Below are 57,671 nucleotides of genomic sequence, written 5' to 3' on the forward strand. Positions count from 1 at the left end.
TGGCTGAGGTGGCAGGACTCGAACCTGCGCATGACGGGATCAAAACCCGTTGCCTTACCACTTGGCGACACCCCAGCAAAATACTGAACGTTTCAAATTATCCTAAAGAAGGAAGATGGTAGCAACGACTAGATTCGAACTAGTGACCCCAGCATTATGAGTGCTGTGCTCTAACCAACTGAGCTACGTTGCCGCCGAAACGCAGGGCGCATTTTCATGATTTGAGGGGGGGCTGTCAACCTTGAAGCGGCATTTTTTGGCCGGAATGTGGGGGTTACTTATGCAAAGGGTGGTTCTGTCGCGGATTCACACGACAATGTGTAACGACAGGGCATCGTTAGAAATAGCAGTGACTGCATACAAAAAAGGCGCCAGCTACTGCTGGCGCCTTTATAAGAGGAGCGTCGCTGTCAGCAATTAAGCTGGAGCGGTCTCCTTGGAAGCTTTGGCAGGCTTCTTCGGTGCAGTGGTTGCAGCCGCTTTAGCATTACCTTCAGCCTGAGCTACTTCACCTTCGATAAATGCCTTGCCATAGAAGCTGGCAGTCAGCACTTCTTTCAGCTCGCTGATCAGCGGGTAGCGCGGGTTGGTACCGGTGCACTGGTCATCGAAAGCTTCCACGGCCAGATTATCAACCTTGGTCAGGAAGTCAGCTTCCTGAACGCCGGCAGCCTGCATGGAGGTCGGGATTTCCAGCTCGACCTTCAGCTCTTCCAGCCATGTCAGCAGACGCTCGATCTTCTGGGCAGTACGGTCACCCGGCTGAGACAGGTTCAGGTGATCGGCAATCTCGGCATAACGGGCACGGGCTTGTGGACGGTCATACTGTGAGAACGCAGTCTGCTTGGTTGGGGTGTTAGTCGCGTTGTAGCGGATCACGTTGGAGATCAGTAGTGCGTTGGCCAGGCCGTGCGGCAGATGGAACTCGGCACCGATTTTGTGTGCCATGGAGTGACATACACCCAGGAAAGCGTTGGCAAAGGCGATACCGGCGATGGTAGCGGCATTATGTACCTTCTCGCGGGCAATCGGATCGTTGGCACCATTCTTGTAGCTGGAAGGCAGGTATTCCTTCAACAGTTTCAGGGCCATCAGCGCCTGACCGTCGGAGTATTCGTTAGCCAGTACAGAAACGTAAGCTTCCAGTGCGTGAGTCACGGCATCGTAACCACCAAACGCAGTCAGGGACTTGGGCATGTCCATAACCAGATTGGCATCGACAATGGCCATCTGCGGAGTCAGCTCATAGTCTGCCAGCGGATACTTGGTACCGGTCTTTTCATCGGTTACCACGGCAAACGGAGTGACTTCAGAGCCGGTGCCGGAGGTGGTAGTGATGCAGACCATCTCTGCCTTCTTGCCCATTTTCGGGAACTTGTAGATACGCTTGCGGATATCCATAAAGCGCATGGACAGTTCTTCAAAGCGGGTTTCCGGATGTTCGTACAGCACCCACATGATCTTGGCTGCGTCCATCGGAGAGCCACCGCCCAGAGCGATAATCACGTCAGGCTGGAATTTCTCCATGGCTGCTGCGCCCTTCTGGACGACAGACAACGTTGGGTCAGCTTCCACTTCGTAGAATACGTCGACTTCCAGACCGCGGGCCTTGAGCAGGGAAACGACTTCGTTGGCACGACCACTGTTAAACAGATAGTTGTCAGTAACAATGAACGCGCGCTTCTTGTCTTCCAGATCGCTCATGGCCACAGACAGGCTGCCACGACGGAAGTAGATGGATTTCGGCAGTTTGTGCCACAGCATGTTTTCAGCTCGCTTGGCTACGGTTTTCTTGTTGATCAGGTGCTTTGGACCAACGTTTTCAGAGATGGAGTTACCACCCCAGGAGCCACAACCCAGAGTCAGGGAAGGTGCCACATTAAAGTTGTACAGGTCGCCGATACCACCGTGGGTGGTCGGAATGTTGACCAGAATACGGGCAGTCTTCAGCTTGTCACCGAAGTACTTGATACGATCCTGGTTTACGTCCTGATTAGTGTACAGACCGGAAGTGTGGCCAATACCGCCCAGATCAACCATACGACAGGCCATTTCTACAGCCTGCTCGAAACTCTTGGCGCGGAACATGCCCAGAGTCGGAGACAGCTTTTCGTGAGCAAAAGCGTCGTCTTCAGTCGTGTCCAGACCTTCACCAATTAGTACTTTGGTAGTAGCAGGAACAGTGACACCGGCCATTTCAGCAATTTTGGTTGCAGGCTGACCAACGATTGCAGCGTTCAGATTGCCGTTTTTCAGAATGATGTCACGGACTTTATCAGCATCAGCCTTGTTCAGAACATAGCCATCGTGAGTCGCGAAACGCTCTTTAACCTGGTCGTATACTTCGTCCATAACGATAACAGCCTGCTCGGAAGCGCAGACAACACCGTTGTCGAAAGTTTTAGACATCAGTACGGAGGCAACAGCACGTTTGATATCGGCAGTTTCGTCGATAACCACCGGTACGTTACCGGCACCTACACCGATAGCTGGCTTACCGGAAGAGTAAGCAGCCTTAACCATGCCCGGACCACCGGTAGCCAGAATCAGGTTAATGTCGTCGTGCTTCATCAGGGCGTTGGACAGTTCAACAGAAGGTTGATCGATCCAGCCGATAATGTCCTTCGGAGCACCGGCAGCAACGGCAGCGTCCAGCACCAGCTTGGCTGCTTCGTTGGTAGAGTTTTTGGCGCGGGGGTGTGGAGAGAAGATGATGCCGTTACGGGTTTTCAGGCTGATCAGGGATTTGAAAACCGCAGTGGAGGTCGGGTTGGTGGTCGGTACGATACCACAGATCAGACCCACCGGTTCGGCGATAGTGATGGTGCCGCCCAGCTCGTCTTCTTCCAGAATGCCGCAGGTCTTTTCATCCTTGTACTTGTTATAAATGAACTCGGATGCGAAGTGGTTCTTGATAACCTTGTCTTCGATGATGCCCATGCCGGACTCGGCAACAGCTTTTTGAGCCAGGGGGATACGGGCACTGTTGGCAGCGATGGATGCTGCGCGGAAAATTTCATCAACCTGCTCCTGAGAGTAGGTAGCGAATTTCTTCTGGGCCGCTTTGACGCGAGCGATGAGTTGTTCGAGTTCAGCCATGTTGGTAACAGGCATAACTAACTCCTGAGTCATATTTAAAAGCCCTTCAAACAAGCTATGTCAGCTTTTGCATTTGAGGGCCGGGGGGTAGCCATTGAACAGTCAGGCGACACACTGGATCTATATCCGAAGCGATAAACAATGATCCGAGTTTAGATTGTGACGCTGACTCTTCCAGTATTCGATTGATAAGTGTCGGGCGGGTGTCTGTCTGAACGTACGCTTTAATTAAACAAAGCATGCAGCACGCGCTAAAGAATCTCTTTCGCAAAAAGACTCTTGATGAAATCTGTTGTGATTTATTTTAGGCCTTAATTTTTAATAAACCATGATTGAAGTCAGTTTCTTGTTTTATTTGATATTGCTTTAAATATCGCTTTGATTTACCTGTTTATAATTGAACTGATTGTTTTGAAAGGTGGCGGGACAGTAGTAAATCTTGTAGCCAAATGTTTATTTGGTTCAGCTTGGAGGCTGAGGCAGCCTGCAGTTCTGGTCGTTGTTAGTTAATTTTTGTTTTTGGCGCTTTCAGGGCAGTACCTGGGCGCCTTGTTGTTGCTTGATGTTTGTGGTTGTTGAAAATTTAGTTGGTTTAAGGGCATTTGAAACGAGTGTCTTGTTAATGGCCGTATAATTGTTTGTTTTTATCAGGTTACGCTGTTTGTTTGATAAAAGAAAAATATGGAAGGCATCTTCTTGTTTTTATTTGTGATATCAAAACTACTTTATGGTTTTGTAAGCAAAAATGTTCTTGTTTGTTAATCGATTTGTTTTGATTATTTAAAATAACTGATACAAAAATGCCGCTACATAAATGCAGCGGCATTATCGTGCTAGCTTATCTTAAGCTTTTACAGACTCTTGATAGCTTCCAGCTGTTCCTCAAGGCGGCCTTTGGCAACCTTGACATCAGCCAGCTTGGCACGTTCTTTCTCAACAACGGCAGCCGGAGCCTTGCTGACAAACTTCTCGTTGTTCAGTTTGCCTTCAAAGCGGCGGATTTCGCCAACCAGTTTGTCGATTTCCTTGCCCAGACGAGCAATTTCAGCGTCCTTGTCGATCAGACCGGCCATCGGTACCAGCACTTCCATCTCGCCAACCAGCTGAGTGGTTGCCATCGGCGCCTCTTCACCATCAGCCAGAGAGCGGATGCTTTCCAGCTTAGCCAGAGACAGCAGGAAGCTGCGATTGTCTTCCAAACGACGCAGGTCATCGGCAGATGCATTACGCAGAATGACTTCCAGCGGCTTGCTCGGAGCAATATTCATTTCAGCACGAATATTACGGATACCGACGATAAAGGACTTCAGCCACTCGATATCGCTTTCGGCCTGGTCATCGATCAGACTTTCATCGGCTACCGGGTAAGCCGCGGTCATGATGGTCTCACCTTCAACACCGGCCAGACCCTTGATCTGCTGCCAGATTTCTTCGGTGATAAACGGCATGAACGGATGTGCCAGACGCTGGATCGCTTCCAGAACCTGAACCAGCGTGCGACGGGTGCCGCGCTTGCGGGCTTCCGGTGCATTCTCATCCCACAGTACCGGTTTGGACAGTTCCAGGTACCAGGCGCAGTATTCGTTCCAGATAAAGTCGTACAGGTTCTGGGAAGCGTGATCCAGACGGAACTCGGACAGGTTCTTTTCAACCTGCAGTTCCAGACGCTGCAGGCTGGACAGGATCCAGCGATCCGCCAGAGTCAGTTCAACCTCACCACCGTTCTGACCGCAATCCTGATCTTCGGTGTTCATCAGCACATAGTTGGCTGCGTTCCAGATCTTGTTGCAGAAGTTACGGTAGCCTTCCAGGCGCTTCATATCCCAGTTGATATCACGGCCGGTAGACGCCAGTGAGTACAGGGTGTAACGCAGGGCATCGGTGCCGTGAGCGGAAATGCCGTCTTCAAAGGTCTTGCGGGTACGCTTCTCGATCTTGGCGGCCAGCTGCGGCTGCATCATGTTGCCGGTACGCTTTTCGACCAGAGATTCCAGATCGATACCGTCGATCATATCCAGCGGGTCCAGTACGTTACCCTTGGACTTGGACATTTTGTCGCCGTTCTCGTCACGAATCAGACCGGTGACGTAAACATACTTGAACGGAACCTGCGGCTTTCCATCTTCATCCTTGATGAAGTGCATGGTCATCATAATCATCCGGGCAACCCAGAAGAAAATGATGTCAAAACCGGTAACCAGTACGTCGGTCGGGTGGAAGGTGTTCAGGCGGTCGGTGTTTTCCGGCCAGCCGAGAGTACCGAAGGTCCACAGCGCAGAAGAGAACCAGGTATCCAGCACATCATCATCCTGACGCAGGGCAATATCTTCACCCAGACCATGTTTTTCACGAACTTCAGCTTCGTTACGGCCAACGTAAACCTTGCCGCTGTTGTCGTACCACGCCGGAATCCGGTGACCCCACCACAGCTGACGGGAAACACACCAGTCCTGAATATCGCGCATCCAGGAGAAGTACATGTTCTCGTACTGCTTCGGTACAAACTGAATGTCACCGTCTTCTACTGCCTTGATTGCAGGTTCGGCCAGCGGTGCAGCACGGACAAACCACTGGTCAGTCAGCAGCGGCTCGATAACCACGCCGGAACGGTCGCCGTAAGGAACCATCAGATCGTGGTCTTTTACTTCTTCCAGCAGCCCGGCTTCGTCAAAGTCGGCAACGATTTGCTTACGGGCAGCAAAGCGCTCCATACCGTGATATTTTTCCGGAATGGTGCCGTCGATCTCTTCGTTAACAGTGCCGTCAGTGTTAAAGGTTTCAGCCTGATCGCGAATATCACCGTTCAGGGTCATGATATTGATCATGGGCAGGCCGCAGCGCTTGCCGACTTCGTTATCGTTGAAGTCGTGCGCCGGAGTGATCTTCACACAGCCAGTGCCTTTTTCCATGTCGGCGTGTTCGTCAGCCACGATCGGAATACGACGGCCGACCAGTGGCAGAATGATATCCTTGCCGATCAGCGCCTTGTAACGCTCGTCTTCAGGGTTTACAGCAACACCGGTATCGCCCAGCATGGTTTCCGGACGGGTGGTGGCAACAACAATGTAGTCCTTGCCGTCAGCGGTTTTTTCACCGTCAGCCAGCGGGTAGCGGAGGTGCCACATATGACCTTTCACGTCCTTGTTTTCTACTTCAAGGTCGGAAATGGCGGTGTGCAGTTTCGGGTCCCAGTTAACCAGACGCTTGCCGCGGTACAGCAGGTCATCTTCATACAGGCGGACGAACACTTCCTGAACGGCTTTATAGAAGCCTTCATCCATGGTGAAACGTTCGGTATCCCAGTCTACAGATGCGCCCAAACGACGCAGCTGGCGGGTGATGGTGCCGCCGGATTCTTTCTTCCAGTCCCAGATCTTATCGGTGAAGGCTTCGCGGCCGTAGTCGTGACGGGTCTTGCCTTCTTCTGCCTGAACCTTGCGCTCGACAACCATCTGGGTGGCGATACCGGCGTGGTCGGTACCCACCTGCCACAGGGTGTTGTGACCCTTCATGCGGTGGTAACGGGTCAGGGCATCCATAATGGAATCCTGGAACGCGTGACCCATATGCAGGCTGCCGGTGACATTCGGCGGCGGGATCATGATGCTGTAGGGCTTGCCTTCACCGGAAGGGGCAAAAAAGCCCTTTTCTTCCCAAGTCTGATACCATGAGCGTTCGAGCTCGTGTGGGGAGTATGTCTTATCCATAGCCAGATCGTTGCGCCTGATGGGTAATTTGCTAAAACCGCGTATTATATAGCTCTGCAATAGGCAGAGTTAAGCATAAAGCACAACAATCACCGGCGGAGTTAAAAAGAAGGTGCCTGAAACCGGCGTATTTTTTAGAATCTGCTCCGTAATATCAGAAATAAACCGAATCAGAGTCTGTTGATGTCCGCACAATCCGCTGTTGCCACTGAGTCCGAAAACTTCCCGCCAGCTTCGTTATGGCGCCGTATTGCTGCCATTGTTTATGACACTTTTCTGGTAGCTGCGCTGATGATGATGGTCAGTGGTCTGTATCACTCCGTGGTAAATGTCTGGCTGGGCGGGACAGAAGAGGCAACAGTTGGTTTTGATCCATTTCTGTTTCTGATTCTGCTGATTACCGTATTCAGCTTTTTCACTTACTTCTGGCGCGCCAAGGGACAGACACTGGGCATGCAGGTCTGGCGTATCAGGATCGAGACCGAACAGGGTGGCCTGCCTGAGATGACTCACTGTACGCTGCGTTTCTTCAGTGCAATTCCGCTGATGGGGGCCTGTGGCCTGGGATTGTTGTGGATGCTGGTGGATAGCAAAAAAATGGCACTGCAGGATCGGGTGTCAAAATCCCGTGTGATTGAGTTGCCCAAAGGTTATTACGACAAACAGAGCTGATAAGAAAAAGGCAGCTTTTATATGCTGCCTTTTTTATAACTAATTTACTGAGAGAGTTGGTTAGCCTGCACGCCTCAGCAAAATACTGCCAACAACCAGACAGATCAGAATCGGCGTCAGCACCGCAATAATCGGTGAAAAGCCAAATACTAGACTTGATGGTCCCATCAGCTGCTGAACAATCATAAAGGCCACACCGGTGATAACGCCGGTAAAAATTCGCAGGCCCATGCTGACTGAGCGCAGAGGCCCGAATACAAATGAAATACCGATCATGACCAGAGCAAAAATCGATAGCGGCTGGAATACCTTGTTCCAGTACGCCAGAGCATATTCCCCCGCATTCAATCCCTGTTCTTTCAAGTACTTCATATAAGTTGAAAGACCACTGATTGATAATTCATCCGGATTAACGACGACTACTTTGAGCAAGGTAGTATCGAGATCTACATTCCAGATTTCAGTGAGAGCGGTTTCAATGGTGACTTTGTCTCCAGCGAAATGACTGGTTTTAACCTGTTCCAGTACCCAATGATCTTCCTGGAATAATGCCCGGCTGGCATAGCTGGCTTCTTTCAGTTGCATCTCGTCGTCAAATTTGAAACGACTTACGCCGTACAATACGCCGTTGGGTTCAACAGCGTTGAAGTACATAAACTCATTGCCTTCACGGTGCCAGATGCCGTCACCGGAATAGGTGCCTTTGGCGGAGCGGGCAATCTCACGACCCGTCTCGGCTATCTGCCCGGTCCAGGGCGCAAGATATTCTCCGACCAGGCCTCCAATCAGCATCAGCACCAGTGCCGGTTTCATTACGGCCCAGATAATCCGCTTCAGTGAAACGCCAGCGGCACGCATAACGACCAGTTCGCTGTTGGCTGCAAGGCCACCAAGACCGACAAGGCAGCCTATCAGGGCTGAAACCGGAATCGCCTGATAAATGGCTTTGGGAATATTCAGCACCGTGAACAGTATGGCTTGTGGCACCTGATAGTTGGCCCGCAGGCTTTCCAGCTGTGCCATAAAACCAAACAAGGTGTTCAATGCCACAATAACAATCAGCACCAGCAGCATGGCGCCCAGCACATTAAAGCCGATGTAGCGGTCAAGCTTGCGCATGCAGCGACTCCCTGTCAGTCAAAACAATTCTTCTCATCAACCTTTTCCATCAAACAGTTCTCAACCAATGAGCTATCCCGTCACCCTGTGACGTAAATGCCACCAGTGCTGCAGTGGTGCATAAAAATAAATCACAACACTGATAATCAGGAAAACAATATGAACCGGCCAGACACCGATCTCGGCCGGAATCTTGCCGTCTTCCACCGCACCTTTAACTGCAATCAACGTTGACAGATAAAACAGGTACAACAGGATTGCAGGCAATAGTTTGGCATAGCGACCCTGACGAGGATTCACCCGGCTCAATGGAACCGCCAGCAGAACCACAATCGGAATCAGCAGAGGAATAGAAATACGCCACTGAAGTTCAGCCTGTAACCGGGGATCATCAGAGCCCAGCAAACGGCTGGTTGGAAAGCCTTTCTCTTTGGTGGCTTCCTTTTTGACTTCATTCTGATCCATCAGTACGCCATAACGATCGAACTGGGTGGCTCTGAAATCGGCTGATCCGGCAGTACCGTCATAACGGTAACCATCATTCAGAATCAGATAGCGACCACTGTCGTCCTGTTGCTCGATAGCACCGGTACGTGCCATCACCAGCGTCATGGCCGGTTCAGTGGTAGATTTCTTGGCGTCCCTGTTGGCAATAAATACGCCATACATGGTTTCCCGATCAGCGGAAAGCTGTTCGGCATAGGTCGCACGGGATGATCCTTTCAAGGCCTGAAAACGGCCCGGAATAATATTGTCGAATTCTGTCATGGCATCCTGACGGTTCAGGATATTCTCGACATTCTGTGCGCCCCAGGGGGATACCCAGAAGCTCAGGCCGCCGACAATCAGCATCATGCCGATAGCGGGAACCATGGTCATACGCAGTAACTGGCCCTGGCTCATGCCGCAGGTTTCCAGTACCGTCATCTCGCTTTCCAGGTATAACCGGCCATAGGAAAGCATAATGCCAACAAACAGCCCGAGCGGCAGAATCAGTTCCAAAAAGCCTGGCAACCGGTATCCCATGATGGAAAACAGAAAATCCGCATTTAACGCGCCGGTTGCGGCCTGTGCCAGATATTTGATAAAACGTCCGCTGACGATGATCAGCAGCAGCACGCCGCTGATTGCCAGCATGCTTTGGATAACCTCTCGGGTCAGATAGCGAAAGATAATCAAGGCCGTTGCTTCCTTACTGAGTCTGGAAATAAGCAATCATTGGCGTAAACTGTGTTTGCGGGTTACACCTGTATTGTAATGCCGAGCCACAGTTACGTTTATTTCCTGTCCGAATGCCCATCGCAGTGAAAATACCTTCATGCTTAAAGGTTGTCTGGCCGGCAGGGCATGAACCGGTCGTATGCATGCTCAAAATTCCTGAAAAGAGTTTAGAGTCTGATATACAAAACTGGTTCACCCGTCACAAGCTGAATCGGTACCTGATTGAAAAGCAGGGTAGCCGAGGCAGCTTCTTTTCCGGTTTAAAGTAACAATTATCCATTAAACCCTGTTTATTGTCTTGTGGAGTAATCATGGAATACACCGTAAAAAACGGCGCTCCTGAAAAGCAGAAAACCCAGTGCCTGATTGCCGGCCTGTCTGCAGGTGAACTGAGCGGTACCGCTGCAGCCCTGAATGAGGCAGCTGGTGGCTTGCTGGCAACTCTGAAAAAGCGCAAGGATCTATCTGACAAGAGCGGTGATTCCGTACTGTTGTCCTACGTGCCTGAACTGACTGCCGAGCGTCTGATGCTGGTCGGTACTGGTGACAAGGCCATGTCCCCGAAGGCATTCAAGGCGGCAATGGCTGGGGTGGCTGCCAAACTGAAAGGTGCAGCGATCAAGGATGCGATGATCTGTCTGGATGACTTCGACGTTGAAGGCGTTGATGTCAGCTGGAAAGCCCGTCAGATTGCTGAAGCGGTTGAGCGTACTTTCTACGTATTTGACCAGTTCAAGTCCGGCGACAAGAAAGACAAGCCGGCGCTGACCAAGGTATCCCTGCTGTTGGCAGGCCGTAAAGACGCGAATGCTGCCAAGCAGGGTCTGGCTGAAGGTGAAGCTATTGGCTCTGGTGTCAGCGTTGCCCGTACCCTGGGTAACCTGCCAGGTAACGTCTGTACTCCGAAGTACCTGACCGAGCAGGCGAAAGAACTGGCCAAAGGCAACGCCAAGCTGAGCGTCAAGGCGCTGGGCGAGAAGGAGATGGATAAGCTGGGCATGTACTCCTTCCTGTCTGTCAGCAAGGGCTCCGTTGAGGAAGGCCAGCTGATCGTGATGGAATACAAGGGCAGCAAGAAAAAGACTGACAAGCCTTACATGCTGCTGGGTAAAGGCATCACTTTTGATACCGGTGGTATCAGCCTGAAGCCGGGTGCCGGCATGGACGAAATGAAGTTCGACATGTGTGGTGCCGCTTCTGTTATGGGCGCGATGACCGCTCTGGTTGAACTGGATCTGCCGATCAACGTCGTTGCGCTGATTGCTGCTGCTGAAAACATGCCGGCCGGCAATGCCAGCAAGCCGGGTGACATCGTGACTTCCATGTCCGGCAAGACCATCGAAATCCTGAATACCGATGCTGAAGGTCGTCTGGTTCTGTGTGATGCGCTGACTTACGCTGAAAAGAACTACAAGCCGAAAGCGCTGGTAGATATCGCTACCCTGACCGGTGCCTGCATTCTGGCGCTGGGTCATCACATCTCCGGTCTGGTTGCCAACGATGACGAACTGGCAGGTCAGCTGCTGGAAGCGGGTGAAGGCAGTATCGATCCGGCATGGCGTCTGCCCATGAACGAAGACTACCAGAAGCAGCTGGACACCAACTTTGCTGACATGGCCAACATTGGTGGTCGTCCAGCCGGTACCATTACTGCCGGTTGCTTCCTGTCCCGCTTTGCTGAAGCATATCCCTGGGCGCACCTGGATATCGCTGGTACTGCATGGGACAGCGGTAAAGCCAAAGGCGCTTCCGGTCGTCCGGTACCGCTGCTGGTTCAATACCTGATGGATCGTGCAGCTGAAGCTTGATAGTTGCGTAGCGTAAAGCCCGATTAACAGGAGATAACACAGCGTGAAAACCAGCCAGGTTGATTTCTATCTGACACCCGCCGTTGAACAGCAAGAGCTGTTAATGTTTGCCTGTCGTTTGATAGAAAAGGCCTGGCGCCAGGATTTCAAAATTCTGGTTCTCTGTCCTGATGCGGCTGCCGTAGAGGCGCTGGACGAATTGTTATGGGACTGGCGTGAGGACAGTTTTATTCCTCATACTACGTCGTCTGATAATGATTCGGTTGAGCCGGTACTGCTCTGTTCCGACGTATCTGAACAGGGAAAGGATTACACGCTGCTGCTGAATCTGGGTAATGATGTGCCGTCAGGTTTTGGTGAGTTTACCCGCATCGGGGAAATGGTTCCTGATGACGACAACGGTAAAAACCGTTCCCGCGAAAATTTCCGCTATTATCGTGGTCAGGGGATAACGCCCCGTGTCCATGATCTGAAATCACGCAGGGCCGGTTAATAGGCCATGAGTCATCAACCGTGAATCATCGAACCCTAAAGCATGAGCCATAAACAAAGCACGGCACATCAGCTGATTGATGATCTGGAAATTATCGAACAGTTACTGAATGAGTCATCGTCACAAGTTCTTCATGAACGCACTGATGATGTTTTGGCTACCAAAGAGGAAGTCATGCCGGATACTGCCGGTACTTATCAGGCTGTTATTCATCCGGCTGTCAGTACGCCTCTGGTTGTTTTACCGGGTATTCGTACAGACCGCGGTCAGGTTGAAGTTCCTTCTGCCGCTGATACCCACCCTTCTGAATTATTGAGTCAGTCTCTGGAAGAACAGTTACGGCAGGAAGGAGAAAAGATGATTCAGGATGTTATTGATGGCTGGCTGCCGAGGCTGGAATCCCGGCTGCGTTGCTGTCTGAACCAAGCGATGGATCAGTATATCGCTGAGCGAATTGCAGCCTGGCAGGATACTTCTTCAAATGTGAAGCCCGGAAGATAAGCTGCCCTCGCCGTCAGCGAAGGCAACGTTATTCGGGTATCTATATCAGGCAGGTTCCTGGGTATTACGGATCTTGTGGACGATGGCTGTAGTTGAGCAGTTATCCAGAAACTCCAGTACTGCCACTTCACCGCCATAAGAATGAACAATGGGCGCTCCAACCACTTCTTCTACGGTGTAGTCGCCGCCTTTCACCAGAATATCCGGACGGATCAGCTCCAGCAGTTTTTCCGGTGTGTCTTCGTCAAAGCTTACTACCCAGTCAACTGCTTCCAGACCAGCCAGAACAGCCATCCGGCGATCAACCGGATTAATCGGGCGACCTTCACCTTTCAGGCGGGTAACAGAGTCATCACCGTTAATGGCCAGAATCAGTCGATCGCCCTGCTTGCGAGCCTGCTTCAGATAGCCAACATGACCAGCGTGAACGATATCGAAGCAACCATTGGTGAATACAATGCGCTCACCACGAGCCCGGGCCGCTTCCAGCTGAACCAGTAACTGATCCACTGTCATGGCACCACGCTCGGCACCCTGATCGGCCTGAACGGCTTTCTGCAGTTCCGGCAGACTGGCCGTTGCTGTGCCCAGCTTGCCAACTACGATTCCGGCCGCAGTATTGGCCAGTGCTGCAGCATGGGCAAGGTCACAACCGGCAGCCAGTGCTGAGGCCAGCACGGAAATAACAGTATCGCCGGCACCTGTCACGTCAAACACTTCCTGAGCCTGTGCCGGAAGGTGCACTTCAGGCGCACCACCCTGCAGCAGGGTCATACCGTGCTCACCACGGGTAACCAGCAGGGCACCCAGTTCCAGCTCTTCAATCAGGGCGTGGCCCTTCTTGACCAGCTCCTGCTCATCCTTGCAGGCACCCACCACCGCTTCAAACTCACTGAGGTTTGGGGTGATAAGGGTTGCGCCCTTATAAATGCTGAAGTCCCGGCCCTTCGGGTCAGCCAGTACCGGAATGCCCCGGGTTTTGGCCAGTTTGATCAGCTGCTGGTGGGATTGCAGGGTGCCTTTGCCGTAGTCAGACAGAATAACGGCATCAATCGCTTGCTGTTCCAGCAGGTCATGTACCTTCTGCTCCAGTACACCGGCGCTCAGTTCAGTCAGCGGCTCTTCGTGATCCAGTCGAATCAGCTGCTGATGCTGGCTGATGACCCGCAGTTTGGTAATGGTAGGAACATTGTTCAGTTCAATGAAGTCGCAGTAGACACCTGCTGCTTCCAGCCGGGTTTGCAGACTCTGACCGGCTTCATCCTTGCCAGTGGCTCCAACCAGCCAGGCCGGGGCACCGAGGGAAGCGATGTTCAGGGCCACGTTGCCGGCACCGCCGGCACGGTCTTCAATATTGCCGACACGCACCACGGGCACAGGGGCTTCCGGTGAAATACGGGAAGTGGAGCCGTGCCAGTATCGGTCCAGCATAACGTCGCCAACAACCAGAATACGGGCTTTATCGAAGCGGGGTAAGGTTAGTTTCATCTCTATATTTACCATGGGTCCTCAGTAATAGACCCGAAACAGGCGCTTTAGTGCCGGAATTCGATCTGTCCACCGGCTATCAGGGGCTGACAGCCGGCAGAATAAAAAATAAAGCGATATCAGGCAGATGAATATCAGCTTGTCAGATGATTGTCATCTGCGTGGTTTTCTTCTCGAAACTGCATTCGGTGCAGGGTTGCATAATGGTTGCCTTTGGCCAGCAACTCTTCATGAGAGCCCTGTTCGATAATCCGGCCCTGATCCATCACCAGAATGACATCGGCATTCTCGATGGTGGACAGACGGTGAGCGATAACCAGCGTAGTCCGGTTCTTCATCACCTCATCCAGTGCTGCCTGGATATAGCGCTCGGATTCGGTATCCAGAGCTGAAGTCGCTTCGTCCAGGATCAGCAGCGGCGCATCCTTGAGAATGGCGCGGGCAATCGCCAGTCGTTGACGCTGTCCACCGGACAGCAGTACACCATCCTCACCAATCAGGGTTTCCATACCTTCCGGCAGCTTTTCCACAAACTGGGTGGCATAGGCTGCACCAGCTGCAGCGCTGATCTCTTCCGGTGTGCGGCTACTCAGGTCGCCATAGGCAATGTTGCGAGTTACGGTGTCATTGAACAGCGACACGCTCTGGCTGACCAGGGCAATCTGGCGGCGCAGATTATGCAGGGTGTAATCCTGAATGGGGGTGCCGTCCAGCAGGATCTGACCTTCAGAGTGCTGGTAGAAGCGTGGAATCAGGTTGGCCAGAGTTGTTTTACCACTGCCAGAACGACCAACCAGTGCAACTGTCTGACCCGGTTTGATGCTGAAGTTGATATCCTGCAAAGCCGGTGTCGCAGCATTCTCGTAGCTGAAGGTAAGGTTTTTGAATTCCAGCTGCCCTCTGGCCCGATCCAGTTCAATTGTACCGTTATCTACTTCAACCGGCTCGTCGATTTGCTCAAAAATACTCTCTGCAGCGGCAATACCACGTTGAATAGTTGAGTTTACTTCGCTCAGCTGACGAATAGGCTTGGGCAGCAGGCCAGCAGCTGTCAGGAAGCTGACCAGATCACCGGTAGAGCCCTGTATATAACCAGTAGAGCGCAGATACAGAATCAGGAAAATCAGACCGGCAACAGCCGTGAGAACAATCAGCTGCAGCATCGGAGTATGGGTGGCCGATACCTTGACCAGTTTGATGTTCTGGTTGGTATTTCTCTCACTGGCAGTCTGGAAACGTTCACGCTCATATTTCTCACCACCAAAGCCACGAACGACCTGATAGCCGTTAATAGTTTCAGAGGAAATATGGGTGACATCGCCCATCGTAGTCTGGATCTTCTTGCTCAGCTTACGAAAGCGTTTGCTGGCGGTAGTCACTACCAGAGCAATCAGGGGCAGGGTAGCGATAAAGACCAGTGAAAGCTGCCAATTGGTCCACAACAAATAGCCCATCAGCGCAATAACGGTCAGACCTTCCCTGACCAGCACCTTGATAGCATCGGTTGCAGCACCGGTCACCATTCCGACGTTATAGGTGATTCTGGAGATCAGGTGGCCGGAATTATTGTTGTCAAAATAGCTGTTGGGTAGGCGGATCAGGCGATCAAACAGCGAGGTTCGCAGGCTGTGAACCACATTCATGGAGACCTTGGCAATGTAATAACTACCAAGGAATGAGCCCAGGCCACGAAACAGGCCGATACCGACTACGCCGAGAGGCACAAGATATACCAGTTGGGCTTCACCGCCTTCCAGGTATTCCACAAAGTATTTGATGATGGCTGGAAACATCGGCTGGCTGGCAGCAAAAATCAGATACCCGAGTAAACTCAGGGCAAACAGTTTCCAGAAAGGCCGAACATAGCTGAGCAGGCGAACATACGCCTCAAAGCCGCCTTGTTCAGCCGCAGGGGATTCTTTGGACATGGAATGTCAGACTGATTCGTTGAAAAAAGAGGCTGAATATAGCATGGGTGCCCATGGAGGGGGTAGTTCAGCCTCTATATGACATTTTCTTAATGTCAGGGTGCACCTGCCTGGAGGATGACTGGAAGAAAATGTTGATCCAGTTCATCTCGAGTCTGCTGATTTAAAGCTCTATAGCCAAGATTATCAAAAGTCCCGGTTTCAAGCCTCTCCAGAAAACGCTGGTATATTCCTTGACCGGTATAGAAGTGTTCTTCGATCACTTTCTCTGTGGTAAACATCAATTCACAAGTATTCATAATGACCGGGCTTGAGCCCAGAGCCATTAACATTCCTTGGTACCAGACTCTCAGGGTACGTGCATTTGCATCTGTGAATGGATGAAGAAGCATGATGGTGCGTACGCACTGTGCTACCCGAGCGACTTTTTCTCTAATGGATGCAGCACGCTGCAGATTTTCTTGAAATTCTTGAAAACAAACATCGACTGCTTGCTGAGCATTTTTCTGTTTTATTCCTGTGTAATAAATTGTAGGAAAATCAAAACCCTCATGCTCATGAGTTTTATAATTGCTTATACCTAAATCAGAAGTTATTGAGCAGGTCCACAAATTAACAGCTGTATGACATTGGCATGCTATTTCCCATTCAGATGGAGGTTCAATGCCCCACCTGTCCAGTGACACAATGCGAGCTGAAAACTCTGCTTCTTTTTCTTGATAAAGAGCGTGTGCTTGCTGCTGGATAGATTTAAGTAATTGGATAAGTTGAGCTGATTTCAATGTTGCGATTTTGCATGTGTTACGACCAAACTCTAGAGACTCTTTTGCTACTAAAGAAAATACCAATTCTGTTGCTTCGGGTGAAAATTTTACTCCCTGGCGAAACTCTGAAAGAGCATCAACTACAGTTAGAGATAGACAATCATAAGGAAAAGTTGCTTCTACCAAGCATGCATGCTCAGGGTCTTCAGCTTGCATGGCAGGAATATCGTCAGGCTCCATGTGGCTATGGATTTTTCTCAGAAAATTATAACTACACATACTAGCGATGACAGAATCATTGCTGTTGGAAAGATGTTGTGTAATGAATACAAATGCTTTGTACAACTGAGTCAGTTCTTCAATATCTAATGATTCGCTTTCATGAGGACGAGGTCTCAAAACTGTTTCAGGTAATAGAATTACTGCATATAGCCATGAAGAATGGATTAGGTTTAATGGCTTTAAAGGTGAAAGTGGAGGTGGAGGAGAAGAGTAACAATTAAAGGAGAACAACGATAAAAATAAAAGGCTGAAATTTATTTTCTGAAATATTTTTATTTCTTTTTTATTTTTTGAGTGTTTTTTGTTGCAATAAAACATGTCTTCTCTGGTGGCTAAAATGAATGATTCTTGATTGTAGTTTAATTGGCCCTTTAACGAATTTTTTCAAAAAAACATGAGAATGTTTCAAATAAAGAGTAATAATTTGTTGAGTCTTTTTTGTATTGCAGGCATTTTAACTCCTGTTCAAAATGGGATTTAAGTTACATGAAGCGACTAGAGCATCTCTTCAAGCAAAATCAGGAGTGGGCTGAGAATATCAAGGCCGACAATCCTGACTTTTTTACCAATCTGGCAGCTCAGCAAACTCCGGAATACCTCTGGATTGGCTGTTCCGACAGCCGGGTACCGGCCAATCAGCTAACCGGATTGTTGCCCGGGGATATCTTTGTTCACCGTAATGTGGCCAATCTGGTGGTTCACACTGACGTGAATAGCCTGTCAGTGCTGCAGTATGCGGTGGATGTGTTGCAGGTAAAGCATGTGATTGTCTGTGGTCATTATGGCTGTGGCGGTATTCTGGCGGCGATGCGCGGAGAGACCAGTGGTCTGATTGATAACTGGTTGCTGAATGTTCAGGACGTCTATGACAAGTACCAGTCACAGGTGGATGCCATTGAAGATGATGGTGCCCGTGCTGATTACATGTGTGAAATCAATGTGGCCGAACAGGTAACCAACCTGTGCAAAACCTCCATTATCCGTGACGCATGGGGGCGTGGCCAGCAAGTGGCGGTTCATGGCTGGATTTACAGTATCTCAGATGGCCTGTTGCGTGATCTGGATCTGTGCATCGAAAAGTCGACAGAAGTGGCTGGTATTCATCAGACTGCCTGTGATCTGGCGAAACCTTACCTAAACAAATAATAAAACCTGAATTTACAAGAACTTTTCACTCTCTCCCCGACAGGAAGTTTTAGCCAAGGGCGTATTGTGGTTAAATAGCGCCCTTTTAAAATTCCTCCGCATGCAGAAACTTAATCAAGACCGCTATCAGGCCCTGCGCGAGGGATGCCGGGTCATTGAAAAGGATGGCTACGGCGATAAAGTGCTCGGGCTCCGTGACGGTACTATCCTTAAAATTTTCAGGGTCAAGCGAACACTGTCATCGGCTCGCTTTTTCCCGTATTCCCGTCGTTTTGCCAAAAATGCCGGGCTGCTTCAGCAGCGTGGTATTCCGACGATTGATGTTATCGGGCTGTATGAGCTGCCGGCCAAGGGGCTGACAGCAGTACACTACCACCCGTTGCCGGGAGATACGGTACGGCAGGCACTTCGACAGCTGGATGCCGGCTCTGAAGAGCGAGCTCAGTTATTGGAAAAGCTGGCGGCGCTGACTGCTCAGCTGCATGAAAACGGTGTTTTATTCCGTTCATATCACATGGGTAATGTGATTGTGATGCCCGACGGAGAACTCGGGCTGATTGATATTTCCGATATGCGTTGCCAGTCAAAGCCTCTGTCCGAGCGCCAGCGGTTACGCAATTTGCGCCATATGTCGCGCTACAGTGAAGATGTTTCAGCGCTTTGTGCGCCTGCTTTCACGACTCATTACGCCAGATTGGGACAGGTTCCCCTTTCGGCTGTAGAACATATATTCCAGACAGCAGCATCACCCTGCTGATATCTGATACCGGATTTTCACTGAGGTAAACAAGGCGTGCAGGAAAAACTCCGCAATATTGCCATCATCGCACACGTAGACCATGGCAAAACCACTCTGGTAGACAAGCTGCTGCAGCAGTCCGGCACACTGGGTCGAAAGGATCAGGGTGCCGAGCGCATCATGGACTCCAACGATCAGGAACGTGAGCGCGGCATTACCATTCTGGCAAAGAACACTGCCATCGAATGGAACGACTACCACATCAATATCGTGGATACTCCGGGACACGCTGACTTCGGTGGTGAAGTTGAGCGGGTACTGTCCATGGTGGATTCTGTTCTGCTGCTGGTGGACGCCGTTGACGGCCCGATGCCGCAGACTCGCTTTGTAACCCAGAAAGCTTTCGAGCAGGGGCTGCACCCGATTGTCGTAGTCAACAAGATTGACCGTCCGGGCGCCCGTCCTGACTGGGTTGTCGATCAGGTTTTCGATCTGTTTGATCGTCTGGGTGCGACAGACGAACAGCTGGACTTCCCGATCATGTACGCTTCCGCACTGGAAGGTGTGGCGGGTGAAGATCCGGGCAGCATGGCTCAGGACATGACCCCGCTGTTCGAAATGATCACCGAACAGGTACCGGCGCCGCAGGTTACCGTTGACGGTCCGCTGCAAATGCAGATCAGTGCTCTGGACTACAGCAGCTATGTTGGTGTTATCGGTGTTGGCCGTGTAACCCGTGGTGTGATGAAGCCGGGTACCAACGTCAAGGTTGTTGACCGTGAAGGCAACGCCCGTAACGGTCGGGTTCAGAAGGTCATGGGCCATCTGGGTCTGGAGCGGGTTGAGGTTGAAGAGGCCAAGGCTGGCGACATTATCTGCATTACCGGTATTGATGCGCTGCAGATTTCTGACACCCTGTGTGATGTAGATACTCCGGAAGCGCTGCCGCCGCTGTCTGTTGATGAGCCGACCGTCAGCATGACCTTCCAGGTTAACGACTCTCCGTTCTGTGGTCAGGATGGCAAGTTCGTGACCTCCCGTAATATCCGTGACCGTCTGGACAAGGAACTGCTGTACAACGTAGCACTGCGTGTCGAGCAGGGCACTGATGCGGACAAGTTTGTCGTTTCCGGTCGTGGTGAACTGCACCTGTCTGTTCTGATCGAGAACATGCGTCGTGAAGGCTTCGAACTGGCCGTTTCCCGTCCGCAGGTTGTAGTCAGAAAAATCGACGGCATCATGCAGGAGCCTTACGAGCAGGTTGTTATTGATGTTGATGAAGAGCATCAAGGTAGCCTGATGGAAGAGATGGGTAACCGTCGTGCCGAGCTGACCAATATGGTGCCGGATGGCAAAGGCCGGATCCGTATGGACTTCGTTATGCCTGCCCGTGGCCTGATCGGCTTCCGCTCCCAGTTCCTGACCATGACTTCCGGTAGCGGTATCCTGACCCATATCTTTGATCATTACGGTCCGGTCAAGGATGCAGAAGTCGTACACCGTCAGAACGGCGTTATGATTTCCAACGTGAAAGGCAAGGTACTGGGTTACTCCCTGTTTACCCTGCAGGATCGCGGCCGCCTGTTTGTTGAGCCGGGCATTGATGTCTATGAAGGCCAGATTATCGGTCTGCATAGCCGTGACAATGACCTGACTGTTAACCCGACCAAGGGTAAGCAGCTGACTAACGTTCGTGCATCCGGTACTGATGAAAACATCGTGCTGACCCCGCCGGTACGTCACACCCTGGAGCAGGCGCTGGAATTCATCGATGATGATGAGCTGGTGGAAATTACTCCAAACCACATCCGTCTGCGTAAGAAGCAGCTGACTGAAAGCGATCGCCGTAAAGCGGCTCGCGCCAAGAATCAGTAAGTTGTATGGATAAAAAAACGGGCAGAATTATCTGCCCGTTTTTTTATGTCTGAATGTCGTTATATTCCGGATAGTCCCTGATACTCCGCAACCACAAAATTATCCGTCATCCCGCTGATATAATCGATGAGCAACCGTGCCCTGTAGTACCACTCAAGGTCAGTTTTTTCCTGCGTATTGTATGAATTATCAATCTGTTCAACTGCAAGCGAGTAAGCTGCACGATATTTTCCGGGCAGGCGATGCCACAGTCTTTGCTCCAGAAAATCATACTGGCTGTCGTGTAAAATAATTTCTTCCAGCTTTCTGCGTTTAAGCTCCAGCAGCGGGCGGTAAAACTCCAGCAAACCAACCAGAGCAGAATACCCGCGGAGTTCCGGCGTTTCTTTTTCCGGACTGCTGAAAACAAAGCGGACAGTGACATCCTTTAAGGTCTGCAGTGCCAGATGCTGGTGGGAATTGCCATCAATCAAAGGCTCATCCAGCGTACCGTTGAATACCGCTTCGTGCTGATCGATATAGCGTTTGGCCGCATAGTCCACAAGATCACGTACCAGCCGGGTTCGGAGTCGCATAATAAACTCCTGAGCCTGCCGTTTTGTGGTCAGATGCAACTCCGTTTTGCGTATAGCGTCATCCATCATATCGGTCAGGTAACTGCTTTTGTTTTCACTGAGTTCGGACCAGATCAGCCTGAGGTTCTGCTGCAGTTCCTGATAGGAGAGAATATTCTTGTCAACGGCGTCTTCCAGATCGGCAATGCAGTAAGCAATATCGTCTGCTGCTTCCATGATATAAACCAGCGGGAAGCGACAGTCCTCAGCAATATCCAGCTGTTGCCAGATGGTTTTTACCAGTGCTTCCTCGGTATAGAAAAAGCCGGGTTTTTTCTTGCGATAGGCAAAGGCATCTGTCTCAGCTGGACGCGGCTGGTAGGGCGGGCGGGTGTACTTCATTGCCGCTGCCAGCTGGGAGTGAGTCAGGTTGAGGTCCTGCAGGGAGTGAATAATCCGCAGGCCTTGGGCGTTGCCTTCAAATTCACACAAGTCAGGTAGCAGAACGTCATCAAACAGGTGAGAGGGCAGTGTATTTTGGGCTGCTGCTCCATGCATCTTGCGGGCATTCTGTTGCAGCCAGCGGCTGATCGTTGCCTCGCCGAAATGACCAAAGGGCGGGTTTCCGACATCGTGCAGCAGGCAGGACATTTCAACCAGATTGATAAAGGCGCTTTCGATACCTTCCAACCCAAGTTTTTTCAGCTGCTTTGTTTCTGTCAGCTGTTTGAGAATAGTACGGGAGATATAGCGCCCGGTTTGCTGGACTTCCAGTGAGTGGGTCAGGCGGCTACGTACGCCGGCATTGGTTTCCAGCGGGTAAACCTGGGTTTTCTGCTGCAACCGACGTACAGCTGCTGACTGAATGACCCGGCCACGGTTACTTTCTGTTTCTTCCACCACATCGCGAATTTCATCAACGCTGCTTAACCGGTGACGAGTGCCTGTGATTTTTTGGCGATAGTCCATGGTTTCAGGGTTCTGCTGGCTTAAATTATTCAAGTTTCCAGCTTAACAGGTATCAGTGCCAGAGCCGAAGTCTGGTGTAGTGGTTTTTACGTGCTGGCTGTGACGATTATGCTTGCATCCCGCGTGCGTTCTTTCATACCCTGTGTTGAATATATGCCGGGGATTTGCCATGCACGTACTCTATCCGCCCCTGAAGCCCAATGCAGTACATCAGGTCAAGGTTGATCAGCAGCATACGCTTTATGTGGAAGAAAGCGGGTCGCCTGATGGCTTGCCGGTTATCTATCTGCATGGCGGTCCGGGACTCGGGGTAGATGAGAACAGTCGCCGTTATTTTGACCCGGAAAAATACCGCATTATCTGTTTTGACCAGCGTGGCAGTGGTCAGTCCAAACCTTATTGCTCTCTCGAAAATAATACTACCGAACACCTGATTGCTGATATTGAAGCGATTCGCACCGAGTTGAATGTGGATCGCTGGATTCTGTTTGGCGGTTCCTGGGGCAGCACGTTGTCTCTGGCCTATGCCCAGGCTCATCCCAAGCGGGTCAAGGGTATGATTCTCCGGGGCATATTCCTGGGGCGGCAGCAGGATATTGACTGGTATTTTGGTCATGGCGTCAGATCGGTTTATCCGGACTACTGGGATGAGTTTGTTTCCATTCTACCACCGGAAGAACGCGATGATGTGGTATCAGCCTATCAAAACCGGCTGAGTGGCAGTGATGAGGTGGCCCGAATGAATGCGGCCAAACACTGGGGACTCCATGCGGCCCGGGTTGCAACCCTGAGACCCAATCATGATGTGGAAGAAGAACTGACCAATGTTCATCATGCACTGTCGATGGCCAGTATTGAGTGTCATTATTTTTCCAACCGTTTTTTCCTGAAGGAAAATCAGCTGCTCGACAATATGGCAGTGATCAAGAATATTCCCGGCATTATTGTTCACGGCCGCTATGACATGGTGTGCCCGTTTGAAAATGCGTGGACGCTTTATCAGAACTGGCCTGAAGCGGATCTGCGAATTGTCCGGGATGCGGGTCACTCAGCACTGGAAGCAGGTATTACCGATGCGCTGGTAAAAGCCACAGACGAAATGGCTCATAATCTGCGCCGGGCCTGATTAACAAGGTAGTAATGGAAGAAGTTTGTGAAAGGTTTGATTCAGCGTGTGAAACACGCATCAGTCACTGTTGATGGTGAAGTTGTTGGCGAAATCAATGCCGGTATTTTGTTGTTACTCGGCGTTGAAAAGGATGACGATGAGCAGAAAGCTCAGAAGATGCTGGATAAAGTGCTGAAATACCGCATTTTTCCTGATGACGCCGGGAAAATGAACCTGGGGCTGGCTGATATCGAAGGCGAACTGCTGATTGTGCCCCAGTTCACGCTGGTGGCAGATACCCGTAAAGGGTTGCGCCCCAGCTTCAGTCGTGGTGCATCTCCGGAGCATGGTGAAAATATTTACAATTATTTTGTATCTGAGGCTCGTGGGCGATATGGGAAAATTGCGACCGGGCAGTTTGGGGCTGATATGAAAGTCGAGTTGCTGAATGACGGACCGGTTACTTTTATGCTGGATGTCTAAGAAAACAAAAAAAATGTGTTGCCAGTATTAAATGCTGTGCTGGCAATTCATGATATTGAATTGTGGTAAAAATAGTTTCTCACCTGTGTTGAGATAATAATCAACTACGCTTTGGGGCAATTATAACTAATAAGCTCCATGCTGATGATTTCTGTCAGGTCCGAATTCAAAAAAACTGGTGTTTTTTTTCTTTATTTGATCTGTATGGATTTGTTAGCAGGGTTTGACTACTCATTGCTAACTTCTGTAATCGAATGTTCAAGTGATTGTATTCCAGCAGATAAGGATATTCCTTGTGTTATCACACCTGACTTAATTGTGGGGCGTGGTGAATTATCCCCTTTAAAATTAAAACTGATTAATCAAAATGGTTGTCCAACAGATAAGCTTTTGGTTGAGTGGACTATTCCTGGTACTTATGAAAACTGGATACCTATAGATACTTTTTCTGGTGCAGGAGATATTGAATTATATCCATTTGCTTCAATGCTTGATAAGCCTGCAGATGTTCTATGGATTGTGATCAGAATTAGAGCTGGAGGCATAGTTATCGATGGGGCTCCTTGTACAGTCGAGCATCGTGCGGTGATATCGGTTCAGCCATCCGCCTGTGAGCTACCACAAGCTGCAGCATATGATGTTGGGGGAACCATACAACCCAAGAATCATACTGTAGATAAATTGCCCAAGGGTGAAAGAGATTGCTTTGAGCCGGTGGCAAGCTCTATTCACCACAATATTGCTCAGGGAATCTTCGTTTTCTATCTAACCAGTTTTCCTTTGGAGCAGGTTTATCACTTGAGGCAGTGGTTGATAAAACACCAGCTTCCCTGTGCTCCCATATTGATGCCAAATGTCACAGAGGTTGCAGGTAAGGGCGAAGGTTCTGATGTTGATAAGGCGTGTGGAGATAAAAAATATAGAATGCTATCCGGCATTACATCGTTGAGATGCATAGAAGCCTGGGGAAATGGGGCAGAAAAAGATATTGTTCCATTTATGCTATGCGGTATTCCTGTTGTTAATCATATTAGTTGGCCGTTATCCAAAGCTTCCAGTCCATTAAAAATGGCTAAAAATGTTGTTACAGGCTATCGAAGATTGGAGCCATTACATTTGTTTTCAGTTTGTGGCGGGCGAGAATATCCTGGAACCCGTTATATTTATGTCAGAGATGGTGTTGAGTTTGTTCGGCCTCAAGAAAGCCGTTCCCAATTAGATCATTTTCAGCAATGGGAACGTGTTCACAGGGAAGAGCTTGCACAATTCAGGTTACAAGATGAAGAACTCAATGGGTTAAATTATCCCACTGATGAGCGTCTGCTTTTGGCTGGTGAAGGTGAGGAAAGTGTTGCTTTTTCTGGCAGTACTCAAATGACCAAACCTCCTCATACATATAGGACGCTAATTCGTAATGCAATCGATGCGGCACCTCAAAGGCGCTTAAAACTGGCTGCAATCTATGAATCAATCATGGAATCGCATCCGTATTATAGAAACATAGTTAAAAAAGGCTGGCAGAATGCTATCAGGCATAATCTTTCTCTGAACAAGGAGTTTGTAAAAATCCCTCCACCCGAAGGTGCAGGTGGAAAAGGAAATCTATGGACATACAATGACGATCAAGTGGTAACAGGTAGCAAAAAGCAGAGGAGGCGGAAGTCATCCCAGTGTTCTTTGCCTTATGATGATCAGGTTGGGGAAATCACTGATAGTCAAAAACTGCATGCGGGCACAGTCAGTAATGCGCCAACAGACATAATTTATCCTCTTGGTTTGGAGGGTAGTGAATATACGTTATTTGGCGGTCAGGCTGAGGTGCCCGGGATGCCTCCTCTCAATCCAGCATCATTTGCAGACAGCCTTTTGACGACTAGCCCTTTTACAAATCCAAATTGAGGCCTATGTCAGTTAGTGAAACCGACTGACATAGGCTAGCTAAAAGCTTACATCTGCTCGACAGTATTGATACCCAGCAGGCCCAGACCGGTCTTCAGAATACGTGCAGTCAGTGCACACAGCTGCAGACGGCTGTTGCGAATATCAGCTTCCACGCCTTCCTTGTTAACCGGGCAGGACTCGTAGAACTTCATGAACGCGCCGGACAGGTCGTACAGGTAAGCACACATCACGTGCGGAGTACCTTCACGAGTTACCTGTTCAATGGCTTCACCGAACTGCATCAGTTTGGTGCCCAGTACCTTTTCGGCATCCGCTTCAATCTTCAGTTCACCTTCCAGACTGGCAGCATCAACGCCGGCCTTGCGGAAGATGCTCTGGATACGGGTGTAGGCGTACTGCAGGTAAGGTGCGGTGTTACCTTCGAAGGACAGCATGTTGTCCCAGTCAAAGATGTAGTCGCTGGTGCGGTTCTTGGACAGGTCAGCGTACTTAACCGCGCCCATGGCGATAGCCTTGATGACTTCGACCTTCTGCCCTTCATCCATATGCGGGTTCTTTTCACCGATCAGGCGAGCTGCACGTTCTTCGGCTTCATCCAGCAGGGCGGACAGTTTTACCACACCACCGGAGCGGGTCTTGAACGGCTTGCCGTCTTTACCCAGCATTACACCGAAGGCTTCGTGTTCCAGCGGTACGCTTTCCGGTACAAAGCCGGCCTTGCGAACGATGGTCCAGGCTTGCTGCAGGTGCATGGCCTGACGGGCATCGATAAAGTACAGCACCCGGTCAGCGCCTAGGTTCTCGTAGCGGTACTTGGCGCAGGCAATATCGGTGGTGGAGTAATTGAAGCCGCCATCGCTCTTCTGAACGATAACGCCCATCGGATCACCGTCCTTGTTCTGGTATTCATCCAGGAACACAACCTGAGCACCCTGGTCTTCTACCGCGAGGCCTTTCTCTTTCAGCTCGGCGATAATGCCCGGCAGCATTTCGTTGTACAGGCTTTCACCCATGGTGTTTTCACGGGTCAGGGAAACATTCAGGCGGTCGTAGCTGATCTGGTTCTGTTCCATGGTGACATCAACAAGACGCTGCCACATCTGACGGCACCAGCTGTCACCACCCTGCAGCTTGACCACGTAGCCACGGGCACGCAGTGCGAACTCTTCGTCGCTGTCGTACTTCTTCTTGGACTCACGGTAAAACTCTTCCAGGTCGGACAGTTCGGAAGACATAACTTCCGGATTTTCCTTCTGCAGTTCTTCCAGGTGGGCAATCAGCATACCGAACTGGGTACCCCAGTCACCGATATGATTGGCACGGATAACATTGTGACCCTGGAATTCCAGGGTGCGAACCACGGAGTCACCAATGATGGTACTGCGCAGGTGACCAACGTGCATTTCCTTGGCAACGTTGGGTGCAGAGTAGTCCACCACGATGGTCTGTGGCTTGTCTGCCACGTCAGCACCCAGATGGTCATCTTTCAGGGCATCTTTGGCCTGCTCGGTGAGCCACTCGTTGCTGAGGAAGATGTTGATGAAACCGGGGCCGGCAATTTCGACCTTGGCGGCCATATTGCCCAGATCCAGTGCTTCAATTACCTTGGCAGCCAGATCGCGGGGCGGCATGCCCATCTTTTTGGCAGCCTGCATGGTACCGTTGGCCTGGTAGTCACCGAACTGGGCTCGGGCACTCTGGCGTACCAGTGCACGGGTATCTTCAGGTGCACCGGCGGCGATCATGGCGGCGGTCACCTTGGCTTCGAGTAATTGAAGGATGTTCATCAATATGTCCCTTTCAATAAAGGCGGCAGTACAAATATAAAACAGCCCGGGCGGTATGCTACGACTCGTCGGGCTTCAGTTCCCTTGGAGTGTGCTACCTGCCAGGCGGTCAGGATGTCAGAAATCTGTGGCCAGCAGGTATTATCAGACAGAGCGTCGTCGGATGATGCAGCGGCGTCGAATCGTTGCGCAGTCGATTGCGTGGAAGAGAGTCACGCAGGAAGAAGTCTTCTGATCTAAAGTCAGAATAGAGCTTGCAGAGAAGCTTGCAGGGAAGCTCTCCGGCAGGATTGTTGTATCTGGGTAGCTCTGCTGGTTTTCCATGCTCGCGATGCTAGCGGAAATAGCGCCTTGTCTCAACTGTCAGGCGCAGGGATTTGATAGCGGGTATGGCAGTTGGCACCCGCAAGGGATAACGCTAACATGAGAAGGATTTTCAACAGGCTGATGATAGCAGGAGAACCAGCGTGCATTTGCCGGTACCGTTACGCTTTCAGCAGCTCCATGCTGCCGGGGAATAGATGACAGCAACGCGGAAGAAACCTGGAAAACAGGGAGCGAGTCGAAGTAAGAGTGTGCCGTTGTTTCAGCGTGTGCCGGGGTGGATGTGGCTGATTACCGGTCTGCTGGGAGGTTTCCTGCTGGCGCTGTTGATTATGCTGGCTCCGGGCGCAGGAGATACCTCGCGGAACACCGGTTCAAAGCAGGCTCCAGATGCAGCACAGCAGCCCGAGCAGGAAGAAGCGGCCAGGCAGGAACCTGTTTTTGACTTCTACAAACTGCTGCCTGAATCTGAAGTTATTGTCTCCGAGCCGGCGAAGCCGGAGGCAAAAACAACGCCTAAACCTCAACCAGCTGCTGCCTCAAACAACAGTACTGCCTCGGCAAAGAAACAGCCTGCAGAAGTGTCCAGATATCTATTGCAAACCGGCTCGTTTCGCAGCAGAAATGATGCCGAACGCCTGCGTGCCCAGCTGATATTGTGGGGGCTGGATGCCCGAATCCAGCAGATTCAGGCGAAAAATGGTGAATACTGGCATCGGGTTCAGGTCGGTCCGTTAACCTCTATGACGCAGGTCAACAGTGTTCAGAAAACGCTGGCTGACCATAAAGTGGATTCACTACTGCTCAAACTGAAGTAAAATTTTCAGGCCGGGGCTGCTTTTGGCAGCCCTTTTATCCAGATTTCCGGACTTTTCTCAGTGTTAAATAAGCGCTAACGCTTGAAAAGCCGGAATCCTCCCCCATATCCCATTTCAGATTGAAAGTATCGCCATCAGGGGTATAAAACCTTGGAACAGTATCGCGGAACGACCATCCTGTCTGTACGTCGCAACGGCAAGGTGGTTATTGGAGGAGACGGTCAGGTCTCCCTCGGCAACACCGTTATTAAAGGCAATGCCCGCAAGGTACGCCGCCTGTATAACCAGAAAGTTATTGCCGGCTTTGCCGGTGGTACAGCCGATGCGTTCACCCTGTTTGAACGTTTTGAAGAACAACTGGAAAAGCATCAGGGCCAGCTGGTGCGCTCTGCTGTTGAACTGGCAAAAGCCTGGCGTACCGACCGCAGCCTGAGCCGTCTTGAGGCCATGCTGGCGGTTGCTGACAGCAAGGCTTCGCTGATTATTACTGGTAACGGCGATGTAATGGAGCCTGAAGACGGCATTATTGCTATCGGTTCCGGTGGGCCGTTTGCCCAGTCTGCTGCCCGTGCACTGGTTGAAAATACCGATATGGGCGCACGTGACATCGTTGAGAAAGGCCTGTCGATTGCCGGTGATATCTGTGTGTACACCAACCACAACCGGATTATTGAAGAGCTGGATGCTGAACAGTAAGGCATTCGCTTGCTAACGGTTTTTTCAGAACCGCTAAAGGCTTTTCAGAACGAGAGAGTTTTTAAATGAGTCAAATGACACCCCGTGAAATTGTCCATGAATTGGACAAGCATATTGTTGGACAGGATGAGGCCAAGCGCTCTGTTGCCATCGCGCTGCGTAACCGCTGGCGCCGGATGCAGGTAGATGCTTCCCTGCGCAACGAGATCAGCCCGAAAAACATCCTGATGATCGGCCCGACCGGTGTCGGTAAAACCGAGATTGCCCGCCGTTTGGCCCGTCTCGCCAATGCGCCTTTTATCAAGGTTGAAGCGACCAAGTTCACCGAAGTGGGTTATGTTGGTCGTGATGTTGAATCCATCATGCGTGACTTGATGGATGCAGCGATCAAGATGCTGCGCGAGCAGGAAATGGAAAAGGTCCGTCACCGTGCGTTGGATGCTGCTGAAGAGCGCATTCTGGATGCGTTGCTGCCGCCGGCTCGTACTTTCGGTGAAGAAAGCAGCCAGCCGCAGGACAGCAGCACTCGCCAGATCTTCCGCAAGAAACTGCGTGAAGGCCAGCTGGACGACAAGGAAATCGATATCGAGGTCAAGGATTCCCCGATGGGCGTTGAGATCATGGCGCCTCCTGGTATGGAAGAGATGACCAACCAGCTGCAGAGCATGTTCTCCAACTTGTCGAACAACAAGAGCCGCACCAAGAAGCTGAAAGTCAAAGACGCCATGAAGATGGTTCAGGACGAAGAAGCTGCCAAACTGGTGAATGAAGATGAACTGAAAGCTCGCGCTATCGATGTGGTCGAGCAGAATGGTATCGTCTTCATCGACGAGATCGACAAGGTTGCCAAGCGCTCCTCCGGCAGCAATGCTGATGTCTCCCGTGAAGGGGTTCAGCGTGACCTGCTGCCGCTGATCGAGGGCTGCACTGTATCTACCAAGTACGGCATGGTTAAGACGGACCACGTACTGTTCATCGCTTCCGGTGCTTTCCACCTGGCCAAGCCATCTGACCTGATTCCTGAACTGCAGGGTCGTCTGCCGATCCGGGTTGAGCTGAAGGCGCTGAGCACTCAGGACTTTGAACGCATTCTGACCGAGCCGAATGCTTCCCTGACCGAACAGTATCAGGCGCTGATGGAAACTGAAGGTCTGAAGCTGGAGTTTGCCGAAAGCTCCATCAAGCGTATTGCTGAAGTAGCCTGGCAGGTGAACGAAACCACCGAGAATATTGGTGCCCGTCGTCTGCACACTGTGCTGGAGCGCCTGCTGGAAGATATTTCCTTCCGCGCAACTGATCTGGCCGGTACCCAGGACGGCGAAGCCTTTGTGATTGATGCAGACTATGTCACCCAGTCTCTGGGTGAGTTGGCTCAGGATGAAGATCTGAGTCGCTATATTCTGTAACAATTGATTGATAAAAAAGCCGCTCGGTTGAGCGGCTTTTTTGTGTCCGGGTATTCGTGCCCGGATGAAAACAAAGCTATTCGGGAAATATCGAGATGACTTGCATACCTGAGAAGGTGCATCTGCATCGCCAGTCAGGTGTACTGGAACTGACATTTGAAGGCCTGAACTATCAGCTTAGTGCCGAGTTTCTGAGGGTTAACAGCCCTTCTGCCGAAGTGCGGGGCCATGGTAATCCGGTGCTGCAGCATGGCAAAAAGAATGTCGGTATTCAGGCACTGGAGCCTGCCGGCAATTATGCGCTGAAAATAATCTTTGATGACGGCCATGACTCGGGGCTTTATGACTGGAGCTACTTATATGAACTTTCCCTGAATAAGGAAGCGCTGTGGCAGGATTATCTGCAGCAGCTGTCTGCAGCAGGTAAATCCAGAGATCCGGATGAAAGTGTGGTGAGGCTGATCTGACACCACACTTTTGCCACGGGTTTCTGGTATTTTTCACCGTGTAGCCCTGCGGTATCAGGGGGAGACTTTTCGGGTAGCCCTGTTAGAATGACGGCGCACGAATGATTCCGGTGCGATACCGCACAACTTAATTTCAGCAAGAAGTATCAATAGAAGCACGCAATATGGCCAAGCGGGAAGAATCAGGGACAGAGCAAAACGGTGATACCACCCACTTCGGGTATAAGACCGTTGAGCGCGATGACAAAGTCGATATGGTTGCCGGAGTATTTCACTCTGTTGCAGGCAAGTATGACCTGATGAATGACCTGATGTCGTTTGGTGTTCATCGTTTGTGGAAGCGTTTCACTATTGAAATGTCTGGTGCCCGCCCGGGGCAGACCATTCTGGATCTGGCCGGTGGTACCGGTGACCTGACTATGAAATTCTCCCGGCTGGTGGGCCGGAGCGGCAAGGTGGTGCTGGCTGATATCAATGATTCCATGCTCAATGTCGGTCGCGACAAATTGCTGGATCGTGGTTATGGCAGCAATATCGAATATGTTCAGGCCAATGCCGAATGCCTGCCGTTTGCAGATAACACCTTTGACTGTATTACTATCGCTTTCGGTCTGCGTAATGTGACCGACAAGGATGCAGCGCTGCGCTCAATGCTGCGGGTACTGAAGCCCGGTGGCCGGTTGCTGATTCTGGAATTTTCCAAAACCGATAACCCGGTGCTGAGCAAACTGTACGATACCTACTCCTTCAAGGCGCTGCCGCTGATGGGTCAGTTAGTGACCAATGATGCTGAAAGCTATCAGTATCTGGCAGAGTCCATCCGGATGCACCCGGACCAGAAAACGCTGGAAAATATGATGAAGGATGCAGGCTTTGTCAGCACTACCTATCACAATATGACTGGCGGCATTGTGGCGCTGCATAAAGGATTCAAACCATGAAGCCGGTCTTTCCACTGGGTGCAGTGGCGGGACTCTCAGCGCTCGAGCACCTGATTAACAAAACCCTGCAGTTGGATCCGGTAACACTGGACAAGCTCCAGCTGCTGGAACACAAAACCTTGCTGCTACACCTGACCCAGCCGGAAGTTGTGCTGGGCGTAACCTGGATTGATGGCCGCATTGTTTTGAAGGGATTGCCGGAGCAGGTTGATGCCTCTCTGATGGCAACCCTGCCTGCCGCTCTGGCGCTGCTGACGCATAAAGACAAGATTGCAGCCCTGCAGTCCGGTGATGTCACCATTAGCGGTGATACGGCGCTCCTGCAGCAAACTCTGGCCATTTTGCAGGATGCTGAACTGGACTGGGAATCTGTACTGACAGATAAACTGGGCACGGTTGCCGGTCATGCACTGGGGCAGGGGATCCGGACATTCTTCAGCTGGGCCAAAGATACCAACCAGCGCTTTAGCCGCAATGCAGCCGAGTATGTCACCGAAGAAGCCCGACTGGTTGTGTCTGCAGCAGAAGTTGAAGTGTTCTGTGAGGATGTCACCTCATTGCAGCTGGATATGGACCGGCTGAACGCCCGAATCGAGCAGCTTGAGCCTGCATCGGATACCAGTAATCACGGGAGCTGATGCGTGGGACTGAACAGACTGTATCGAATACTGCAGGTCTTCAATCGTTACCGGCTGGATAACCTGGTCGATAGTGAGATGTTACCTCCGGCAGCCCGGGGCATGTTAAAACTGCTGTCCAGTATGGGGCGTGGTGACAACAACGCACCACGGGGTGAGAGGCTGCGGGATGCGCTGATCGAACTGGGTCCGATCTTTGTAAAGTTCGGCCAGATTCTTTCGACCCGGCGGGATCTGGTTCCGGATGATATCGGAGATGAACTGGCCAAACTGCAGGACCGGGTACCACCCTTTCCCAGTGATCAGGCCATTGCCCGCATCGAGAAATCACTGGGTAAACCTGTAGATGAGCTGTTTGCCGAGTTTGACCCGGAGCCAATCGCTTCTGCTTCTGTGGCTCAGGTTCATGCGGCGACGCTGAAAAATGGCGACAGTGTTGTTGTCAAAGTCATCCGCCCCGGCATTGAAAAGGTTATCCGCAAGGATATCGGGCTGTTATACACCGTAGCGAAACTGCTGCTGAAACTGATTCCCGATGCCCGCCGGTTACGTCCTCTGGAAGTGGTACGTGACTATGAACGGACGTTGCTGGATGAGCTTGATTTGCAGCGGGAAGCCGCCAGCACATCCTTGCTGCGCCGTAACTTCCTCGGCTCCGGTCTGCTGTATGTGCCCAAAATCTACTGGGATCTGAACAGCCGCAACGTGATGGTGGTGGAGCGGATTCACGGCATTCCGGTTTCCGACGTTGAAACCATGCGTGAGCGTGGCGTCAACATGAAAGTGCTGGCAGAGCGTGGTGTCGAAATATTTTTCACCCAGGTTTTCCGCGACAGCTTTTTCCATGCGGATATGCACCCGGGCAATATCTTTATTGATACCACTAACCCGAAACTGCCGGAATATATCGGTATTGATTGCGGTATTGTCGGTTCACTGGAGCCGACCGATCAGGAATATCTGGCGCGTAACCTGCTGGCATTCTTCCGCCGGGATTACCGGATGGTGGCCCAGCTGCATATCGACAGTGGCTGGGTGCCGGAAGACACCAGTTTGTGTGAGCTAGAAGGCGCTATCCGTACCGTTTGTGAGCCCATCTTTGAAAAACCGCTAAAAGATATCTCATTTGGTTTATTATTGGTGCGGCTGTTTCAGATTGCTCGCCGCTTCAATATGGAAGTGCAGCCTCAGTTGGTGCTGTTACAGAAGACACTGCTGAATATTGAAGGGCTGGGGCGCCAGCTTTATCCCGATCTGGATCTGTGGAGTACAGCCCAGCCGTTCCTCGAAGCCTGGATGAAAGAACGTATCAGCCCCAAGGGGATGCTGCGGCGCATTCGGGATCAGGGTACGGATCTGTTGTTGCAGGGGCCGGATCTGCCCGTGCATGCGATGCAGGCTATCCAGCGGATCAGTGATGACCAGCGCAAGGCCCTGCAGGCCAGTGAACAGGCGCGGAGCCGGATGCAGCGGAATATGAGGCGCGCCGGTGGTGTTATGCTGGTCGCAGCTGCGGTTTATGGTCTGGCACCGGAACTGCTCGTATCAATCCAGTGGCCGGTAGTGGCTCTGGGCTTAACCGGGTTGCTGCTGATAAGCAGGAAAACAGCCTGACACGATATATTCCACAGCTGGTTATTCGGTGAATTTAGCCTTATGGTATCCGCTGAAAAGCAGGTCGGGCTGACACCGAACCCGAGGTAATGAAACATGAGTGACTGTTTGTTTTGCAAAATTGTTGCGGGAAGTATCCCTTCCGAAACAGTTTATGAAGATGAACATTGCCGGGTGTTCCGTGACATTCAGCCCAAGGCGCCGGTGCATCTGCTGATGATTCCGAAAAAGCATATCGAGAATCTGGATGACCTGAAGCCTGAAGATGCTGCAGTTGCCAGTCATATGCTGCTGACAATCCCCCGTATTGCGAAGCAGCAGGGCCTCGATGATGGTTACCGGGTGGTAACCAATAATGGCGAAGGCGGCGGACAGGAAGTGTTTCACCTGCATTTTCACATCCTTGGCGGTGGTGCACTCCACAGTCTGTAATGCAGTTGCCACAGGGCAATTGATAGAATGAAGTATTCCTAGAGATACAGGGAGTCTGATATGGGTTTTGGCGGCATCAGTATCTGGCAGTTGCTGATTATCTTGCTGATCGTGGTAATGCTGTTCGGTACCAAACGCCTGCGTGGCCTCGGCGGCGACCTCGGTGGTGCGGTGAAGGGCTTCAAAAAAGCTATGAGCGATGAAAAGGGTGAGGACCCGAAACAGCTCAATAATGCTGACGAAGGCATGAAGGCTGAAAAAAACAGTGCCGAAGCCGAGCCGGTTCGCAAGTAATACGATCGGGCTCTGTTATCGTCTTTGAAGACAGGCCGGTTTGATACTGGCCTTTCTTCGTGTAATTCACAGTGTGATCCATATGTGGAAGCAAGCAGGTGTTTGATATCGGGTTTACCGAACTGGTAGTAATTGCGCTGGTTGCACTGGTTGTTCTGGGGCCGGAACGTTTGCCTCACGCCATCAAGGTAACGGCCATGTGGATTGGGAAGATCAAGCGCAGTTTCAATTCTGTTAAGGAAGAGATCGAGCGTGAAATCCGCGTCGATGAAATTCGGCGTGACCTCCATAATGAATCAGTAATGGAAGAGCTGCGCAAGACGCGTGAAAAGGCAGAAAACCTGCAAGGCTCATTTACTGAAACAATGAATCAAAGTATTGGTGGTGAAAATATCATGACACCACCGGATCAGAAATCTGAAGACCGCCGTGCTGATAAAGAAGCTTCGGATACCTCTTCAGTCACCAGCAAGAAGTAATCTGATTTATGAGCGGGCAGTCATCCGGTCCGAAACAGGACAAAGAACAGCCGCTGGTTCAACATCTGGTTGAACTGCGCACCCGGCTGCTGAGAGCAGTCACCGTTATTCTGATTATCTTTGCAGGCCTGTTTTACTTTGCAAATGATATCTATACCTTTGTATCCGAACCCCTGAGAGCACTGCTGCCGGAAGGCACCAGCATGATCGCAACGGAAGTGGCGTCGCCGTTTCTGACACCGTTCAAGCTGACTATGGTAGCGGCTATTTTCCTCGCTATTCCGTTTATTTTGCATCAGATCTGGGGCTTTATTGCGCCTGGCCTCTACAAGCATGAAAAGCGTATTGCTGTGCCACTGCTGGCCGCCAGTGTGATGCTGTTCTACCTCGGCATTGCTTTTGCTTACTATGTTGTGTTCCCGCTGATCTTTGGCTTCTTTACCAAGGTCGGGCCTCCTGATGTGGCGATGATGACCGATATCAATCGCTATCTGGATTTCGTGCTGAAGCTGTTTTTCGCTTTTGGTATGGCGTTTGAAATCCCGGTCGCTACCGTTCTGCTGGTGTGGTCCGGCATTACCACTGTTGAAAAACTGGCGGCCAAGCGTCCCTATATCGTGGTTGGCTGCTTTATATTCGGTATGCTGCTGACACCACCGGATGTGGTTTCCCAGTCACTGCTGGCTATTCCCATGTGGTTCCTGTTTGAAGCTGGTGTCCTGTTCTCCCGGACTATCAAATCCCGTCCAGACTCATCTTCTGAATCTGCTGCTGAATGAATCTTTTATTGCTGCAATCCGATGACTTTGTGTCATCGGATGTTGCGCGTGTGACCGGCGCGCGCCTGAAACATGTGACTGATGTTCATCGTGCTGTACCGGGCGATACCCTGCGGGTGGGTGCTCTTGGTGGCATGATGGGTGAAGCTGTGATTGAAAAGCTTGATGCTGACTGCCTTGAGCTGTCGGTTTCTCTGGATCAACCCCCACCACCCAAACTGCCATTGACTGTTTTGCTGGCGCTGCCCCGCCCCAAAATGCTGAAGCGTACACTGCAAACCCTGAGTGCACTGGGAGTAGAAAGCATTGTACTGATGAACAGTTACCGGGTGGAGAAGAGCTTCTGGCAAAGTCCGTGGCTGGCTGAGGACAAAATCAGGGAACAGTTGGTTCTGGGGCTGGAGCAGGCCCGGGATACGGTACTGCCCGAAATTATCTTTGAGAAGCGTTTCAAGCCGTTTGTTGAAGATCGACTGCCTGAACTGATGGAAGGCAAGCGTGGACTTGTCGCACATCCTGTCGCGTCACAGGCTTGTCCGATAGCAATGAATGAACCGTCGGTGTTAGCTATTGGTCCGGAGGGTGGCTTTATTCCCTATGAAGTGGAAAAGCTCGAAGAGGCAGGGTTTGAGCGAGTTCATATGGGGACTCGTATTCTGAGAGTCGAAGTGGCGATTCCCACCATTATTGGCCGGCTTTATACCTGAGCTCAGAATAGCAGCAGTTTGTCCTTTGATGCCTTTGTGTTAATTTCGGTAGGAAAACATACTTTTAATGCCGAGGTATCAAGGAATGATTGCCCGCTTGCAGTATGTATTCCCATCTCTGATTGCTTTGTTACTCAGCTGCAGCCTGCAGGCTGAGTCGGGTAAAGCAGAACTGTTACAGCAGCTTTATCAGAAAGCTGGCCTTGAAGTGCATATGCGAACGCTGCAGGCCAGCCTGTGGCAAAGCTGTCAGGCCTATGAGGGCAGGGTTGATACCGGGCTGTTTGATTCCGTCTGCAGTTCTGAGGCAATCAAAATTCATCCTGATCAGTATCGCCAGCGTGTTCTGGCACACCTCTCACAAAGACTGGGTAAAGAGCAGCTACAGGAAGTGCTGGGCTGGCTTGAAAGTCCGTTAGGCCGTCGTATTGCCCATATGGAAAACATGGTTGAGCCAATGGCGGCGGCTATGTATATCAGGCAGAAGCTAACGGCAGCCCCTCCCCGTAAAATACGTTCGGAACTGATTGATACCCTGATTTTTCATTTGGGTGCCGTGGAGATCAGTACTCAGATTGCTTCTTCTTCGGCACTGGAAATCGCCGAACGTGTAAACGATCAGTTGCCTGGTGAACGGCAAATGGATCTTGAAGTTATTGAACAGGCCTTACAGCAACAGATGTCGACGATGAGTGCTGCCACGCATCAGGACCTGCAGCACCGTTTTCTTTACACCTACCGCACATTACCGGATGAGGAGTTGCAGGCTTACGTAAATTTTGCGGGTAGTGAGGCGATGCAAAGTTTCTATGGTGGGGTTTTTGAGGCTCTGGGAGAAATGTTGTGATCAATAAAAAAAGGCGCCCTGAAAGAGCGCCTTTTTTATTGGACGATTAAACTACATTAGCCCTGTACTGGTATGTCATTAAGCAATTGTTCCAGCTTTTGGCGATTGCCTTTTGTCAACCGGTTGAAATGCTTGCTGGTGCAATTGAGAATTGCTGTGTAGTAGTGCTGCTTGTCCTCTGCGGTAATGGTATCCATCTTTCCAAGGCGCTCTCTGATTTCTGATTGCATGGTGTCTTTCCATGCACGGGAGTCAGCCTTGTCAGATGAGTAAGGCACGGTTACTCTGGACAGCTCCTCTGCTGTCTTGGCCTGAAGATTGAGAACCTCAAGACCAACAGTTTTCATTTTGCGAGTCACAGGAGTCTGTACGGCTGCCTGATCTTTAATTTGTCGCTTCAAAGTTGTCAGCATTTGCTGAACATCTTTGTCGTTACGAGACTTGAAGTGATCTGCGGCGGCCAGATATTTGGCTGCCACATCTTTGGACATGGCTGTCTGAGGCAGCAAATCCTGAAGGCGTTGTAGTCCAGCCATACGTACATCACGTTTCTCATCGTGATCTTTGGGAATAGGCACTGCTGCCAGGTCGTCTGGCCCCATACCACCCATTTGCTTCAGGGTTCTGGTGTGAGCTTCCCGTGCTTCGTTTAGCGCCTGCTTATTGCGTATATCTCTGACGCGCTGTAACAGGTTGTCAGCTGTAGCATGAGACGCTTTTGAGGTTTTGCCTGACTGGAAATTTTTGATCGCAAGCTCGAACTCTTCGCCTATTGGCTGTCTTGTGGTTACGGCATGATCCAGCATTTTGGCGGCAACAGCCAAGCCTTCTTGACGGGCTTGTTCCTTGTCAAGACCGCCATAGTTTGCTTGAGCCAATGCTGTCAGAGCACCCTTGTCGCCCTGCACAAAACTATCGTACATACCATTGAGTTGATCTCTGAAGTCTCCTACTTTGGCACGGGCTTCATCAGCTTTCAGTTGATCGACTTTTGCATCCAGCTCACGGTGTACTTCTGCTGCACGAGCCTTGGATGGGCCAGCATTGAGTAGTTTGGTCGACCTGAACTCATCTATCTGGGCGCGGATAGTTTTGATTTCTTCTTGGTCGAGCTTTTTCATGTCCTTGATCAGCGTGGATAACTGATCCAGAGCAGCCATACGCTTTTCTTCTTTATCCGGGTCTTTCTTGGAAACAACCTGCTCAGTCATTTCGGCAGCAGTTTTCCCTGCGAATATGTGGCTGAACTCGGAGCCTGAATCGCTCTGAGATGATCTGCTTGAAGCCTCGGAAAGACTGGATTGAGAACTGATTGACCCAGTGAAAGGTAGTACTGCCTCATCATTTGTCGATGTAGTGGATGTCCTGCTGCTTTCTTCACCAACATAGGTATTTTGAGGAGTTGGGGCAGCATTGAAAGAGGCACCCGTACTTAAACTTTGAGTGAGCTCTTCATCATCACTTTCTGAAACTGATGTGGGTCTGGTACTGTTCTCACTGGTAGGACGACTTAGTTCAGGTACTGATTGGCGGTCGATGAATGATGTAGAGATATCACCTAAATTGTTATCACGCTTGAATGCATCAACATCGACTTTTACTTGGGCAAGATCTTCTTGCATCCGTTTGTATCCGTCAGGTCCCAAGCGTTGCTTGTCGACGTGAGTCATAAAGCTGTCTTCGCCATCTTCAAAAGCTTTACCCAGAGGTGAGTCCAGAGGAACACCGGGCTCGCCTGGTACCGCAGGTGATGAATGGCTCCGAGGTTTAGGAGGCATCATCGGCTGCTTGGGTTCAGCAAAGCTTTCAGTGGTACTGTGACGGGAAACAGATGTTGAAGAGCTGGGAGTATCAGGAGAAACAGATCTTTGATTTAGATCTGGAGATTTTTTGTGAAAAGCTCCAGCTCGATGGAGGTTTGTCTGGTTATCAGGGTGATTAACTACACGTCGCCCCGGTAAATGGCTGACAACCCAGCTTTTGAAACTACCCCAAGCCTTCTTTATTGGCTCAGGAATAACGCTGCTGATAGCCGAGGCGGCACTGGTCGCAGCAGAGCGTACACCCTCTAACATCTTGATATCCCTCCATGGATATTTATCGCTTTGGGCTACTACAGCCCTGCATTTGAGTCAGTTGTGTTTCAGTATAGCAAGGCTGCCAGTACCGAAGGGGCTTAACTCATATCCTGAGGGTCGATATCAACAGACCAGCGCACCTTACGGCTTTCAGGCAGGCTCTCTATTGATGATAGCGAGAAATTCAGAATTGTGTGCAAAGGTTGCCTGCTGACGGACTGTAACAGCAGTTGCTGGCGATAGCGGCCCTGTCGTCGTTCCATCGGAGCAGGCCACGGGCCCAGTAACTGCAGGCCTTCCGGACCATTGAGGTTAAGCTGTGAGGCTTGCTGCTCCAGGATAGTCCTTATCAGGCTGAGGAATCTCTCCCCTTCCGCAGGTGTGGCGGCTTCTGTTCGAATCAGGGCCTGAAAGCTAAAGGGAGGCAGCTGCATCAGCTGGCGCTCCTGAAGCAGGAGCGGGATAAATTCCTGATAACTGCCATTTGCCAGTTGCTGCAGGGCAATATTCTCTTGATCCCGGGTCTGAATCACAACTTTACCCGGTTTGTCAGCTCGTCCCGAGCGTCCTGCGACCTGGGTGAGCAACTGCCCGGTTCGCTCCAGAGCCCGATAATCACTGCTGTAGAGCCCCGCATCCATATTCAGCATCGCTGCCAGCGTTACCCGGGGGAAATGATGGCCTTTGGCCAGCATCTGGGTGCCCAGCATGATACAGGCCTTGGTGCTGTGAACCTGAGCCAGAATCTTCTCCATGGCGTTACGGTTGCGGGTTGAGTCGCGGTCTATACGAAATACCGGAGTTTTGGGAAAAAGCTGCTGCAGGGTTTCTTCAATCTTTTCAGTGCCTTCGCCCACTGCCTGCAGGTTGCTGCTGTGGCAGTCGGGGCAGCTTGAAGGTACCGGACGTCGGGTATCACAGTGATGACAGTGAAGCTTCCATGGATTTCTGTGCAGCGTCATATGGGCGTCACAGCCCGGGCAATCCATGACACTGCCGCAGCTATAGCACATTAGTGTGGGTGAGAAGCCTCGGCGGTTAATAAATACCAGCACTTGGTGAGACTGATCCAGATGAGTCTTTATTTGCTCAAGTAATGCCTCGGAAAGCCCGTCCTGAAGAGCCGCATCACGGATATTCAGTAGTTCAATAGCAGGAGCACGGGCATTGCCGGCTCTTTGAGTCAGCCTGAGGTGGAGATAGCGATGCTGGCTGGCATTATTGTATGTCTCAAGGGATGGGGTGGCACTCCCCAGTATTACCGGAATACCCTTCAATCGAGCTCTGTAGACCGCCAGATCACGGGCTGAATAACGAATTGAGTCCTGCTGCTTGTAAGACAGATCATGTTCTTCATCGACAATAATCAGTCCCAGCTTGGGTAGCGGAGCGAAAATGGCCGACCGGGTGCCAATCAGAATACCCGCCTCTTCTTTCAATCCCTGCCGCCAGGCATTATGGCGCTCGGTGTCATTAAGACCTGAGTGAAGGGTGACGACCGGTACATTAAAGCGTTCGTGAAAGCGATTGATTGTCTGTGGTGTCAGGCCTATTTCGGGCACAAGCACCAGTGCCTGTTGCCCTTGTTGTAAACAATGATCGATAGCCTGAAGGTAAACCTCGGTCTTGCCACTGCCGGTAATACCATCCAGTAAAGCTGGCCTGAATCCTGACGTTTCTTCGGTGATCGCTGCAAGAGCATGCTGCTGTTCGTCATTTAGCGTCAGGGGAGCGCATTTCAGTATCGGGTCGACGGCTTCAAAGTGGGTGGAATGTTCTTCAACCTCGGCATGCTCGACCAGCCCCTTTTGTTCCAGCTGGGACAGGATAGAGGTGGCGAAGCCAAAAGCCTTCAGGCTGTCTTCACTCAGTCCTTTGGGGTGCTCACTCAGAAAATGCCATGCCTGTTTCTGTTTCGGAGCCCGTGACAGCAATGCTTCTGCTGCATCAGCCGCTGCAGGGCGGAGTCGCCAGAGCCTGTGCCGGGTGCTTAGTGGCTTGCCCTGTCGAAGGGTAGCGGGAATAGCCAGACTGAACAGCTCTCCCAGGGGGGCATGGTAATAGCGGGAAGCCCACTCGCACAGAGCCAGAATATCCGGCTGTAGCACCGGCTCTTCGTCCAGAACCTGTAGAGCTGACTTCAGCTTGTCTTCTGCCAGTTCAGGTTTTGTAGTAGTCGATGCCAGTATTCCTATAAGCTTTCGCTTGCCGAACGGAACCTGTACCCGCATACCCGGTCTGAGCCCGTGAGACGGCAAGTTGCGTGGCAGACGGTAATCAAACAGCCGCCGTAACGGAACCGGCAGGGCGACTCTGAGGAAACAGGCTTGTGACATCTTGGCACGGGCTATCAGTTAACAAGTAAACCTGATGGTACCAGAAGGTACTGACAGGCAGGGATTTCCGTTGGAAAAATAAGCATAAATGCTGCCACAGGCTTCTGCTTCTTGCTTGGCAGGCTTTGTAGCTGGTTAACGGGATGAACCGTATAAGTCGTGAGCCGGCTCCAAGTTGCAATGGGGTTGAACTCTGGTAATATGCGCCGCTCAATCGTTTTCATGCATGCGGTATCTGATCAGATAACAGGTAATGAGGCCTGTTGAGTGAGACGAATGGCGGCATGCCTGACATGAGGACAAAGGTAAGATGAAAGCCGATATCCATCCGCGTTACGAAGAAATTACCGCAACTTGCAGCTGTGGTAACAAGATCCAGACCCGTTCCACTCTGTGCAAAGACCTGCAGCTGGACGTTTGCTCTGCGTGCCACCCGTTCTACACCGGCACCCAGAAGGTGATGGATACTGGTGGTCGCATCGAACGCTTCAACAAGCGTTTCGGTGGTCTGTCTACCCGCAAGAAAGGTTAATTTCTTGCTTTCGAAGCCAGCCTTTTTCAGGCTGGTTTCGACTTCGTTTTTATCCCCTTCCGTTTCGTTCTTTCCCTTTATTTAAAGCGTTTTCTTCGCTATATCTGCCTTGTGACTTATTAGCCTTTTCGATATTCTGCGCAATCCGCAGGTACACATCGAAAGTAAAAAAACATGGCTCAAGACATCAAGCAAGCTGCCCTGGATTACCATGCCAATCCCCGGCCCGGTAAGATCAGTGTTGAAGTGACAACTGCAGCTGAAACCTCTCAAGACCTTGCGCTGGCTTATAGCCCCGGTGTCGCCGAGCCTGTACGTGAAATTGCCAAAGACCATGACAATGCCTACCGTTACACCGCCAAGGGTAATATGGTTGCTGTCATCAGTGATGGTTCTGCCATTCTGGGTCTTGGTAATTTAGGTGCTCGTGCCAGTAAGCCGGTAATGGAAGGTAAAGCACTGCTGTTCAAGCGCTTTGCCGGTATTGATTCCATTGATATCGAAGTTGAATCTGAAAGTCCTGAAGCCTTTATTGATACTGTCAAGCGGATCGCCTGTACTTTTGGTGGTATCAATCTGGAAGATATCAAGGCACCTGAGTGCTTTGAAGTCGAAAAGGCGCTGATCGAACTGTGTGATATTCCGGTATTCCACGATGACCAGCACGGTACCGCGATTGTAACTGCTGCCGGTATGCTGAATGCGCTTGAGATTGCCGACAAGTCTATTGCAGAGGCTCGTCTGGTATGTCTGGGCGCCGGTGCGGCTGCGACTGCCTGCACCAACCTGCTGATCAAGTGTGGTCTGAAGCCGGAAAATGTTCGCATGCTCGACCGTAAGGGTGTGATTCACTCAGGTCGAACCGATCTGAATGCCCACAAGGCACAATTTGCAGTAGAAACCCCTGACCGTACCCTGGATGACGCCATTACCGGCGCTGATGTGTTCCTTGGTGTATCCGGTCCGAATCTGCTGTCTCCCGAGCAGCTGGACAAGATGGCGGCTAACCCGATCGTCTTCGCCTGCTCCAACCCGGATCCGGAAATTCGTCCGGAACTGGCCCAGGAAGTCCGCCCTGACGTGATCATGGCAACCGGACGTTCCGATTATCCCAACCAGGTTAACAATGTACTGTGTTTCCCGTTCATCTTCCGGGGAGCGCTCGATGTTCGTGCATCAGAAATCAATGATGCCATGAAGATCGCTGCTGTTCACGCCATTAAAGATCTGGCGCGTGAGCCTGTTACCCAGGCTGTAGCTGATGCTTACAATGGCCAGCAGTTCAGCTTTGGTGTGGATTATATTATCCCGAAAGCGCTGGATTCCCGTCTGCTGGGCGCCGTTTCCAGTGCTGTCGCCCAAGCGGCGATCGATAGTGGTGTTGCCCGCCTGCCTTACCCGGCCCACTACCCCCTGACAGACGCTGCTGAAGCTTAAAAACTCTTCGGCCTGCGTAATAAAAAGCCACCCAACAGGGTGGCTTTTTTTGTGGACTTGTATTGCTGAAGCCAAGAGAGAATAGCTGCTCTCTCTATGCCTCTGAATACGTCCTAGAAGATACTTTGCGGCGTATCTTCGGCTGCACCGTTGCTGGTACTGCTGCTACCGGCAGCGGCAGGGTTTGGCGCTTTCTCGGTGCGATAAACCTCAAAGATTGCATTCTGATCGTTGGCGGCAGCAGGTTCTCCTGTCACCGGATCAATTTTCAGCGTCACAATGCCCGGAGGCTGTGGTAACGGCGACTCCGGCATATCTTGTAATGCGACCTTCATGTATTCCAGCCAGATCGGTAGGGCAACATTGGCACCGTACTCCCAACGCCCAAGGGTCTGGTTGTCATCTCGGCCAACCCACACTGTAGTGAGCAGCTGCGAATTGAAACCGGCAAACCAGACATCACGGCTGCCATTGGTTGTACCGGTCTTGCCACCGAGATCATTTCTGCCCAGAGCCAGTGCCCGGCGACCGGTACCCTTGCGAATAACATCGCGCATCATATTGTTGATGATGTAGTTTTCCCGTTCATCCATAACACGCTCGGCGGGTAGAGGTGGCGTTGGTTGCAAGGGTGCAAGGGGCAAAGCCTCAATAACTTCAGTAGTGGTACTTTCTCCTTCCACCACTTCAGGAAACGCTATGGTGTCCAGTGTCAGAAGCTCCGGCGTGAGAGCTTCCGGTTCACTGCTCTCTTCAGCTTCAGTTGCTGGCTCCGGCTGGCAGTTGTAACAGGCTGTAGGATATTCTCCGGTAAAGACCGGTTCATCCAGCAGATCTATGCGTTTAACCAGGTGGGGCTGAACCTTGTAACCACCATTGGCAATAACAGAATAACCGGTGGTGACCTGCATCGGCGTCATAGCGGCACTGCCCAGTGCCAGTGACAGGTTGCTGCTGAGCGCATCTGCCGGGAAGCCAAAGGTATTTTCGAGGTAACGTAGTGCTGGCTTGATACCAACCCGTTGAAGCAAGCGAATGGAAACCAGGTTACGGGAGCGGTACAACCCGACTCGCAAGCGGGTAGGGCCCATAAACTTCTGGTTGTCGTTCTTGGGTCGCCAGGTGGCTTCCAGCTCATCGTCAGTAAATACAACCGGTGCATCATTAATCAGGGTTGAAGCAGTCAGACCACTGTGAATACCGGCGCTGTAAACGAAAGGTTTGAACACCGAGCCATTTTGACGGATGGCCTGGGTCGCCCGGTTAAACTTGCTGTCGTTAAAGTTGTAACCACCAACCAGAGCTCGAATAGCACCCGTCTCGGGATCCATTGAAATCAGTGATGACTGGGCATCCGGTGTCTGGGCCAGACGGTAACTACCATCTTCCTGCAGGGTAACCTGAATAAGATCACCTACCTTCAATACATCACCTGCCGTTTTCGGGTTGTATCCGAAGGCATTGATATTGATGTACTTCTTGGCCCATTTGATACCTTCCCATGGCAGCTCGGCAGTTGTCTGGTCCTTGAATAACAGTTCTGCTGTCTGTTCTCCAACCTGGGTCACAATGGCCGGGCGAAGGGTTCCGAGAGTCAGCACTTCTTTCAGACGGGTTTGAAGAACCTCCGGCGACATATTCGGATTTTCAGGACGTTCCAGCGGGCCACGGTAGCCATGCTTCTCATAATAAGCGGTGAGTCCGTTGAGGACGGCGTGATTGGCTGTTTTCTGGAGCGTGCTGTTTACTGTTGTATAGACCCGGTAGCCATCGGTATAGGCTTCCGCACCAAAGCGTTCGACCATTTCCTGACGCACCATTTCTGCAATCCAGGGCGCATCAAGCTCGGTTTTCAGACCGTGGTAACTGGCGGTGACCGGTTGCTCAACTGCCTGTTCATACTGAACAGAATCGATATAACCCAGCTCCAGCATGCGGGACAGAATCCAGTTACGGCGGGAAAGAGCTTTTCTGGCTGAACGAATCGGGTTACGGGTAGAGGGAGCCTTTGGCAAGCCGGCAATCATCGCCATCTGGGCCAGATCCAGTTCATTAACTGTTTTGCCGTAATAGACCTGGGCTGCTGCTTCAATACCGTAAGAGCGATTACCCAGATAAATCTTGTTCAGATAGAGCTCGAGGATTTCGTCTTTATCCAGCTCCTGCTCAATTCGCAGTGCCAGCAGGATTTCATTGAATTTGCGGGAAAAGACTCTTTCATGGCTAAGGAAGAAATTCTTCGCTACCTGCATGGTGATGGTGCTGCCACCACTCTGAATCCGGCCGGTGGAAATCAGTTGTACTGTCGCCCGGCCAAGGCCTACCGGATCGACACCATGGTGCTTGTAGAAACGATCATCTTCCGCTGCGAGGAATGCTTTCAGCAGTAGTGGTGGAGTGTTTTCAATTCGAACCGGCGAACGGCGTTTTTCACCGAACTCTGCAATCAGCAGTCCATCATCGGAATAAACCCGCAGGGGAGTCTGCAGCCGGATATCGCGCAGGGTTTCAACGTCGGGAAGGGACGGACTGAGATAGAGGTAGCCGCTGGCAGCAATAAGCAAACCACCGCAGAAAGCAAGCAACCCGGACCAGAGTAAAAATTTAAATGCTTTGTAAGCTTTCGCCATATTTTATTGATTCGACGGTTTGATAAACAGGTACAGCTCCACAGGGTTGGACATTATACGCATATTCCAAAGCAAATACCCGGGCACTTAATTGCGATTAGCCGCTAAGGATGATACTTATTTGGTAGATCAGTAGATAATAAGTCTAAAAAGAACCCGTCTGCTCAGGAAGCGCATTGTGTTGGGATTATTCAGGAAGAAGAAATCCAATACGGTATTGGGTATTGATATCAGCTCAACAGCAGTGAAGTTGCTTGAGCTCAGCCACAACGGTAAGCGTTACCGGGTGGAGGCCTATGCGGTAGAACCGCTGCCGGCCGGTGCTGTTGCCGAAAACAATATCTCGGATCTTGAAATCGTGGGCGCTGCTCTGGGTAAAGCCGCCTCAAAATCCCGTTCCAGCCAGAAAAAAACTGCTGTTGCTGTATCCGGCGCGGCAGTGATCACCAAAACTGTTGAAATGCCGGCCTCGCTCAGTGATGACGATATGGAAACCCAGATCGCGATCGAGGCGGATCAGTACATTCCCTATCCGCTGGATGAAGTGGCCATCGACTTTGAAGTTCAGGGGCTGAGTGAAAAGAACCCGGAAAAAGCTGAAGTTCTGGTTGCCGCATGTCGCCGGGAAAATGTTGAGATGCGTGAGGCTGCTCTCAACCTGGCCGGATTGAAGGCTCATGTGGTGGACGTTGAGGCCTTTGCGCTGGAGCGATGCTGTGAACTACTGCCAGTTCCTGATGAGGCTAAAGAAAAAGACTCGTTGATGGCTCTGGTTGATATTGGAGCCCTCGTAACCACTCTTAATGTCATTCAAAACGGCAAAACCATTTATACCCGGGAGCAGCTGTTTGGTGGGAAACAGCTGACCGAGGAAATTCAGCGTCGATATGGATTGTCTGAAGATGAAGCCAATGCCGGCAAGCTGTCCGGTGAACTGCCTGACGATTACGAAAGTGAGGTGCTGAAACCATTCACCGACGCCGTCGTGCAACAGGTTTCGAGAGGCTTGCAGTTCTTCTTCTCCTCCAGCCATTTCAATGATGTCGATCATATTGTCCTTGCTGGAGGAACGGCGTCACTGCCCGGGCTGGAAGAGATGGTGAGTGAAAAACTGGGAACATCGGTACAGGTTGCCAATCCCTTTGCGGAAATGGCTGTTGCCGGCAGGGTCAAGGCAGGAGAGCTGACCCGGAATGCGCCGGCTCTGATGATCGCCTGCGGGCTGGCCATGAGGAGCTTTGACTGATGGCACGGATTAACCTTTTACCCTGGCGTGAAGAACGGCGCGAAGAACGCAAAAAACAGTTTATAACCATGCTGATGGCTTTTGCCTTTGCCGGTTGTGGCGTGATTTTTGTAGCTGATGGCTATGTGTCAGACATGTTGATACATCAGCAGGGGCGTAACCAGCTGATTCAGAATGAAATCAATCGCCTGAATGGCCGTATCAAGGAGATTGATGAACTGAAGAAAAAACGGGCCGAGTTGCTGGATCGGATGGAAGTTATCGAGAGCCTGCAGGGTAACAGGCCGATTATTGTCCGGATCTTTGATGGTATAGCCCGGGCTGTGCCGGATGGTGTGTACCTGACTGCGGTAGAAATGGAAAAGACGGAGCTCTCTATCAGTGGTGTTGCCGAATCCAATACTCAGGTCTCAGCCTTTATGCGCCAGCTGGATGCTTCGGAATGGTTTGAATCACCCAATCTGACCGCGGTAAACGCTCTGGATGATGATGGACGGGATGGCAGCAAGTTCGAAATGACAGTGCAGCAGACATCACCAAAAGCGCAGGATGAGGATGAAAAGAAGCGGGGTAAAAAATGAAAATTGACCTTGCAGAATCTTTCAGAAAACTGAATGAACTCGATCTTAATGACCTGGACTTTGAAAATGTCGGCTCCTGGCCCATGCCGGCCAAAATTGTGTCCTGCATTATGGTTCTGTTGCTGGTGTTGGTGCTGGGATATCAGCTTTATCTCAGCGATACGCTGGTGGGTGTCGAGATAGAAGAAGGAAATGAGGAACAGCTGAAGCAGGCATTTCGCACCAAGGCATTCCAGGCCGCAAACCTGAATGCCTATCGCAAGCAGATGGAAGAGATGGAAACCGAATTTGCCATTCGGGTCCGGCAGCTGCCCAGTGATACAGAGGTTCCGGGATTGCTGGAGGATATTAACTTTACCGCTACAGGCAGTGGGCTGGAGATCAGCTCAATCGAATTACAACCCGAGTTTGCTGCAGCGTTTCATATTGAACTTCCGATCAAAATCAATGTACAGGGCACGTATCACGACCTGGGCAACTTTGTCAGTGGTGTTGCCAGTCTGTCGCGGATTGTGACTCTGCATGACTTCACCATCAAGCCTGTCGGTGGAGATGCTGACAGTGATCTGCTGGATATGGAAATTCTGGCCAGAACCTACCGCTACAACGACAAGGGAATTGTCAAATGAGCTGTAAAGCTGCTCACTCAAGCCTTTGGTGGTTCAGGGGAGTAATACTCTCTATTGCTGCAGTGCTGGTGGCTGGCTGTAGTGATACTGCTGGTTATGATGACCTGAACCAGTTTATGCAGGAAGTGCGCTCCAAGCCGACCGGACGCATCAAACCCCTTCCGGAATTTGAGCCGTATGAAGCCTTTACTTATGACGCTTCAGCCATGCGCAGCCCTTTCTCCCCGCCTATTCCTGCGCGTGAACTGGATCAGGAGTTAAGCAGTAATGTAAAACCGGATCCGGACCGGCCTCGGCAGTTTCTGGAAGGCTTCAGTTTTGAAAACTTTGTCATGGTGGGGACGCTGGGAAGTGATGGCAAGGTGGTCGCCCTGCTACGTGTTGAAGAGAGTGTCTATCCGGTCACAATTGGCGACTATCTGGGAAAAAATCACGGGCGAGTTACCCATATTGATGAGTCTGAAGTCCAGCTGATAGAAATTGTACCCAGTGGAAATGACCGCTGGATTGAGAGGCCGCGCACACTAAGACTGGAAAAATAGCGGCCATAGTCAACAGAACTGGTTAGCTGTTGATATAAACTATATTGCTTCAATTTATTATCTGCCCTTGTTTTTAGAAAAGTGCTTTAAGAAAACTGCTTTAAGGAAAATCTGATTGTCGGACTCTACGCGTGCGTTGTTAGGTGTGCATGTTGCTGTATTGTTGTTTGGAATTTCTGGTCTATTCGGAAAACTGCTGCCGTTTGATTCAACTGCCATTGTGCTTGGGCGAACAGTGCTTGGTGCTGTTTCGTTGGGCTTGGTGCTATTGGTTACAGGCCAACTCAGGAATACTTTTTCGGATCGTAGCTGGCTGGTCAACCTGTCAATTGGTGGGTTGCTGAACCTGCACTGGGTAACCTTTTTTCAGGCTATTCAGGTCTCTTCGGTTGCTGTGGGGCTGTTGGCCTTCTCATCATTTCCTGTCTTTGTCACCTTTTTGGAGCCTTTGCTATTTCGGGAGCGGATCCGTTTGTTTGATGTCATCACTGCTGCAGTGGTGATTCTGGGATTGTATCTGGTGGTTCCGGTTGAGGGCGATGGAACTGAAACCATTACAGGAATGATCTGGGGGATTATTTCTGCCTTTCTGTTTGCCTTGCTATCGCTGATAAACCGGTATCGTATTCGCAAGACTGCTGCTCTCCCGCTGGCATTTTTACAAAATACCGGGGCGGCCCTGATTGTGCTTCCTTTTGTGTCCATGGCAGACCTGCAATTGATGGCTGCAGACTGGCCTCTGATTATGATGCTCGGAGTCTTTTGTACGGCTTTGCCACATATGCTTTTTGTCAGCGCCCTGTCATCAGTTAAAGCACAGCTGGCAAGCCTGATATGTTGCCTTGAGCCGGTTTATGGCATTGCCTTTGCCATTTTGCTGCTGCAAGAGGTTCCATCGACCGATACCCTGTTGGGAGGGAGCATTATTGTCGGTGCCATCATTTATGCCAGTATGAAGCGTCCTGTTTCAAACCACGCCTGAGCCCTGTTTTAACAAATTGCTGAAAAAATAACCAAATGCGCCGATAGGAGGAGAGAAGGCGCATAAGGCGCATAAGGCAATTGTAGGTAACAGCGGATGACAACACGCAGGGGAGCGCTTCATCACTGGCCGGCTATTCTGCTGGGGCTGAGTTTAATGCTCGCTGCCAGTCTGGCTCAGGCAGTCACTCTCAGGGATATGGGGGTGGCATCGCTGCCGGGGGAAAAAGTGGAACTGAGGCTGGTATTTGATGGCCCAGCTCCCCAGTCAACCGGTTATACTGTTGATCAGCCGCCACGTATATCACTGGATCTCTCAGCGACCCAGTCAGCCATACCCAAATATAATGATGTTGGCTTTTCCAATACTCGTAGTGTAACTGTGCTGCAGGGGCCGACTTCAACCCGTTTGGTCGTGAATCTGAACAAGCCTTCCGGATATACCACCCGAATAGAAGGTAATGTGTTGTATCTGGTTGTTGGTGTAGATCAAAACAGTGTGCAGAAGCATGCATCCAGACCTGCAGTTCAGCCTCATATGCAGCAGGGCTACTCCCAGATGCCTCCCCAGGGCTATCCTCAGCCTCGCTATCCGGCAAGCCCGATGGCGGGTATGAATGCCATGCAACCGGTGATGCCGCCGCCAATACCCTCATCGACCTATTTGCCTCAACCCGCACCCACCATGCCTGGCGCTGGGGATGTTGTACCAGAAGGGGTTAGCAAGATTGATTTCCAGCGGGGAGAAGAAGGTGAGGGCAACATCGTTATCACGTTGGAAAATGCCTCTGTGCCGGTCGATCTTTCTGAAGAAGGAGGTCGCATCAGGCTGGAATTTACGGGTAGTGAGATTCCGAGCAAGCTAAGAAACCGACTGGATGTTGTCGATTTTGCGACTCCGGTTCAGTTTATTGATGCCAAGGTGGAAGACGGAAATACTGTTATTGTGATCGAGCCTACCGGGCAGTATGACTATCTGGCCTGGCAGGCAGACAATGTGATGACGGTGAGTGTGAAACCACTGACCAAGCAGGAAGAAGAGAAACGACGCAAGGACAGGTTCACCTATACCGGACAGAAGCTGTCACTTAATTTTCAGGATATCGAGGTTCGCAGTGTTCTGCAGCTGATTGCTGATTTTGTAGATTTGAACCTGGTTGCTTCCGACACCGTTAATGGCAATGTCACTCTGAGACTGCAAAACGTCCCCTGGGATCAGGCGCTGGATATCGTATTGAAGGCGAAGGGGTTGGATAAGCGACTGGAAGGTAATGTGCTGACAGTTGCCCCGGCAGAGGAAATTGCAGCCCGTGAGCGCCAGGTACTGGAGAACGATAAACAGATATCCGAGTTGGCACCACTTTATACCGAATTTTTCCAGGTCAATTATGCTGATGCCAAAACCCTGTTTGAGATTTTCAAGGGGGAAGGAGAAAGTGAGGGCATTCTTTCCGAGCGTGGTAAGGTCATTGTTGATGACCGTACCAACAGTATTGTGCTGACTGAAACCCAGTCCAAACTGGATGAATTCCGCCGACTGCTTGAGCGTATTGATATTCCTGTACGTCAGGTGATGATTGAAGCTCGGATTGTTAACGCCAATGCCAACTACAGTAAGCAACTGGGTGTTAAATGGTCTGGGGGCCTGAATCTATCCACTGGCAGTAAACGAAGTGTTATCGGTGGCAGCGGCTCTACTCAGCAATTTGACAGCGGTGCTGATCTGTTTGATGCCAATAACAAAAACAAATTCAATGTGAACAATGGCTCAACAGGTTTTACCGGAACCAATCCTTTTGTTGATCTGGGGGTCACCAATCCTACAGGTGCCTTGTCTGTCGGTTTTATGTCCGGCTCAGCGATTCTGAACCTGGAGCTGAATGCTATGCAATCTGACGGCGCAGGTGAGATTATTTCCCAGCCAAAGGTGATTACCTCCGATAAGAAGAAGGCCGTGATTAACTCCGGTCGTGAAATTCCTTACCTTGAAGCTTCATCCAGCGGTGCAGCCTCGATAAGCTTCAAGGAAGCGGTTCTGTCGCTGGAGGTCACACCGCAGATTACCCCTGACGGTAATATCATCATGGATATCAAGGTCACCAATGACCAGCAGGGTCGGGAGGTCTTTAACGGTGTTCCGGTCATTGATAAAAACGAACTGGCAACACAGATTCTTGTCCGAGATGGTGAAACCGTGGTGCTCGGTGGTATATTTACCCGGGATTATAGTAATACACAGGAAAAGGTTCCTTTTTTTGGAGATTTACCGGTTGTGGGGAAATTATTCCGCCGGGATATCAGTCGTGATAATAAACAGGAGATGTTAATCTTCATCACGCCGAAAGTTCTCCAGGATGGGGTTGCCGTCCGATAAAAGACCCATATGAGTTGTAGCAATATATATTTTGTCGGGCCAATGGGTGCGGGGAAAAGTACCATTGGCCGTCTGCTTGCCCGCCAGTTGAATCGCCCCTTCTATGATTCGGATCATGAGGTTGAGAACCGCTGTGGCGCTGATATTCCCTGGATATTTGATGTCGAGGGAGAAACAGGGTTTCGTGAGCGGGAACTTGCCGTTATAGATGAGCTGACCCAAATGGACGGAATCGTGATGGCCACCGGAGGTGGCAGTGTCATGCAGGAAGCCAATCGTCGGGCGCTGATCAAAACCGGTACAGTCATTTACCTGCGAGCTCCGGTTGATATCCAGCTGGAAAGAACGGCCCGTGATAAAAAACGCCCGCTACTGCAGCGACCGGACCGGGAACAGGTGCTTATCGATCTGTTCAGCAAACGCGATCCGGTTTATACCGATATGGCCGATCTGATCATTCCTTCCATTGATGTCTGTCCACGTCAGGTGATTATGGAAATCACTCGGCAGTTGGAACTCTAGACGTATTCTGATTACAGGCGGTAAATAGCATCATGCAGACCCTGACCGTAGACCTCGGTGAACGCAGCTATCCCATTTATACCGGTAGTGGCCTGCTGGAGCGCAGCGAATTACTGCTGCCCTATATCAAAGGGCGTCAGGTAGCGATTGTTACCAATGAAACGATCGCACCTCTTTATCTGGAAAAGATCAAAAGCCTGCTGACTTCAAAAGAAGTAACAGAAGTCATTTTGCCCGATGGTGAAAATTTCAAGAATCTGGACATTCTCAATCGCGTGTTTGATGGCCTGCTTGAGGCCAGGCATAACCGAACCACAACCCTGATTGCCCTCGGTGGCGGCGTTGTTGGTGATATGACCGGTTTTGCTGCGGCCTGCTACCAGCGCGGTGTTGATTTTATTCAGGTGCCGACCACTTTACTGTCTCAGGTCGACTCTTCTGTCGGGGGAAAAACCGGTGTAAACCACGCGCTGGGCAAGAACATGATTGGGGCTTTTCACCAGCCGAATTGTGTTGTGGCGGATACTTTGACACTGAATACTTTACCTGATCGGGAGTTATCCGCTGGTCTGGCTGAAGTGATTAAATATGGCCTGATCCGTGATGCAGCGTTTTATGCCTGGATTGAAACCAATCTGGAAGGTTTGCTGGCGCGGGATCCGGCATTGTTGGCTGAAGCAATCCATCGCTCCTGTGAGTGTAAGGCTGCTGTTGTAGCTGAAGATGAAAAGGAGTCCGGTGTTCGGGCGATCCTTAACCTCGGTCATACCTTTGGTCATGCCATTGAAACTGCAATGGGATATGGCGAATGGCTGCACGGTGAGGCGGTAGCTGCAGGGATGGTGATGGCTGCTGATCTTTCTGCCCGCTGTGGCTGGATCGATGCTGCTGAAGTCGAGCGTCTCAAACAGCTGCTGATCAGGGCTAACCTGCCGGTAAAAGCCCCTGAGGGTATGTCTGCAGACCAGTTTAAATCACTGATGCAGGTCGATAAAAAAGTGATTGATGGTCGTCTCAGGCTGGTTCTGATGCAAAAAGTGGGATGGGCTGTCGTCACTGATGAAGTCCCTTCTGGGTTGCTTCAGGAGACGTTGGAATATTTCACTGTGTAAATGATTCTTATTGAATTTTTATTCAGCAATGGCCGCCTTGGAGCGGCCTTTTTTTTTGATAAAGAATTTATATTCAGTGGTAATTCACGATTGTGAGTTTGTGTGAAGTATGATCTGAGTGTAGAATGACTCGCCAATTTGCCTTTTAAAAGGCAAGTACCGCAAAAAGCCCTGACAAGAAAAATCGACAAGGAAGGGGTATTTCACATCGGGTGTGCACGAGCTGGAATAAAGACACAGCTTGACGGGTGCGACTGTGTAGCCGCTGTTTCCGGTATCGCCAAAAATAGCTACAGCTAAATAAACAGCTGGATGGGTAGCTAGGTTGATAGCTGAAATAGATAGCTGAATAGAGAGCTGAGTGAGTAGCTCTGGGTATACAGCAAAATGGATAGGTAGCCGCAGCCGCAAGTCGAGTGTCTGATAATAAGAGTATTGGCTGATGAGGGTATGCCTATGAATGCAGGTTTGTATAGCCCTGGCGAGTTTCGGGATAACTGTGGTTTTGGCCTCATCGCCCACATGGAAGGGCAGAAAAGCCACGACCTGTTGAAAACTGCGGTTCACGCGCTGAATTGTATGACCCATCGTGGCGGTATTGCTGCTGATGGAAAGACCGGAGATGGCTGTGGTCTGCTGATCCAGATTCCGGATGGTTTCTTTCGAGGTATTGCCCGTCGCAAGTTTGGTGTTGAGCTGCCAGACCTTTATGCGGTGGGTATGGTATTTCTTAACCCCTATGATCCCGCACCGGGTACTGATGCCCTGACCGAAGAGCTGGAAAGTGAAGGCCTGACAGTTGTCGGCTGGCGTGATGTGCCGGTAGACAGTGAATGCCTTGGCCCGATTGCACTGGGACAGTTGCCAGTCATCCGTCAGGTATTTGTCAGCCCTGCCACAGGGCGTGATAAAGTCGATTTTGCTGCCAGACTGTTTATGGCGCGCCGCAAAGCCGGAATGCGAATGACCGACGATGATCAGTTCTATATCTGTTCGCTGTCGCCCAACGTCGTGTCGTATAAAGGCCTGATGATGCCGGCGGACCTGCCGACGTTCTACCCTGATCTGGGTGATCCGGCGTTTGAAACTGCAATCTGTGTTTTTCACCAGCGGTTCTCTACCAACACCATGCCGCGCTGGCGTCTGGCCCAACCTTTCCGGATGCTGGCCCACAATGGTGAAATCAACACCATTACCGGTAACCGCAACTGGTCTGAAGCCCGGGTCAACAAGTTCCAGTCGGAGCTGTTACCGGAGCTGGATAGTGTAAGACCTCTGGTTAACCGTACCGGCTCTGACTCTTCCAGTCTGGATAATATGCTGGAAATTCTGGTTACCGGCGGCGTTAATATTTATCGCGCTATTCGCATGCTGGTTCCACCGGCCTGGCAGAATGTTGACACCATGGATCCGGACCTCAGAGCGTTCTATGAGTACAACTCCATGCATATGGAACCCTGGGATGGCCCGGCAGGTCTGGTTATCACTGATGGTCGCCATGCGGTCTGTGCGCTGGACCGGAATGGTCTGCGTCCTTCCCGCTGGGTCAAGACCAAAAACGGCTATATTACTGTCGCGTCTGAAATTGGTGTTTCCTGCTATCAGCCGGAAGATGTCATCGCCAAGGGCCGGGTTGGACCTGGCGAGATGCTGGCCATTGATACCGAAACCGGTGAACTGCTGCAGGCTCACGATATCGATGAAAAGCTGAAAAGCAGCCAGCCTTACAAGCGCTGGCTAAAGCAGCATGCTCATCGCATGGAGTCCCGGTTCATCGAGGATGCCCACAAGGTTGAGCATTTCGACAAAGACACCCTGAACACTTACCAGAAAATGTTTCAGGTGACCTTTGAAGAGCGTGACCAGATTCTGCGCCCGCTGGCCGAGAATGGACAGGAAGCTGTCGGCTCAATGGGTGATGACACCCCGATGGCAGTACTGTCAGCCAAAGTGCGTTCGGTATACGATTATTTCCGGCAGCAGTTTGCCCAGGTCACCAACCCGCCCATCGATCCTCTGCGGGAAGCGATTGTTATGTCGCTGGAAACCCTGATGGGACGGGAGAAGAATGTTTTTCAGGAAACCCCTGATCATGCAGCCCGGGTGATTCTCAAGTCACCGATATTGTCCAATACCAAGTTCCTGAATCTGATTCATGCCCATCATCAGAACCCTGATCTGAAAGTGGCCCGGATTGACCTGAACCGTGATGAATCTCTCGGTCTGCAGGATGCAATCAAAGATATCTGTGATGAAGCCGAACAGGCTGTTCGGGATGGCTATGTGCTGATTCATCTGACCGATCATGACCTGCGTGAAGGTTATGTGCCTGTGCATGCAGCCATGGCCACCGGTGCTGTCCATCATCGTTTGATCGATCAGGGACTGCGTAGCGATGCCAATCTGCTGGTAGAGACAGCAACTGCCCGTGATCCACACCATTTTGCGGTGCTGATCGGATTTGGTGCGACCGCTGTTTATCCTTATCTGGCCTATGAGGTTATCAAGGATCTGATTGATACCGGCGAAGTGCTGGTGGATCACCTGGAAGCCTGGAAAGCCTACCGCAAGGGTATTGGCAAAG

At 51.0% G+C, this 57,671-nt stretch carries 46 protein-coding genes and 2 tRNA genes (1 of these 48 running past the window's edge); 34 read left to right on the forward strand and 14 right to left on the reverse strand.

Annotated features, from left to right (window positions below; genetic code table 11):
• From ACYZZ0_RS16140 to ACYZZ0_RS16155, 4 genes are all read right to left on the reverse strand, one after another.
• Positions 1-75: transfer RNA gene (locus ACYZZ0_RS16140), tRNA-Gln, on the reverse strand.
• Positions 76-116: 41 nt separating this feature from the next.
• Positions 117-193 (reverse strand) — tRNA-Met (locus tag ACYZZ0_RS16145).
• A gap of 224 nt (positions 194-417) precedes the next feature.
• On the reverse strand, positions 418-3,114 hold the full coding sequence (gene adhE, locus ACYZZ0_RS16150) for a bifunctional acetaldehyde-CoA/alcohol dehydrogenase (protein WP_461537682.1): 2,697 nt from the start codon (positions 3,112-3,114) through the stop codon (positions 418-420).
• Between the two features lie 836 nt (positions 3,115-3,950).
• On the reverse strand, positions 3,951-6,806 hold the full coding sequence (locus tag ACYZZ0_RS16155) for a valine--tRNA ligase (protein WP_461537683.1): 2,856 nt from the start codon (positions 6,804-6,806) through the stop codon (positions 3,951-3,953).
• A gap of 183 nt (positions 6,807-6,989) precedes the next feature.
• Between ACYZZ0_RS16155 and ACYZZ0_RS16160 the strand changes: the two genes are divergently transcribed.
• Positions 6,990-7,478: an RDD family protein gene (locus tag ACYZZ0_RS16160; protein ID WP_461537684.1), complete on the forward strand. Its 489-nt coding sequence runs from the start codon at positions 6,990-6,992 to the stop codon at positions 7,476-7,478.
• Positions 7,479-7,538: 60 nt separating this feature from the next.
• On the opposite strand, the gene lptG is transcribed toward ACYZZ0_RS16160, so the two are convergent.
• Together lptG and lptF are read right to left on the reverse strand one after the other, a co-directional pair.
• On the reverse strand, positions 7,539-8,597 hold the full coding sequence (gene lptG / locus ACYZZ0_RS16165; RefSeq protein WP_461537685.1) for an LPS export ABC transporter permease LptG: 1,059 nt from the start codon (positions 8,595-8,597) through the stop codon (positions 7,539-7,541).
• A 72-nt stretch (positions 8,598-8,669) separates the two neighbouring features.
• Positions 8,670-9,776 (reverse strand): LPS export ABC transporter permease LptF, encoded by a 1,107-nt coding sequence (gene lptF, locus ACYZZ0_RS16170; RefSeq protein ID WP_461537686.1) that lies wholly within the window; start codon positions 9,774-9,776, stop codon positions 8,670-8,672.
• 353 nt (positions 9,777-10,129) lie between these two features.
• On the opposite strand from lptF, the gene ACYZZ0_RS16175 reads away from it, so the two are divergent.
• Genes ACYZZ0_RS16175 through ACYZZ0_RS16185 form a run of 3 tightly spaced genes read left to right on the forward strand, consistent with a single transcriptional unit; the run spans position 10,130 to position 12,620 of the window.
• Positions 10,130-11,626 (forward strand): leucyl aminopeptidase, encoded by a 1,497-nt coding sequence (locus ACYZZ0_RS16175; protein ID WP_461537687.1) that lies wholly within the window; start codon positions 10,130-10,132, stop codon positions 11,624-11,626.
• 43 nt (positions 11,627-11,669) lie between these two features.
• Entirely contained in the window at positions 11,670-12,119 is a 450-nt protein-coding gene (locus ACYZZ0_RS16180; RefSeq protein WP_461537688.1) for a DNA polymerase III subunit chi, read from the forward strand.
• A gap of 42 nt (positions 12,120-12,161) precedes the next feature.
• Positions 12,162-12,620: a hypothetical protein gene (locus ACYZZ0_RS16185; RefSeq protein ID WP_461537689.1), complete on the forward strand. Its 459-nt coding sequence runs from the start codon at positions 12,162-12,164 to the stop codon at positions 12,618-12,620.
• A 45-nt stretch (positions 12,621-12,665) separates the two neighbouring features.
• Here the strand turns inward: ACYZZ0_RS16185 and hldE are convergent, their stop codons facing one another.
• From hldE to ACYZZ0_RS16200, 3 genes are all read right to left on the reverse strand, one after another.
• Positions 12,666-14,108: a bifunctional D-glycero-beta-D-manno-heptose-7-phosphate kinase/D-glycero-beta-D-manno-heptose 1-phosphate adenylyltransferase HldE gene (hldE, locus tag ACYZZ0_RS16190; protein WP_461537690.1), complete on the reverse strand. Its 1,443-nt coding sequence runs from the start codon at positions 14,106-14,108 to the stop codon at positions 12,666-12,668.
• A gap of 134 nt (positions 14,109-14,242) precedes the next feature.
• On the reverse strand, positions 14,243-16,036 hold the full coding sequence (gene msbA, locus ACYZZ0_RS16195) for a lipid A export permease/ATP-binding protein MsbA (protein WP_461537691.1): 1,794 nt from the start codon (positions 16,034-16,036) through the stop codon (positions 14,243-14,245).
• Positions 16,037-16,131: 95 nt separating this feature from the next.
• Complete coding sequence (locus ACYZZ0_RS16200; protein WP_461537692.1) at positions 16,132-17,400, reverse strand: hypothetical protein; 1,269 nt, start codon at positions 17,398-17,400, stop codon at positions 16,132-16,134.
• A gap of 168 nt (positions 17,401-17,568) precedes the next feature.
• Here ACYZZ0_RS16200 and can point away from each other — a divergent pair, with 168 nt between their 5' ends.
• From can to typA, 3 genes are all read left to right on the forward strand, one after another.
• Entirely contained in the window at positions 17,569-18,228 is a 660-nt protein-coding gene (can, locus tag ACYZZ0_RS16205) for a carbonate dehydratase (RefSeq protein WP_461537693.1), read from the forward strand.
• Between the two features lie 100 nt (positions 18,229-18,328).
• Positions 18,329-18,985 (forward strand): lipopolysaccharide kinase InaA family protein, encoded by a 657-nt coding sequence (locus ACYZZ0_RS16210; RefSeq protein WP_461537694.1) that lies wholly within the window; start codon positions 18,329-18,331, stop codon positions 18,983-18,985.
• Positions 18,986-19,021: 36 nt separating this feature from the next.
• A complete protein-coding gene (gene typA, locus ACYZZ0_RS16215; protein WP_461537695.1) occupies positions 19,022-20,842 on the forward strand; it encodes a translational GTPase TypA in 1,821 nt (606 codons plus the stop codon).
• Positions 20,843-20,901: 59 nt separating this feature from the next.
• Here typA and dgt read toward each other — a convergent pair whose 3' ends face one another.
• Positions 20,902-22,398, reverse strand: a complete 1,497-nt coding sequence (gene dgt / locus ACYZZ0_RS16220) for a dGTPase (RefSeq protein WP_461537696.1) — start codon at positions 22,396-22,398, stop codon at positions 20,902-20,904.
• Between the two features lie 136 nt (positions 22,399-22,534).
• On the opposite strand from dgt, the gene pip reads away from it, so the two are divergent.
• From pip to ACYZZ0_RS16235, 3 genes are all read left to right on the forward strand, one after another.
• The gene (pip, locus tag ACYZZ0_RS16225) at positions 22,535-23,491 is read left to right on the forward strand and encodes a prolyl aminopeptidase (protein ID WP_461537697.1); all 957 of its coding nucleotides are present in this window, start codon (positions 22,535-22,537) and stop codon (positions 23,489-23,491) included.
• A 27-nt stretch (positions 23,492-23,518) separates the two neighbouring features.
• The gene (gene dtd, locus ACYZZ0_RS16230; protein WP_461537698.1) at positions 23,519-23,956 is read left to right on the forward strand and encodes a D-aminoacyl-tRNA deacylase; all 438 of its coding nucleotides are present in this window, start codon (positions 23,519-23,521) and stop codon (positions 23,954-23,956) included.
• 138 nt (positions 23,957-24,094) lie between these two features.
• On the forward strand, positions 24,095-25,855 hold the full coding sequence (locus ACYZZ0_RS16235) for a forkhead box transcription factor (protein ID WP_461537699.1): 1,761 nt from the start codon (positions 24,095-24,097) through the stop codon (positions 25,853-25,855).
• 47 nt (positions 25,856-25,902) lie between these two features.
• On the opposite strand, the gene argS is transcribed toward ACYZZ0_RS16235, so the two are convergent.
• Positions 25,903-27,645, reverse strand: a complete 1,743-nt coding sequence (argS, locus tag ACYZZ0_RS16240; protein ID WP_461537700.1) for an arginine--tRNA ligase — start codon at positions 27,643-27,645, stop codon at positions 25,903-25,905.
• Positions 27,646-28,166: 521 nt separating this feature from the next.
• Between argS and ACYZZ0_RS16245 the strand changes: the two genes are divergently transcribed.
• From ACYZZ0_RS16245 to ACYZZ0_RS16305, 13 genes are all read left to right on the forward strand, one after another.
• Positions 28,167-28,787 (forward strand): SPOR domain-containing protein, encoded by a 621-nt coding sequence (locus ACYZZ0_RS16245; protein ID WP_461537701.1) that lies wholly within the window; start codon positions 28,167-28,169, stop codon positions 28,785-28,787.
• A gap of 150 nt (positions 28,788-28,937) precedes the next feature.
• Complete coding sequence (hslV, locus tag ACYZZ0_RS16250; RefSeq protein ID WP_461537702.1) at positions 28,938-29,483, forward strand: ATP-dependent protease subunit HslV; 546 nt, start codon at positions 28,938-28,940, stop codon at positions 29,481-29,483.
• Between the two features lie 65 nt (positions 29,484-29,548).
• Entirely contained in the window at positions 29,549-30,889 is a 1,341-nt protein-coding gene (gene hslU / locus ACYZZ0_RS16255; RefSeq protein WP_461537703.1) for an HslU--HslV peptidase ATPase subunit, read from the forward strand.
• A gap of 95 nt (positions 30,890-30,984) precedes the next feature.
• Positions 30,985-31,356 carry a gamma-butyrobetaine hydroxylase family protein gene (locus ACYZZ0_RS16260; protein ID WP_461537704.1) on the forward strand — a complete coding sequence of 124 codons (372 nt, stop codon included), beginning with the start codon at positions 30,985-30,987 and terminating at the stop codon, positions 31,354-31,356.
• A 164-nt stretch (positions 31,357-31,520) separates the two neighbouring features.
• Positions 31,521-32,297, forward strand: a complete 777-nt coding sequence (gene ubiE / locus ACYZZ0_RS16265) for a bifunctional demethylmenaquinone methyltransferase/2-methoxy-6-polyprenyl-1,4-benzoquinol methylase UbiE (RefSeq protein ID WP_461537705.1) — start codon at positions 31,521-31,523, stop codon at positions 32,295-32,297.
• The gene (locus ACYZZ0_RS16270) at positions 32,294-32,935 is read left to right on the forward strand and encodes a ubiquinone biosynthesis accessory factor UbiJ (protein ID WP_461537706.1); all 642 of its coding nucleotides are present in this window, start codon (positions 32,294-32,296) and stop codon (positions 32,933-32,935) included. The genes ubiE and ACYZZ0_RS16270 overlap by 4 nt, the downstream gene beginning before the upstream one ends.
• Positions 32,936-32,938: 3 nt before the next feature.
• On the forward strand, positions 32,939-34,549 hold the full coding sequence (gene ubiB / locus ACYZZ0_RS16275) for a ubiquinone biosynthesis regulatory protein kinase UbiB (RefSeq protein WP_461537707.1): 1,611 nt from the start codon (positions 32,939-32,941) through the stop codon (positions 34,547-34,549).
• 96 nt (positions 34,550-34,645) lie between these two features.
• On the forward strand, positions 34,646-34,981 hold the full coding sequence (locus ACYZZ0_RS16280) for a histidine triad nucleotide-binding protein (RefSeq protein ID WP_461537708.1): 336 nt from the start codon (positions 34,646-34,648) through the stop codon (positions 34,979-34,981).
• A gap of 60 nt (positions 34,982-35,041) precedes the next feature.
• The gene (gene tatA, locus ACYZZ0_RS16285) at positions 35,042-35,275 is read left to right on the forward strand and encodes a twin-arginine translocase TatA/TatE family subunit (protein ID WP_461537709.1); all 234 of its coding nucleotides are present in this window, start codon (positions 35,042-35,044) and stop codon (positions 35,273-35,275) included.
• A 98-nt stretch (positions 35,276-35,373) separates the two neighbouring features.
• Entirely contained in the window at positions 35,374-35,754 is a 381-nt protein-coding gene (tatB, locus tag ACYZZ0_RS16290) for a Sec-independent protein translocase protein TatB (RefSeq protein WP_461537710.1), read from the forward strand.
• A gap of 8 nt (positions 35,755-35,762) precedes the next feature.
• A complete protein-coding gene (gene tatC, locus ACYZZ0_RS16295) occupies positions 35,763-36,533 on the forward strand; it encodes a twin-arginine translocase subunit TatC (protein ID WP_461537711.1) in 771 nt (256 codons plus the stop codon).
• The gene (locus ACYZZ0_RS16300; protein ID WP_461537712.1) at positions 36,530-37,240 is read left to right on the forward strand and encodes a 16S rRNA (uracil(1498)-N(3))-methyltransferase; all 711 of its coding nucleotides are present in this window, start codon (positions 36,530-36,532) and stop codon (positions 37,238-37,240) included. The genes tatC and ACYZZ0_RS16300 overlap by 4 nt, the downstream gene beginning before the upstream one ends.
• A 67-nt stretch (positions 37,241-37,307) precedes the next feature.
• Positions 37,308-38,087 (forward strand): hypothetical protein, encoded by a 780-nt coding sequence (locus ACYZZ0_RS16305; protein ID WP_461537713.1) that lies wholly within the window; start codon positions 37,308-37,310, stop codon positions 38,085-38,087.
• 56 nt (positions 38,088-38,143) lie between these two features.
• On the opposite strand, the gene ACYZZ0_RS16310 is transcribed toward ACYZZ0_RS16305, so the two are convergent.
• On the reverse strand, positions 38,144-40,162 hold the full coding sequence (locus ACYZZ0_RS16310) for a hypothetical protein (protein ID WP_461537714.1): 2,019 nt from the start codon (positions 40,160-40,162) through the stop codon (positions 38,144-38,146).
• Positions 40,163-40,263: 101 nt separating this feature from the next.
• A complete protein-coding gene (locus ACYZZ0_RS16315; RefSeq protein WP_461537715.1) occupies positions 40,264-42,501 on the reverse strand; it encodes a primosomal protein N' in 2,238 nt (745 codons plus the stop codon).
• Positions 42,502-42,811: 310 nt separating this feature from the next.
• Here ACYZZ0_RS16315 and rpmE point away from each other — a divergent pair, with 310 nt between their 5' ends.
• The gene (gene rpmE, locus ACYZZ0_RS16320) at positions 42,812-43,033 is read left to right on the forward strand and encodes a 50S ribosomal protein L31 (RefSeq protein WP_461537716.1); all 222 of its coding nucleotides are present in this window, start codon (positions 42,812-42,814) and stop codon (positions 43,031-43,033) included.
• A 174-nt stretch (positions 43,034-43,207) separates the two neighbouring features.
• Positions 43,208-44,470 (forward strand): malic enzyme-like NAD(P)-binding protein, encoded by a 1,263-nt coding sequence (locus tag ACYZZ0_RS16325; protein WP_461537717.1) that lies wholly within the window; start codon positions 43,208-43,210, stop codon positions 44,468-44,470.
• 113 nt (positions 44,471-44,583) lie between these two features.
• Here ACYZZ0_RS16325 and ACYZZ0_RS16330 read toward each other — a convergent pair whose 3' ends face one another.
• Positions 44,584-47,100, reverse strand: a complete 2,517-nt coding sequence (locus tag ACYZZ0_RS16330) for a penicillin-binding protein 1A (RefSeq protein WP_461537718.1) — start codon at positions 47,098-47,100, stop codon at positions 44,584-44,586.
• Positions 47,101-47,278: 178 nt separating this feature from the next.
• Here ACYZZ0_RS16330 and ACYZZ0_RS16335 point away from each other — a divergent pair, with 178 nt between their 5' ends.
• From ACYZZ0_RS16335 to gltB, 9 genes are all read left to right on the forward strand, one after another.
• Positions 47,279-48,346, forward strand: coding sequence for a pilus assembly protein PilM (locus ACYZZ0_RS16335; RefSeq protein ID WP_461537719.1), 1,068 nt, complete (start codon positions 47,279-47,281; stop codon positions 48,344-48,346).
• Entirely contained in the window at positions 48,346-48,927 is a 582-nt protein-coding gene (locus tag ACYZZ0_RS16340) for a PilN domain-containing protein (protein ID WP_461537720.1), read from the forward strand. The genes ACYZZ0_RS16335 and ACYZZ0_RS16340 overlap by 1 nt, the downstream gene beginning before the upstream one ends.
• On the forward strand, positions 48,924-49,556 hold the full coding sequence (locus ACYZZ0_RS16345; RefSeq protein ID WP_461537721.1) for a type IV pilus inner membrane component PilO: 633 nt from the start codon (positions 48,924-48,926) through the stop codon (positions 49,554-49,556). The genes ACYZZ0_RS16340 and ACYZZ0_RS16345 overlap by 4 nt, the downstream gene beginning before the upstream one ends.
• A complete protein-coding gene (locus ACYZZ0_RS16350; RefSeq protein ID WP_461537722.1) occupies positions 49,553-50,098 on the forward strand; it encodes a pilus assembly protein PilP in 546 nt (181 codons plus the stop codon). The genes ACYZZ0_RS16345 and ACYZZ0_RS16350 overlap by 4 nt, the downstream gene beginning before the upstream one ends.
• Before the next feature lie 115 nt (positions 50,099-50,213).
• Positions 50,214-51,080, forward strand: coding sequence for a DMT family transporter (locus ACYZZ0_RS16355; RefSeq protein ID WP_461537723.1), 867 nt, complete (start codon positions 50,214-50,216; stop codon positions 51,078-51,080).
• Between the two features lie 96 nt (positions 51,081-51,176).
• Positions 51,177-53,453: a type IV pilus secretin PilQ gene (gene pilQ / locus ACYZZ0_RS16360; RefSeq protein WP_461537724.1), complete on the forward strand. Its 2,277-nt coding sequence runs from the start codon at positions 51,177-51,179 to the stop codon at positions 53,451-53,453.
• Positions 53,454-53,462: 9 nt separating this feature from the next.
• On the forward strand, positions 53,463-53,975 hold the full coding sequence (gene aroK, locus ACYZZ0_RS16365) for a shikimate kinase AroK (RefSeq protein WP_461537725.1): 513 nt from the start codon (positions 53,463-53,465) through the stop codon (positions 53,973-53,975).
• Between the two features lie 32 nt (positions 53,976-54,007).
• Positions 54,008-55,087: a 3-dehydroquinate synthase gene (gene aroB, locus ACYZZ0_RS16370; protein WP_461537726.1), complete on the forward strand. Its 1,080-nt coding sequence runs from the start codon at positions 54,008-54,010 to the stop codon at positions 55,085-55,087.
• Positions 55,088-55,543: 456 nt separating this feature from the next.
• A protein-coding gene (gene gltB / locus ACYZZ0_RS16375; RefSeq protein ID WP_461537727.1) for a glutamate synthase large subunit crosses the window boundary here: on the forward strand, positions 55,544-57,671 show its beginning. 2,324 nt of this gene lie beyond the right edge of the window; the window shows 2,128 of its 4,452 coding nt (coding positions 1-2,128); it begins with the start codon at positions 55,544-55,546; the stop codon falls past the right edge of the window.

Source organism: Spongorhabdus nitratireducens, assembly GCA_947387575.1.
GTDB lineage: Bacteria > Pseudomonadota > Gammaproteobacteria > Pseudomonadales > Endozoicomonadaceae > CANDOC01.

Excerpts from the sequence above, each read along its gene's own strand:
- ACYZZ0_RS16330 (WP_461537718.1), bottom strand. The coding sequence starts at position 47,100 with ATGGCGAAAGCTTACAAAGCATTTAAATTTTTACTCTGGTCCGGGTTG.
- ACYZZ0_RS16350 (WP_461537722.1), top strand. The coding sequence starts at position 49,553 with ATGAGCTGTAAAGCTGCTCACTCAAGCCTTTGGTGGTTCAGGGGAGTA.
- ACYZZ0_RS16160 (WP_461537684.1), top strand. The coding sequence starts at position 6,990 with ATGTCCGCACAATCCGCTGTTGCCACTGAGTCCGAAAACTTCCCGCCA.
- ACYZZ0_RS16310 (WP_461537714.1), bottom strand. The coding sequence starts at position 40,162 with ATGTTAGAGGGTGTACGCTCTGCTGCGACCAGTGCCGCCTCGGCTATC.
- hldE (WP_461537690.1), bottom strand. The coding sequence starts at position 14,108 with ATGAAACTAACCTTACCCCGCTTCGATAAAGCCCGTATTCTGGTTGTT.
- ACYZZ0_RS16270 (WP_461537706.1), top strand. The coding sequence starts at position 32,294 with ATGAAGCCGGTCTTTCCACTGGGTGCAGTGGCGGGACTCTCAGCGCTC.
- ACYZZ0_RS16200 (WP_461537692.1), bottom strand. The coding sequence starts at position 17,400 with ATGTTTTATTGCAACAAAAAACACTCAAAAAATAAAAAAGAAATAAAA.
- ACYZZ0_RS16245 (WP_461537701.1), top strand. The coding sequence starts at position 28,167 with ATGACAGCAACGCGGAAGAAACCTGGAAAACAGGGAGCGAGTCGAAGT.
- ACYZZ0_RS16260 (WP_461537704.1), top strand. The coding sequence starts at position 30,985 with ATGACTTGCATACCTGAGAAGGTGCATCTGCATCGCCAGTCAGGTGTA.
- hslU (WP_461537703.1), top strand. The coding sequence starts at position 29,549 with ATGAGTCAAATGACACCCCGTGAAATTGTCCATGAATTGGACAAGCAT.
- ACYZZ0_RS16315 (WP_461537715.1), bottom strand. The coding sequence starts at position 42,501 with ATGTCACAAGCCTGTTTCCTCAGAGTCGCCCTGCCGGTTCCGTTACGG.
- ACYZZ0_RS16185 (WP_461537689.1), top strand. The coding sequence starts at position 12,162 with ATGAGCCATAAACAAAGCACGGCACATCAGCTGATTGATGATCTGGAA.
- aroK (WP_461537725.1), top strand. The coding sequence starts at position 53,463 with ATGAGTTGTAGCAATATATATTTTGTCGGGCCAATGGGTGCGGGGAAA.
- ACYZZ0_RS16345 (WP_461537721.1), top strand. The coding sequence starts at position 48,924 with ATGAAAATTGACCTTGCAGAATCTTTCAGAAAACTGAATGAACTCGAT.
- lptG (WP_461537685.1), bottom strand. The coding sequence starts at position 8,597 with ATGCGCAAGCTTGACCGCTACATCGGCTTTAATGTGCTGGGCGCCATG.
- ACYZZ0_RS16210 (WP_461537694.1), top strand. The coding sequence starts at position 18,329 with ATGCAGAAACTTAATCAAGACCGCTATCAGGCCCTGCGCGAGGGATGC.
- ACYZZ0_RS16175 (WP_461537687.1), top strand. The coding sequence starts at position 10,130 with ATGGAATACACCGTAAAAAACGGCGCTCCTGAAAAGCAGAAAACCCAG.
- ACYZZ0_RS16340 (WP_461537720.1), top strand. The coding sequence starts at position 48,346 with ATGGCACGGATTAACCTTTTACCCTGGCGTGAAGAACGGCGCGAAGAA.
- adhE (WP_461537682.1), bottom strand. The coding sequence starts at position 3,114 with ATGCCTGTTACCAACATGGCTGAACTCGAACAACTCATCGCTCGCGTC.
- pilQ (WP_461537724.1), top strand. The coding sequence starts at position 51,177 with ATGACAACACGCAGGGGAGCGCTTCATCACTGGCCGGCTATTCTGCTG.
- ACYZZ0_RS16325 (WP_461537717.1), top strand. The coding sequence starts at position 43,208 with ATGGCTCAAGACATCAAGCAAGCTGCCCTGGATTACCATGCCAATCCC.
- msbA (WP_461537691.1), bottom strand. The coding sequence starts at position 16,036 with ATGTCCAAAGAATCCCCTGCGGCTGAACAAGGCGGCTTTGAGGCGTAT.
- ACYZZ0_RS16305 (WP_461537713.1), top strand. The coding sequence starts at position 37,308 with ATGCCGAGGTATCAAGGAATGATTGCCCGCTTGCAGTATGTATTCCCA.
- tatA (WP_461537709.1), top strand. The coding sequence starts at position 35,042 with ATGGGTTTTGGCGGCATCAGTATCTGGCAGTTGCTGATTATCTTGCTG.
- rpmE (WP_461537716.1), top strand. The coding sequence starts at position 42,812 with ATGAAAGCCGATATCCATCCGCGTTACGAAGAAATTACCGCAACTTGC.
- ACYZZ0_RS16155 (WP_461537683.1), bottom strand. The coding sequence starts at position 6,806 with ATGGATAAGACATACTCCCCACACGAGCTCGAACGCTCATGGTATCAG.
- tatC (WP_461537711.1), top strand. The coding sequence starts at position 35,763 with ATGAGCGGGCAGTCATCCGGTCCGAAACAGGACAAAGAACAGCCGCTG.
- aroB (WP_461537726.1), top strand. The coding sequence starts at position 54,008 with ATGCAGACCCTGACCGTAGACCTCGGTGAACGCAGCTATCCCATTTAT.
- ACYZZ0_RS16280 (WP_461537708.1), top strand. The coding sequence starts at position 34,646 with ATGAGTGACTGTTTGTTTTGCAAAATTGTTGCGGGAAGTATCCCTTCC.
- argS (WP_461537700.1), bottom strand. The coding sequence starts at position 27,645 with ATGAACATCCTTCAATTACTCGAAGCCAAGGTGACCGCCGCCATGATC.
- can (WP_461537693.1), top strand. The coding sequence starts at position 17,569 with ATGAAGCGACTAGAGCATCTCTTCAAGCAAAATCAGGAGTGGGCTGAG.
- ubiE (WP_461537705.1), top strand. The coding sequence starts at position 31,521 with ATGGCCAAGCGGGAAGAATCAGGGACAGAGCAAAACGGTGATACCACC.
- ACYZZ0_RS16300 (WP_461537712.1), top strand. The coding sequence starts at position 36,530 with ATGAATCTTTTATTGCTGCAATCCGATGACTTTGTGTCATCGGATGTT.
- ACYZZ0_RS16235 (WP_461537699.1), top strand. The coding sequence starts at position 24,095 with ATGCTGATGATTTCTGTCAGGTCCGAATTCAAAAAAACTGGTGTTTTT.
- pip (WP_461537697.1), top strand. The coding sequence starts at position 22,535 with ATGCACGTACTCTATCCGCCCCTGAAGCCCAATGCAGTACATCAGGTC.